At 60.9% G+C, this 55,475-nt stretch carries 56 protein-coding genes and 1 tRNA gene (1 of these 57 cut by a window edge); 38 read left to right on the top strand and 19 right to left on the bottom strand.

The window, feature by feature from the left end; translation table 11 throughout:
* The 4 genes in view from RBB32_RS09720 to leuD are tightly spaced (at most 55 nt apart) and all read left to right on the top strand, a layout consistent with a single transcriptional unit that may run on beyond the window.
* A protein-coding gene (locus RBB32_RS09720; RefSeq protein ID WP_306152506.1) for a TRAP transporter substrate-binding protein crosses the window boundary here: on the top strand, window positions 1–52 show its 3' end. The gene continues 905 nt to the left of window position 1, outside the view; only the last 52 of its 957 coding nucleotides appear in the window; its start codon lies off the left edge, out of view; its stop codon occupies window positions 50–52.
* 55 nt (window positions 53–107) lie between these two features.
* Entirely contained in the window at window positions 108–812 is a 705-nt protein-coding gene (locus RBB32_RS09715; protein WP_306152505.1) for a GntR family transcriptional regulator, read from the top strand.
* 14 nt (window positions 813–826) lie between these two features.
* Window positions 827–2,245: a 3-isopropylmalate dehydratase large subunit gene (gene leuC, locus RBB32_RS09710; protein WP_306152504.1), complete on the top strand. Its 1,419-nt coding sequence runs from the start codon at window positions 827–829 to the stop codon at window positions 2,243–2,245.
* A 4-nt stretch (window positions 2,246–2,249) separates the two neighbouring features.
* Window positions 2,250–2,852: a 3-isopropylmalate dehydratase small subunit gene (leuD, locus tag RBB32_RS09705; protein WP_306152503.1), complete on the top strand. Its 603-nt coding sequence runs from the start codon at window positions 2,250–2,252 to the stop codon at window positions 2,850–2,852.
* 103 nt (window positions 2,853–2,955) lie between these two features.
* Here leuD and RBB32_RS09700 read toward each other — a convergent pair whose 3' ends face one another.
* Both RBB32_RS09700 and RBB32_RS09695 read right to left on the bottom strand, forming a co-directional pair.
* A complete protein-coding gene (locus RBB32_RS09700) occupies window positions 2,956–4,278 on the bottom strand; it encodes a glutamine synthetase family protein (protein WP_306152502.1) in 1,323 nt (440 codons plus the stop codon).
* 1 nt (window position 4,279) lies between these two features.
* The gene (locus RBB32_RS09695) at window positions 4,280–5,404 is read right to left on the bottom strand and encodes a MurR/RpiR family transcriptional regulator (RefSeq protein WP_306152501.1); all 1,125 of its coding nucleotides are present in this window, start codon (window positions 5,402–5,404) and stop codon (window positions 4,280–4,282) included.
* 49 nt (window positions 5,405–5,453) lie between these two features.
* Here RBB32_RS09695 and RBB32_RS09690 point away from each other — a divergent pair, with 49 nt between their 5' ends.
* Window positions 5,454–6,599, top strand: coding sequence for an ABC transporter substrate-binding protein (locus RBB32_RS09690; protein WP_306152500.1), 1,146 nt, complete (start codon window positions 5,454–5,456; stop codon window positions 6,597–6,599).
* Window positions 6,600–6,754: 155 nt separating this feature from the next.
* Here the strand turns inward: RBB32_RS09690 and RBB32_RS09685 are convergent, their stop codons facing one another.
* Window positions 6,755–7,390, bottom strand: coding sequence for a cysteine hydrolase family protein (locus tag RBB32_RS09685; RefSeq protein WP_306152499.1), 636 nt, complete (start codon window positions 7,388–7,390; stop codon window positions 6,755–6,757).
* Window positions 7,387–8,196: an N-formylglutamate amidohydrolase gene (locus RBB32_RS09680; RefSeq protein WP_306152498.1), complete on the bottom strand. Its 810-nt coding sequence runs from the start codon at window positions 8,194–8,196 to the stop codon at window positions 7,387–7,389. Before RBB32_RS09680 ends, RBB32_RS09685 begins: the two co-directional genes overlap by 4 nt.
* Before the next feature lie 120 nt (window positions 8,197–8,316).
* On the opposite strand from RBB32_RS09680, the gene RBB32_RS09675 reads away from it, so the two are divergent.
* The 5 genes from RBB32_RS09675 to RBB32_RS09655 are packed head-to-tail and all read left to right on the top strand — an operon-like array spanning window position 8,317 to window position 12,296.
* Window positions 8,317–9,090, top strand: coding sequence for an ABC transporter ATP-binding protein (locus tag RBB32_RS09675; protein WP_306152497.1), 774 nt, complete (start codon window positions 8,317–8,319; stop codon window positions 9,088–9,090).
* Window positions 9,090–9,812 carry an ABC transporter ATP-binding protein gene (locus tag RBB32_RS09670; RefSeq protein WP_306152496.1) on the top strand — a complete coding sequence of 241 codons (723 nt, stop codon included), beginning with the start codon at window positions 9,090–9,092 and terminating at the stop codon, window positions 9,810–9,812. Before RBB32_RS09675 ends, RBB32_RS09670 begins: the two co-directional genes overlap by 1 nt.
* Entirely contained in the window at window positions 9,812–10,705 is an 894-nt protein-coding gene (locus RBB32_RS09665; RefSeq protein ID WP_306152495.1) for a branched-chain amino acid ABC transporter permease, read from the top strand. The genes RBB32_RS09670 and RBB32_RS09665 overlap by 1 nt, the downstream gene beginning before the upstream one ends.
* A complete protein-coding gene (locus RBB32_RS09660; protein ID WP_306152494.1) occupies window positions 10,702–11,688 on the top strand; it encodes a branched-chain amino acid ABC transporter permease in 987 nt (328 codons plus the stop codon). The genes RBB32_RS09665 and RBB32_RS09660 overlap by 4 nt, the downstream gene beginning before the upstream one ends.
* Window positions 11,685–12,296, top strand: a complete 612-nt coding sequence (locus tag RBB32_RS09655) for a cysteine hydrolase family protein (protein ID WP_306152493.1) — start codon at window positions 11,685–11,687, stop codon at window positions 12,294–12,296. The genes RBB32_RS09660 and RBB32_RS09655 overlap by 4 nt, the downstream gene beginning before the upstream one ends.
* Before the next feature lie 4 nt (window positions 12,297–12,300).
* Here RBB32_RS09655 and RBB32_RS09650 read toward each other — a convergent pair whose 3' ends face one another.
* Window positions 12,301–13,041, bottom strand: coding sequence for an SDR family NAD(P)-dependent oxidoreductase (locus RBB32_RS09650; protein ID WP_306152492.1), 741 nt, complete (start codon window positions 13,039–13,041; stop codon window positions 12,301–12,303).
* 186 nt (window positions 13,042–13,227) lie between these two features.
* On the opposite strand from RBB32_RS09650, the gene RBB32_RS09645 reads away from it, so the two are divergent.
* Window positions 13,228–14,196 (top strand): NAD(P)-dependent oxidoreductase, encoded by a 969-nt coding sequence (locus tag RBB32_RS09645; RefSeq protein WP_306152491.1) that lies wholly within the window; start codon window positions 13,228–13,230, stop codon window positions 14,194–14,196.
* Window positions 14,197–14,372: 176 nt separating this feature from the next.
* On the opposite strand, the gene RBB32_RS09640 is transcribed toward RBB32_RS09645, so the two are convergent.
* Window positions 14,373–14,612, bottom strand: a complete 240-nt coding sequence (locus RBB32_RS09640) for a type II toxin-antitoxin system Phd/YefM family antitoxin (RefSeq protein WP_306152490.1) — start codon at window positions 14,610–14,612, stop codon at window positions 14,373–14,375.
* Window positions 14,613–14,778: 166 nt separating this feature from the next.
* Window positions 14,779–15,813 carry a uroporphyrinogen decarboxylase gene (gene hemE / locus RBB32_RS09635; RefSeq protein ID WP_306152489.1) on the bottom strand — a complete coding sequence of 345 codons (1,035 nt, stop codon included), beginning with the start codon at window positions 15,811–15,813 and terminating at the stop codon, window positions 14,779–14,781.
* 96 nt (window positions 15,814–15,909) lie between these two features.
* On the opposite strand from hemE, the gene hemC reads away from it, so the two are divergent.
* Window positions 15,910–16,857 carry a hydroxymethylbilane synthase gene (gene hemC / locus RBB32_RS09630; RefSeq protein WP_306152488.1) on the top strand — a complete coding sequence of 316 codons (948 nt, stop codon included), beginning with the start codon at window positions 15,910–15,912 and terminating at the stop codon, window positions 16,855–16,857.
* Here the strand turns inward: hemC and RBB32_RS09625 are convergent.
* A complete protein-coding gene (locus RBB32_RS09625) occupies window positions 16,854–18,284 on the bottom strand; it encodes an FAD-binding oxidoreductase (RefSeq protein WP_306152487.1) in 1,431 nt (476 codons plus the stop codon). The genes hemC and RBB32_RS09625 overlap by 4 nt on opposite strands.
* Window positions 18,285–18,388: 104 nt before the next feature.
* Here RBB32_RS09625 and RBB32_RS09620 point away from each other — a divergent pair, with 104 nt between their 5' ends.
* From RBB32_RS09620 to RBB32_RS09610, 3 genes are all read left to right on the top strand, one after another.
* The gene (locus RBB32_RS09620; RefSeq protein WP_306152486.1) at window positions 18,389–18,937 is read left to right on the top strand and encodes a glutathione peroxidase; all 549 of its coding nucleotides are present in this window, start codon (window positions 18,389–18,391) and stop codon (window positions 18,935–18,937) included.
* A gap of 71 nt (window positions 18,938–19,008) precedes the next feature.
* Window positions 19,009–19,085, top strand: a tRNA-Met gene (locus RBB32_RS09615).
* A gap of 72 nt (window positions 19,086–19,157) precedes the next feature.
* Complete coding sequence (locus RBB32_RS09610) at window positions 19,158–19,442, top strand: cupin domain-containing protein (RefSeq protein ID WP_306152485.1); 285 nt, start codon at window positions 19,158–19,160, stop codon at window positions 19,440–19,442.
* Between the two features lie 3 nt (window positions 19,443–19,445).
* Here RBB32_RS09610 and RBB32_RS09605 read toward each other — a convergent pair whose 3' ends face one another.
* Entirely contained in the window at window positions 19,446–20,012 is a 567-nt protein-coding gene (locus tag RBB32_RS09605) for a YqgE/AlgH family protein (protein WP_306152484.1), read from the bottom strand.
* A gap of 136 nt (window positions 20,013–20,148) precedes the next feature.
* Here RBB32_RS09605 and RBB32_RS09600 point away from each other — a divergent pair, with 136 nt between their 5' ends.
* A complete protein-coding gene (locus tag RBB32_RS09600; protein ID WP_306152483.1) occupies window positions 20,149–20,958 on the top strand; it encodes a protein-disulfide reductase DsbD domain-containing protein in 810 nt (269 codons plus the stop codon).
* 25 nt (window positions 20,959–20,983) lie between these two features.
* Here the strand turns inward: RBB32_RS09600 and RBB32_RS09595 are convergent, their stop codons facing one another.
* The 5 genes from RBB32_RS09595 to RBB32_RS09575 all read right to left on the bottom strand — a co-directional run bounded on the left by RBB32_RS09595 (window position 20,984) and on the right by RBB32_RS09575 (window position 27,855).
* The gene (locus tag RBB32_RS09595; RefSeq protein ID WP_306152482.1) at window positions 20,984–24,373 is read right to left on the bottom strand and encodes an efflux RND transporter permease subunit; all 3,390 of its coding nucleotides are present in this window, start codon (window positions 24,371–24,373) and stop codon (window positions 20,984–20,986) included.
* Window positions 24,374–24,376: 3 nt separating this feature from the next.
* Window positions 24,377–25,828, bottom strand: coding sequence for an efflux RND transporter periplasmic adaptor subunit (locus RBB32_RS09590; RefSeq protein ID WP_306152481.1), 1,452 nt, complete (start codon window positions 25,826–25,828; stop codon window positions 24,377–24,379).
* A 96-nt stretch (window positions 25,829–25,924) separates the two neighbouring features.
* Entirely contained in the window at window positions 25,925–26,467 is a 543-nt protein-coding gene (gene moaB, locus RBB32_RS09585; RefSeq protein WP_306152480.1) for a molybdenum cofactor biosynthesis protein B, read from the bottom strand.
* Window positions 26,468–26,482: 15 nt separating this feature from the next.
* A complete protein-coding gene (locus tag RBB32_RS09580; RefSeq protein ID WP_306152479.1) occupies window positions 26,483–27,082 on the bottom strand; it encodes a metallophosphoesterase family protein in 600 nt (199 codons plus the stop codon).
* Window positions 27,079–27,855, bottom strand: a complete 777-nt coding sequence (locus tag RBB32_RS09575) for a uracil-DNA glycosylase family protein (RefSeq protein WP_306152530.1) — start codon at window positions 27,853–27,855, stop codon at window positions 27,079–27,081. The genes RBB32_RS09580 and RBB32_RS09575 overlap by 4 nt, the downstream gene beginning before the upstream one ends.
* 190 nt (window positions 27,856–28,045) lie before the next feature.
* Between RBB32_RS09575 and RBB32_RS09570 the strand changes: the two genes are divergently transcribed.
* The 10 genes from RBB32_RS09570 to RBB32_RS09525 all read left to right on the top strand — a co-directional run bounded on the left by RBB32_RS09570 (window position 28,046) and on the right by RBB32_RS09525 (window position 34,826).
* Entirely contained in the window at window positions 28,046–29,236 is a 1,191-nt protein-coding gene (locus RBB32_RS09570; protein WP_306152478.1) for a benzoate/H(+) symporter BenE family transporter, read from the top strand.
* Between the two features lie 65 nt (window positions 29,237–29,301).
* Complete coding sequence (locus tag RBB32_RS09565; protein ID WP_306152477.1) at window positions 29,302–30,252, top strand: aspartate carbamoyltransferase catalytic subunit; 951 nt, start codon at window positions 29,302–29,304, stop codon at window positions 30,250–30,252.
* A complete protein-coding gene (locus tag RBB32_RS09560) occupies window positions 30,249–30,806 on the top strand; it encodes a hypothetical protein (protein ID WP_306152476.1) in 558 nt (185 codons plus the stop codon). Before RBB32_RS09565 ends, RBB32_RS09560 begins: the two co-directional genes overlap by 4 nt.
* Window positions 30,803–31,255, top strand: a complete 453-nt coding sequence (locus tag RBB32_RS09555) for a hypothetical protein (RefSeq protein ID WP_306152475.1) — start codon at window positions 30,803–30,805, stop codon at window positions 31,253–31,255. Before RBB32_RS09560 ends, RBB32_RS09555 begins: the two co-directional genes overlap by 4 nt.
* Window positions 31,252–32,529 (top strand): dihydroorotase, encoded by a 1,278-nt coding sequence (gene pyrC / locus RBB32_RS09550; protein WP_306152474.1) that lies wholly within the window; start codon window positions 31,252–31,254, stop codon window positions 32,527–32,529. The genes RBB32_RS09555 and pyrC overlap by 4 nt, the downstream gene beginning before the upstream one ends.
* Window positions 32,530–33,135: a glycerol-3-phosphate 1-O-acyltransferase PlsY gene (gene plsY, locus RBB32_RS09545; protein WP_306152473.1), complete on the top strand. Its 606-nt coding sequence runs from the start codon at window positions 32,530–32,532 to the stop codon at window positions 33,133–33,135. It begins immediately after the preceding gene.
* The gene (locus RBB32_RS09540; protein WP_306152472.1) at window positions 33,132–33,395 is read left to right on the top strand and encodes a hypothetical protein; all 264 of its coding nucleotides are present in this window, start codon (window positions 33,132–33,134) and stop codon (window positions 33,393–33,395) included. Before plsY ends, RBB32_RS09540 begins: the two co-directional genes overlap by 4 nt.
* Window positions 33,396–33,450: 55 nt before the next feature.
* Window positions 33,451–33,984: a GbsR/MarR family transcriptional regulator gene (locus RBB32_RS09535; RefSeq protein WP_306152471.1), complete on the top strand. Its 534-nt coding sequence runs from the start codon at window positions 33,451–33,453 to the stop codon at window positions 33,982–33,984.
* A gap of 24 nt (window positions 33,985–34,008) precedes the next feature.
* Window positions 34,009–34,482, top strand: coding sequence for a hypothetical protein (locus tag RBB32_RS09530; protein WP_306152470.1), 474 nt, complete (start codon window positions 34,009–34,011; stop codon window positions 34,480–34,482).
* Window positions 34,483–34,484: 2 nt separating this feature from the next.
* Window positions 34,485–34,826 (top strand): hypothetical protein, encoded by a 342-nt coding sequence (locus RBB32_RS09525; RefSeq protein WP_306152469.1) that lies wholly within the window; start codon window positions 34,485–34,487, stop codon window positions 34,824–34,826.
* A gap of 73 nt (window positions 34,827–34,899) precedes the next feature.
* On the opposite strand, the gene RBB32_RS09520 is transcribed toward RBB32_RS09525, so the two are convergent.
* The 3 genes from RBB32_RS09520 to RBB32_RS09510 form a co-directional block, all read right to left on the bottom strand.
* On the bottom strand, window positions 34,900–36,270 hold the full coding sequence (locus RBB32_RS09520) for a glutamate--cysteine ligase (RefSeq protein WP_306152468.1): 1,371 nt from the start codon (window positions 36,268–36,270) through the stop codon (window positions 34,900–34,902).
* A 66-nt stretch (window positions 36,271–36,336) separates the two neighbouring features.
* Window positions 36,337–36,849 carry a hypothetical protein gene (locus RBB32_RS09515; RefSeq protein WP_306152467.1) on the bottom strand — a complete coding sequence of 171 codons (513 nt, stop codon included), beginning with the start codon at window positions 36,847–36,849 and terminating at the stop codon, window positions 36,337–36,339.
* Window positions 36,846–37,571, bottom strand: a complete 726-nt coding sequence (locus RBB32_RS09510) for a 16S rRNA (uracil(1498)-N(3))-methyltransferase (RefSeq protein WP_306152466.1) — start codon at window positions 37,569–37,571, stop codon at window positions 36,846–36,848. Before RBB32_RS09510 ends, RBB32_RS09515 begins: the two co-directional genes overlap by 4 nt.
* Window positions 37,572–37,582: 11 nt before the next feature.
* Here RBB32_RS09510 and ubiA point away from each other — a divergent pair, with 11 nt between their 5' ends.
* The 9 genes from ubiA to RBB32_RS09465 all read left to right on the top strand — a co-directional run bounded on the left by ubiA (window position 37,583) and on the right by RBB32_RS09465 (window position 50,093).
* Window positions 37,583–38,548, top strand: coding sequence for a 4-hydroxybenzoate octaprenyltransferase (ubiA, locus tag RBB32_RS09505; RefSeq protein ID WP_306152465.1), 966 nt, complete (start codon window positions 37,583–37,585; stop codon window positions 38,546–38,548).
* A gap of 62 nt (window positions 38,549–38,610) precedes the next feature.
* Entirely contained in the window at window positions 38,611–40,527 is a 1,917-nt protein-coding gene (locus tag RBB32_RS09500) for an OmpA family protein (RefSeq protein ID WP_306152464.1), read from the top strand.
* Window positions 40,514–40,840 carry a hypothetical protein gene (locus tag RBB32_RS09495; RefSeq protein WP_306152463.1) on the top strand — a complete coding sequence of 109 codons (327 nt, stop codon included), beginning with the start codon at window positions 40,514–40,516 and terminating at the stop codon, window positions 40,838–40,840. The genes RBB32_RS09500 and RBB32_RS09495 overlap by 14 nt, the downstream gene beginning before the upstream one ends.
* 272 nt (window positions 40,841–41,112) lie before the next feature.
* Entirely contained in the window at window positions 41,113–42,066 is a 954-nt protein-coding gene (locus RBB32_RS09490; RefSeq protein ID WP_306152462.1) for a calcium/sodium antiporter, read from the top strand.
* Window positions 42,067–42,547: 481 nt separating this feature from the next.
* Window positions 42,548–44,755: a hypothetical protein gene (locus RBB32_RS09485; RefSeq protein WP_306152461.1), complete on the top strand. Its 2,208-nt coding sequence runs from the start codon at window positions 42,548–42,550 to the stop codon at window positions 44,753–44,755.
* A gap of 206 nt (window positions 44,756–44,961) precedes the next feature.
* Window positions 44,962–45,969, top strand: a complete 1,008-nt coding sequence (locus RBB32_RS09480) for a glycosyltransferase family 2 protein (protein ID WP_306152460.1) — start codon at window positions 44,962–44,964, stop codon at window positions 45,967–45,969.
* A 26-nt stretch (window positions 45,970–45,995) separates the two neighbouring features.
* Window positions 45,996–46,598 carry a hypothetical protein gene (locus RBB32_RS09475; protein WP_306152459.1) on the top strand — a complete coding sequence of 201 codons (603 nt, stop codon included), beginning with the start codon at window positions 45,996–45,998 and terminating at the stop codon, window positions 46,596–46,598.
* A gap of 187 nt (window positions 46,599–46,785) precedes the next feature.
* A complete protein-coding gene (locus RBB32_RS09470) occupies window positions 46,786–47,835 on the top strand; it encodes a glycosyltransferase family 2 protein (RefSeq protein ID WP_306152458.1) in 1,050 nt (349 codons plus the stop codon).
* A gap of 8 nt (window positions 47,836–47,843) precedes the next feature.
* On the top strand, window positions 47,844–50,093 hold the full coding sequence (locus tag RBB32_RS09465; RefSeq protein WP_306152457.1) for a glycosyltransferase family 2 protein: 2,250 nt from the start codon (window positions 47,844–47,846) through the stop codon (window positions 50,091–50,093).
* A gap of 370 nt (window positions 50,094–50,463) precedes the next feature.
* On the opposite strand, the gene RBB32_RS09460 is transcribed toward RBB32_RS09465, so the two are convergent.
* On the bottom strand, window positions 50,464–50,949 hold the full coding sequence (locus RBB32_RS09460) for a fasciclin domain-containing protein (RefSeq protein WP_306152456.1): 486 nt from the start codon (window positions 50,947–50,949) through the stop codon (window positions 50,464–50,466).
* Window positions 50,950–51,410: 461 nt separating this feature from the next.
* Complete coding sequence (locus RBB32_RS09455) at window positions 51,411–51,854, bottom strand: DUF302 domain-containing protein (RefSeq protein WP_306152455.1); 444 nt, start codon at window positions 51,852–51,854, stop codon at window positions 51,411–51,413.
* Between the two features lie 111 nt (window positions 51,855–51,965).
* Here RBB32_RS09455 and RBB32_RS09450 point away from each other — a divergent pair, with 111 nt between their 5' ends.
* From RBB32_RS09450 to msrQ, 3 genes are all read left to right on the top strand, one after another.
* Window positions 51,966–53,459 carry an FMN-binding glutamate synthase family protein gene (locus RBB32_RS09450; protein ID WP_306152454.1) on the top strand — a complete coding sequence of 498 codons (1,494 nt, stop codon included), beginning with the start codon at window positions 51,966–51,968 and terminating at the stop codon, window positions 53,457–53,459.
* Window positions 53,460–53,537: 78 nt separating this feature from the next.
* Window positions 53,538–54,446: a protein-methionine-sulfoxide reductase catalytic subunit MsrP gene (msrP, locus tag RBB32_RS09445; RefSeq protein WP_306152453.1), complete on the top strand. Its 909-nt coding sequence runs from the start codon at window positions 53,538–53,540 to the stop codon at window positions 54,444–54,446.
* On the top strand, window positions 54,446–55,048 hold the full coding sequence (gene msrQ, locus RBB32_RS09440) for a protein-methionine-sulfoxide reductase heme-binding subunit MsrQ (protein ID WP_306152529.1): 603 nt from the start codon (window positions 54,446–54,448) through the stop codon (window positions 55,046–55,048). The genes msrP and msrQ overlap by 1 nt, the downstream gene beginning before the upstream one ends.
* Window positions 55,049–55,475: the final 427 nt, after the last annotated feature.

Below are 55,475 nucleotides of genomic sequence, written 5' to 3'. Positions count from 1 at the left end.
ACAGTTCCCTGACCTCGAAGAATGGTATCTAAAGATGGCCGAGGTTGAATAATGCGCATTGGCGGGGCCAACTGGCCCCGCCGGACGCGAATGGAAGGAAACGTAAAATGGCAGCGAGGGCGCCACATCATACTGACAAGACCACGGCAGAGCCTGCCCGGTCCTCGGCGGACAACTGCTATGAATGGATCAAACGTCAGATCGTGACCAACGGGATGCCGCCGGGGACAGCCATCGACGAACGGCAGCTGGCCGAGAAAATCGGCGTAAGCCGGACGCCTGTCCGCGAAGCCGTACTTCGGTTGCGTTCCGAAGGTTTCATCGAGAACCTGCCAAGACGCGGCGCTTATGTGCGCGGTTTGACCGTCAAGGATCTTCGGCATCTCTATGATGTTGTCACGGCCCTTGAAGTGATGGCCGTCGGCCTGATCGCCGGGCGACAGGATCGGGGCGGCGCCGTCGCCGAATTGTCCGGACTTTGCGAGGAATTGAACAAGGCGTTGGATGACCCCGCGCAATGGACCAAGGCCGACGAGGCTTTTCACCGTGCCTTGTTGACGAATGCCGACAACCCGCCGCTCACAAGAAGCGGGTTACTGCATCGCGATCTGGCCCAACGGGCCCATTTCGTTGCCGACCGGGCGCGCCCGAAAGGAACCGAGAAAGCATCCGTCGAAAACCACGCCAAGCTTGTTGAGCTTATCGGCAACGGTGACGCCGCAACCGCACGGGAAAACCATTTCATCCAGCGGGAGCGCGGCTCGCAGACCTTGCTAACAGCCATCGAGGCCCTTGGCCTCCAAACGCTCTGAGGAAACGAGAAAATATGACCACGCCTCAAACGTTATACGAAAAGATCGTTGCCGCGCACACAGTCGAGCAACTCGATGAAGAGACGGTACTTCTCTACGTCGATTTCCATATCATGAATGAATACACCAGCCCCCAGGCCTTCGCGGGCCTGCACTCGGCAGATCGCCCCGTTTGGCGCCCCGAGACACATCTCGCGGTCGTTGATCACGTCAATCCAACGCGCAGTATCAAGTCCCTCGATGAAATGGATGACGCTGATGCGCGCCTTCAGATCGAAAACCTCGGTCGGAACTGTCAGCGGCATGACATCGAGATTTTCGACCTGTTCGATACCCGCCAGGGTATTGAGCATGTTGTCGTGCCCGAAAATGGGTATGCGCTTCCCGGGATGGTGATCGCCTGCGGCGACAGCCATACCACCACGTACGGCGCCCTCGGGGCCCTCGGGTTCGGCATCGGCACCTCGGAAATCGAACATATCCTGGCGACACAGACGCTTGTGTATCAAGTCCTGAAACCGATGCGGGTGCGTTTCGAGGGCGCGCTTCCGGACGGCGTCACCGGCAAGGATATGGTGATGGCCTTTATCGCCGAAGCGGGGGTGTCCGGGGCCGTCGGCTACGCGGTGGAGTTCCAGGGCGAGGCGATATCGGCCCTCGACGTCGAGGCGCGCATGACCATTTGCAACATGGCCGTCGAAGGCGGCGCGCGCGCCGCGATGATCGCCCCGGACGAAAAGACCTTTTCTTACGTGTCCGGACGCCCAAGAAGCCCGCAGGGCGAAGGCCTCGACGCGGCCAAGGCGCACTGGAAAACCCTGCAAAGCGATCCGGGCGCCAACTGGGCCAAGGAAATCGTGATCGACATGACAAGGATCGCCCCGCAGGTCACCTGGGGCACCAGCCCGGATCAGTGCAGCCCGGTAAACGGACAGGTGCCCGATCCCGCGGCGATCGATGTCGCAAGCGACCGCGCCGCCGCCGAACGCGCGCTTGAATACATGGGGCTGACCCCGGGGATGAAAATCTCCGACATCCATATCGACCGGGTCTTCATAGGCTCTTGCACCAACAGCCGGATCGAGGATTTGCGTGCCGCCGCGCGCATCCTGGAAGGCAAGCGTGTGGCCGACGGTGTCGTGGCCATCGCCGTGCCCGGTTCGCAAGCGGTCAAGCGAGAAGCCGAAGCAGAAGGCATCGCCGATATTTTCCGCGATGCCGGGTTCGAGTGGCGTGGTTCGGGCTGTTCCATGTGCCTTGCGATGAATGACGATTTCGTGCCCGCCGGTGAACGCTGTGCCTCGTCGACCAACCGCAACTTCGAAGGCCGGCAGGGGCGTGGCGCGCGCACCCACCTGATGAGCCCCGAGATGGTCGCGGCCGCCGCCGTGACCGGGCGTGTCACCGACGTTCGGAACCTGCAGAAAGACTGATTCAATGAAAAAGTTCGAAACCCTGGCCGCAACCGCCGCGCCCCTGTTCCTGCCCAATGTCGATACAGACGTGATCATGCCAAAGCAGTTCCTGAAGCGCATCGACAGGGAAGGCCTGGCCGAGGGCGTGTTCCACGATGTTCGCCGGACGGATGACGGCATGTTGCGCGAAGACTTTCCGCTGAATCAGGCTCGCTACCAAGAGGCGAAAATCCTGGTGGCTGGGCGCAACTTTGGCTGCGGCTCCAGTCGTGAACATGCCGTTTGGGGGCTTTTGCAGGCGGGAATCGATGTTGTGATCGCCCCAAGCTTCGCCGGGATATTCTTCGGCAATTGCGAAAAGAACGGGTTGCTCGCGATCACCTTGCCCGAAGAACAGGTCTCACGCATCGTTGATCTGGTTGAAGGCTCGGAACGGCCCGAATTGAAGGTGGATCTGGAGAACTGCCAGATCACATTGCCGAACGATGACGTCATTGATTTCGAAATTCAGGAAGCACGACGTCGCAACCTTCTCGAAGGGCGCGATCACGTTGAAACCACTTTGGCCAAGGCCGATGCGATCCGGGCGTTCGAGGCCACCCGCCAAGATCCGCGAAACTGGTAGTGCAGCCCGAAACCCAATCGTCACGGGCGGAACGCTTTAGGCGGCCTTTCGTTCGAAGGTCAGCGGGCTTTGCGGCCCAAGGCCGGTGCCCGCGCCTCCACGATCAATACGCAGCGTGATAGCGGGCACAGACCTCCTCTTCTGACAGCCCCTCCATAAGGTCGATCTCGGTGCGTTTGTGCCGGTCGATGACATCGACCAATGTCTCTCCAAAGGCCTGTTTCGCCCATGCGCTGGAGGTGAGGGCCGTCAGGGATTCGTCAAGGCTTCCGGCCAAGCGCTTGCAGCCGGTCGCCCTCAGTTCGGCGGGGTCGAGCGCGGCAAGGTCTGTTTCGGTCGGTGTCGGGGTGGCAAGTTCACGGTCCAGCCCGTCGAGACCGGCATTGATAAGAGCGGCCAGCAAAAGATACGGGCTGGCGGCGGCATCGGCGGCGCGAAACTCGAAATGGAACTTGCGCGACAATGCCTCGGGGTCGCTTGCGCCGAAAACCGGGCAGATGCGCACGGCGGACTCGCGGTCCTTGTTCCCGAAATTGTTGAAAGCCGCGCTCCAGCGATGAGGCGTCAGGCGCAGGTATGACGGCACCGAAGGCGCCGCAATCGCCAGGAACTCCGGCAGCCGCTCAAGGATACCGGCCACGAAAGCCCCCGATTGACGCGCAACATCATGTGGCTGATCGGGGTCATGGCAGACAGGCGTGCCATCGAGGGTTTCAAGGCTGAAATGAACATGCACCCCGTTGCCCACACCTTCGGGGTTGATGATCGGCGCAAAGCTGGCCCGTTGCCCCCGGCCATGGGCCGTGGCGCGGACCAGATCACGCAGGATGGCAGCTTCGTCCGCGGCCCGCAGCGCCGGTTTGGGGGCAATCGTGACCTCGCATTGGCCCGCCCCGTATTCCGGCATGAAGGTGTCTATATCAAGCCCGGCGGCATCCAATACCGACATGACCGCATTGGGAAAATCGCCCAGCCGCCGGAAACTGCGCAGCGTATAGCCAAGGCCATCCTGCTCGGGAAAACCGGAATAATGAAATTCATGCTCGAAAGCGGCGTTAACCCGCAGTCCGTGATTTTCTTCCAGCCGTTCAATCGCGCTCTTCAACTGCCCCCGCAGGCAGCACTCCCAGCGGTCCCCCTCCAGCGTGTACACATCGCCAATCGCGAAACTCTCGTCTATACCCGCGTCATCCATCTGCAGGTCGATCAGGGTTTCAGGATCGGGGCGGATCGCAAGATCGCCCAACGCGCCCCAAGGCGAGGGGGCGATCGGGCCGAAAGACGTTTGCAAGACATTCGTCGGCGTCCAGCCAATGCCCTTTTCCTTGCGCGAGTCCCAGTCCCGGCGGGGCACTGCCTTACCTCGCATCTGGCCTGCGACATCACTGGTGCAGATCATGATCAAGTCGGTTTCACGGCGTGTCATGTTATTTCTCCGAGTTATCTTTGGATTGCGGGTCGCACATGCTTGACTGCTTGCAACTCAGCGCCTCGCCCTTTTCCAGGCGGTCGTGCAACGATGGGCCGATTTCCTTGGCCAGGCCGCCGACAAGCGCCTCGGCCAACAGAAGCTGACCGCAGTGGCTGTCAATCGGCGACGGGGACGCGGACGGCATACGAAACAATAATTCCGCACCGAAACTGCGCTTGTCAGCCCAGAGGTCCGAAATGGCGATGACATGCGCGCCTTGTTCCGCGGCAAGCACACCGAAGCGTTGCAATGAAGGTTGATAGCGGCGTATGTCGGTGACAATCAGGACGGTCTGTGCGTTCATTTCAAGCAGATGGCGCGCCCAGCTTTCGGGCGGGCCATCCACGAACTGAACATTCGGCCGCAAGAGACCAAGGTATTCCGTAAGCAATGCCGCGATGTGGCGTGACCTATGGCCGCCGGCGCAATAGATATTGTGCTTTGGCTGGGCAAGAAGCGCGATGGCATTTCGGAAATCGGCATCCATGACCGGATCGCCGCATTTTTGAAGCTGATGCGCGGTGTTGTTCAGCAGTTCACTCAAAAGCGTATCGTCCGGTTCGGCGGCGACCGACTGTGCCGATAGCCTTTCTAAAGGCGTTTCAAGTAAATTCGAAACATCCGCTTTCACCGTCTCCTGAAAGGCGCCGTACCCGTTAAGATTAAGCCGCTGCACAAGCCGTAGCACCGTCGCGGTACTGACATTGGCGCGCTCGGCGAGCGTGGCAACCGTGCAAAGCGCCGAAATGGGATATTGCCGCAGTATCTCGCGCGCGACGTCTTGCTCCCTGCGGCCAAGCTCTGAAAAAATCGCTGTGATCTGGCGGTAGATTGCACCGCTATGCTGGCCGGGCTGTTTGCTGTCCCGCCCAAAGGCATCTTGATTAAGATTATTCTCCACCATGAAAAAAAAGTAATGATATATTTTTAGGCACACAAGCAAAAATGTCAAAAATTGTTGACGCGGCGAACGACTCTCCGCTAGCGTTAGGCAACAGCCACGACAGCAACCTGAAAAACCGCTGTTTCGTGCGGCTGGGCCTTTTGGGGCTAAAAAGAGCGGATACTGCCAAAGGCGCATCGAGGGATGCGCGCCGCGCTGATATCTCGAAATTCAGGGAGTTAGTTCAATGAAAATACTAAAGAAACTGGTCGCGGCGACAGCCTTGACCGCGATGAGTGCGATGCCGGGGTTGGCCCAGGACGGGCCGATCAAGATCGGCGCGCTCTATAATTCGACCGGGGGCATGTCTTCACTGGACGGGCCGTCGTTGAAAGGCGCGCAGCTGGCTGCGAAGATCGTCAATGAAAACGGTGGTGTCCTTGGCCGTCAAATCGAACTGCTGGCGCCAGACACGCGGACTGACCAGCAGGAAACAGCCAAGGCCGCACAACGCGTTATTTCCGAAGGCGTGGTTGCCGGTATCGGTCAATCCGACACAACATTCGTAATGGCGGCGGCCCCGCTGTTTCAAGAAGCCGGAATTCCCTTCGTAACCTCGGGCGCCACGCACCCCGAATTGCCGCAATGGGTTGGCAACTACATGTTCATGGCGCCGTTCGGGGATGACGATCAATCCTATGCCATCGCGGATTACGCGATCGACGAGATGGATGCCAAGACCGCTGTGGTCTGGACCGATCAGTCGATGGATTTCACCAAGGCGCTCAGCAAGTTTTTCAAAGAGCGTTTTGTGAACCGCGGCGGCGAAATCCTGGCCGAAGACTCCTTCATGATGGGCGACACGGACTTCTCGGCGCAGATTGCACGCCTCAAGTCGGCTGATCCGGCGCCCGATATCGTGTTCATCTCGGCCATCCCGACCGAGGCAGGCCTGTCGGTCAAGCAGATCCGCGAAGCCGGTCTTGAGCTGCCGATTGTCTCCGGCGACGGGTTCGATACCGATCTGGTGGCAACGACACCGGGGCCCGATCTGGCAAACGATGTATGGTTCTCGACCCACACCTATCGCGGCGATGATCGCGACGAAGTGAACAAGTTCATCTCGGATTACCAGGATGAATACGGGATCGAACCCGAAAACGCCTTTGCTCCGCTTGGATATGACGCCCTGATGCTGGTCGTCGATGCGATTGAACGCGCCGGATCGACCGAGCACGATGCAGTCCGCGACGCCTTGGAGGAAACGCGTGATTTCCAGGGTGTGACCGGTCCGATCGCTTACACGCGTGACACGATGGTTCCCCCCAAGCCGATCTCGATCATTTCGGTGCATGGCGGTGAATTCGAAGTTGAATCCATCTGGAGACCCTGAGCGTCATTTGGCCCTCGCGCCTAAAGCCCGATAAAACCAAGTGCCGCCCGCATGCGGGCGCCACTTCGCTTTCCTGGTCATCTGTCAACGGGGTGACGGTCGGATGAATGCCTGCGCGCGCTCAACCCCGTGGCCCAACGCGTTCCGCCATGGGCTCACCCAGAGGGGGCTTCAGCGGCGGTGCGCAGATCCTGCAATATCTCGTCCACATTCTGGGTCAGGCAATACCCCCCGAACGCCGTCAGGGCACGCTTGTGCCGCTCATGGGTTTTCGTGACACAAGCATCCGCCGCGCAGACCATGTAAAAGCCAAGGTCCGCACCGTCGCGCACCGCCATGTCCACGCATTGATCGGTCAGCAACCCGGCGACGATCACCCGGTCCAGGCCCATATTGCGTAGCAAATAGGTCAGGTTGGTCGAGTTGAAGACACCCGAGGAGGTTTTCGGCAGAATAATATCGTCGTCCTGCTGGCCAGCCTCGGGCACCGTATGCGCCAAGGGCGACCCGCGCGGCACCAGGATGTCAGACAGCTTGTGGTCAAGGCTGCGGTCGCGCCCGTCCTCGGTAAGGGCCTCGATCACGGTATAGATGATCTCGCAGCCTGCCTCGCGCGCCCCGTCCACAAGGCGCGACAAGGCGGGCAGCATACGATCCCGCAAGGCCTGTGCCATCTCCGGCGCGTCTGCAAGCGCCTCGTCGGCGCATTCGCTCTGTTGCACATCAACGACCAACACCGCGGTTCTGGACGGCACCAGCGGCCAATTCCGCACAGGTTCTATATGCTTCACGCCTTTTCTCCTTCCGATACCATGCCCGCCGCGACGCCAAGCATTGCCGCCGCGTCGCACAATGCACTTGCCAGGTCCTCGGCGCGGGCTTCAATCTGCGTGGCATCTGACAAAAGGTCATTGCGAACTTCGATTTCCACGCTGTCCAATCCCCGGTCTTCCCCGTGCACCGGCACGGTATAATCCGAGTCGCGATCCATGCTGTAGGGTTGATTGGCAAGGGCCTTCTCACCATGCCGCGCTTGCAGCACCTCAAGCAAGGCAGGCGAAAGGGTGTCATCCCGATCGTACAAGACACCGTAATCCATGTGGCGCTGTTTGCCGAAAAAGACCGGCGTAAAGCTGTGGATCGTCACGAACAGCGTTTTCTGGCCGCGGGCCTCCCTGCGGTCCAGCATGGCCGCCACCCCATCGTGGAAAGGCTGCCATATCTCGGCTTTGCGCTGTTCGCGCTCGGCGTCCGTCACGTCGATATTGGCCGGTACGGGAATGCCTTCACCGTTGTCCGGGATGAAACTGCTTGCTTCCCAATGCCGGTTACAGTCGCAAATCATCCGGGAGTAGCGCTGCATCGCCAAGGGCGCATCAAGCCTTTGGGCAATGGCGCGGGCCAGGTCCAAGGCGCCGATGTCCCACATGAAATGACGCATAAGATCTTCGTCACCAAGGCCAAGCGCGTTCAGGCTTGCGGGCAAGCGGTAACCGGCATGTTCGCAAACAATGACGAAGGGACTGGTCCCGTTTTCATTTTCACTGCCAAACGGAGAGGGCTCGGAGGCCGCAAGAATAGGGTATTGGTGAGACATGGAGTGCTCCGTTATTAGGCACATCGTGACGTGCCATAAATGAAACTTTTGATACATCTTGACATTTAGACCGCCACAATATCAATTAATTTTTGTCTGAAAAGCCACCAACAAGGTCTTATGCCTCAGTTACACGTGCAAAAACTCTCAAAGAACTTCGGTGGCGTGCAGGCGCTTTCGAAGCTTGATTTCTCTGTTGAACAGGGCGATCTGCTTGGCTTGATTGGCCCCAACGGTGCTGGAAAGACAACGGCATTCAACGTCTTGACGGGCGTCATGCCGGCCAGCGATGGCCGCGTGGAATTTGAAGGCACCGATATTACACGGCTCAGCCCCGAAAAGCGCTCTCACCTCGGTATGACGCGCACCTTTCAGAATATTCGCCTTTTCGACGATATGACCGTCCGTGAAAACGTGATGGCAGGCGCCCACGCAAGGGCAGGGCGATCCCTGTTGCATTGTGTTTTCGGCCTGCCCGGCCAAACACAGGCCGAGAAACGCATTCGCGAAATCGCCGATGATATGCTCGAACGTACGGCATTGACCGATTTCGCCACGCGCAATGCCTCCGAATTGTCTTATGGTGATCGGCGCCGCGTTGAAATCGCGCGCGCATTGGCCAGTGCGCCAACGCTGCTCCTGCTTGATGAGCCCGCGGCAGGCATGACCGACACGGAAAAGGGCCGGCTTTCCGAATTGGTCAGCCGCCTGAACGACGATGGTCTGACGATTATTCTCGTTGAGCATAACGTGCGCATGGTGGCCGCGCTCTGTCGGCGGCTGGTGGTGGTCAACAAGGGCGAAATGCTTGCATGCGACAAGACCGAGGATGTTCTTCGCATGCCCGAGGTCGAGGCCGTCTACCTTGGCCGCCGCCGCTCGGAGGTGATGTAATGCTTCGTGTCGAAGACCTGCATGTCACACGTGGACGCACCAAGGTTTTGCAGGGCATCAACCTAGAGGTTGAAGCCGGTGAAATCGCAACGCTGATTGGCGCCAATGGCGCGGGCAAAACCACGACCCTTATGGCCCTCTCGGGCCTGCTGCCGGTCGCCGGTGGGCGGTTGGAACTGACAACGGAAGGCGAAACCATCGACATCGGTCGCACGCGCGCCGTTGATCTGGTCAGGAAAGGCATCGTGCATTGCCCCGAAGGGCGGCAAATCTTCGGGCGCCTCAGCATCGAGGAAAACCTGCAGCTCGGGGCGTATCTGTCGGACGACCGGGCGCGCATTGCCCGGTCCATCTCGGAAATTTACGAAAGGTTCCCTATCCTCGGGGAACGCCGGACAATGAAGGCCGGCAATCTTTCGGGGGGTGAGCAGATGATGCTGGCCATCGGCCGGGCACTCGTCGCGCAACCGAAACTCCTGTTGCTCGATGAGCCGTCGCTTGGCCTCGCCCCCCAGATCACCGAGGAAATTTTCGGGGCTCTCGAAGACCTGAACCGCGAACAGGGGGTTACCATGCTCATTGTCGAACAGAACGCCATGCTGGCGTTGGAACTGGCAAACCGGGCGTTTGTCATCGAAACCGGTCGAATCGTGCTGAACGGGACCGGCAAGGAATTGCTGGATGATCCAGCCGTGTTCGAAGCATATCTGGGGGTGGGCTGATGTCGGATTATCTGATCCAGCAGATCGTGAACGGTCTGAGTCTGGGCAGTCTTTATGCGCTGGTGGCCATCGGGTTTTCGCTGATCTACGGGGTGATCCGGCTGGTTAATTTTGCCCATGGCGATCTGCTGATGATCGGCGCCTTCATGACCTTCGGCTTGGTGGCCAGCGATATGGTGCCTTGGGCCGTCATTCCGCTTTTGGTCCTTGCCGGCGGTTTCCTGGCAGGGGGGCTGATTGAAAGGATCGCGTTCCGCTCGATCAGCGGCGCCCCGATGATTACAGGGTTTATCGTGACCCTCTCCGCGTCGATCGCGATCCAGAACCTTGCCCTCATACTCCTTGGTTCCCAGCCGCGGAACTTCAATTTCCCGGAAGTGTTCCGGATGCGCTTCCCGATTGGTGGCGCGGATGTCGCCTTGATCGACCTGGTGATTCCGGCGGTAACGCTGCTGTGTGCCTTGGCGCTGACGACATTCATCCGCAAGACACGTGCCGGTATTGCCATACGGGCCGTTGCCGAAAACCCCTTTGCCGCGCAATTGATGGGCATTTCGATCGGGCGGCTGGTCTTTCTCGTGTTTGCCGTGGGCGGGGCGCTGGCGGCGCTCGCCGGGCTGTTCTGGAGCGGCAAATACGGGCAAATCAATCCGCTCATGGGCTTTCTGCCGGGACTGAAAGCTTTCCTTGCGACGATCATTGGCGGGGTGGGCTCCTTGCCGGGGGCCATCGCCGGTGGCTATATCCTCGGGTTTTCCGAAATCGCCTTCGTTGGCTTTCTTCCCCCGGAATACTCAGGCTACCGCGATGCCTTTGTCTTCGGCCTGCTCATTCTCATTCTCCTTGTGCGACCACAGGGCCTTTTCGGTGAAGTCGAGCAGGAGCGGGCATGAAAAATCTGGCACTTAGCCCCCTACAGGCATTCTTGTTTCTGGTTGTCCTTGTCAGCGGTTTGATCTTGGCTGTCATCGGATCGGGGAACGGGTATTTTCAAACCTTCACCGCGCTTACGCTGATCAACGTGATGTTGGCGGTCAGCCTGACCATGACCAACGGTTTCACCGGGATGTTCAGCCTTGGCCACCCGGCCTTCATGACCATGGGGGCCTATGTGGCGATTCTGTTCACCTATCCCGTCGGGCGCAAAGGCTTTGCTATGCCGGCGTTGCCCGAGGTCATCGCGCAAATTCACCTGCCGCTGCCATTGGCCGCCACGGTTGGCGCCCTCGTCGCCGCCTTCATGGGCTGGCTGATCGGGCGGTTGGTGGTGCACCTTCAAACCCATTACCTGGCCGTTGCGACGCTCGGCCTGATCATCGTGGTTCAGACCTTCGCCCTGAACCTGGATGGTTTCACACGTGGCGGGCGCGGGATCACCGGCGTGCCGCGCGAGGCGTCGCTGTGGCTGATTGGCATCTGCACCGTTTTGATCATCGTCCTGTGCTGGCGGATCAAGCACGCGTCGCTGGGCCGTGCCATGCTGGCCGTCCGCGAGAACGAAATGGCTGCACGGTGTTTCGGGATCGATGCCTTCCGGCTGAAGCTTTTGGCCTTCACCCTTGGCGCGGGGATCGCCGGATTCTGCGGGGCCTTGCTGCCGCATGTGGTCTCGGTCATGTCGCCCAAGTCCTTCGGTCTTATCCTGGCCTTCAACCTCATCGCGATCATCGTCGTCGGCGGGCAGGGCTCCATCGTCGGCGCGATCCTGGCCGCCTTGTTCATCTCCGTCGGAAGTGAATCGCTGCGCATGGTCGAGGAATCGACAGGCGTCTATGGCGTGACCCAGGTCATCGTGGCCGTGGCGCTTATCTCTTTCCTGCTGGTCCGGCCAAAGGGGCTGTTCGGGTTGAAGGAACCCCTGATCCGGTCATCATGATGTTGACGCTCGACCCGGATAAAACCGCTCTGCTGCTTATCGACGTGCAGAACTTTGTTCTCGACCCGGCCAACCACCCGCCCCGGCCGGCCTTCTACACCCGGGCGGCGCAAACCGTCCTGCCGAATCTCCAGACGCTGCTGACATCGGCGCGGGGCCATGGCGCCGAACCGATCTATACGGTGATGGAGAATCTAACCTCCGATGGCAGGGATCGCAGCATCGACTACAAGCTTTCGGGATTTAACATTCCCAAGGGCTCCCCCGGCGGGCAAGTCACCCCCGAGGTTGCCCCGCTCGGGGATGAGATAACCCTGCGCAAATCGTCGGCTTGTCTCTTCCATTCGACCAATTTCGATTATGTCATGCGCAACATGGGCATCTCGACCATCCTCTGCACCGGGTTCCTGACCGATCAATGCGTCGAACAGACGGTAAAGGTCGGCGCAACGCTCGGATACCGGATGATCTGTATCGAGGATGCCTGTGCCACGGACACCGAGATACGGCACGAAGCGGCATTGGAGCGTATCTCCTTCAGGGCCGAAATCACGTCGGCCCGCTCGATCTGCTCGGCGCTGGCCCGCGAAACAATCACGGGGCAATAAGCGTCTAGATCATGACGTCGCCGCCGTTCGGATTGAATGTCGTGCCGACATAGAAGGCCGCATTTTCCGTGGCCAGCAACAGCGCGGTCGGCGTGATCTCCTCGACCTTGCCCTGACGTCCGACCAACAGATCGTCCTGTTTGGTCTTCGCCCATTCGGGGGGCAACTTCATATCGGTCTGAAGCGGCCCGGGGCAGATCGCGTTTACCGCGATATTCTCGGCGGTGACCTCATGCGCAAGCGCCTTGGTCAGGCCGATCACCCCCGCCTTGGCGGCGGCATAATGGGTCATCCCGAACCCGCCTTTATGCGCAAGCTGCGAACTTATGTTGATAATCCGCCCGTACCCTTTTTCCCGCATGGCAGGCAGGACGGCACGGGTGCACAGGAACACGCTTTTCAGATTGATCCGCAACATCTCGTCCCATGTCGCGGTGTCCATCCCGTCCAGCGGCGCGACGGTAATGATACCGGCGTTATTGACCAGGATATCGGGCGCGCCAAGCGTTTTGCCCACGTCACCAATCGCCGCGTTGACGGCCTCTTCTTCACCGACGTCCACTTCGATTGCCAGGCTTCTGCGGCCAAGCTTCGTGATCTCCGCCGCCACCGTGTCACAGCCCGCCCCATTCCGGTCCAACAGGGCAACATCCGCCCCCTCTTTCGCATAAAGCATGGCGATACCCCGGCCCAGGCCGGTGGCCGCACCCGTGACGATAGCTACTCGATTATCAAGCTGTCCCAAGACACCCTTCCTTCGCGTGATTTCTGGCACTTTTCCTATGAATGGCAGTGGTTTATTCTAAACTCCGCTGGGCCGGATGAAAAGATTCCGCGCAAGATTGGCCAAGGCAATTCGCGCCGCCTGGCTGTGCTGGATATCGCGCCAGGCCGATTATTCACACGCGTTTCAGACCATTGAAAGATGCACATGACGAACAGACCCGAAACACCCCAGGACGCCGAAGAACCATCGAACACGCGGGCATTGGGGCGCGTCCTGATCACGGGCGGCGGCGGCTTTCTGGGCGCGGCCATTTCCAAGGGCCTGCTTGACCGGGGGGATGATATCGTGACCAGCGATATCGGCTTTGCAACCTCGCCCGACGGCGCAAGGGTGCAATGTGACGTCACGCGGTTCGATCAGGTCGATGACGTCGTCAGGCAAGGCGGCTTCGAGACGATCTTGCATTGCGGCGCGGTCTCGGGGCCCATGGTGATGCCGGACCGGCCCCTCGATATCTGGCGCATCAATGGCGACGGCACAGCCAATGTTCTGGAAGCCGCGCGCCGACACCAGGTGACGCGTGTGGTCATCTGTTCGACCAGCGAAGTCTATGGCGATCAGGCCGGTCACGTCGATGAAACGACGCCGCCGCGCCCCGATAACGTCTATGCGGCAAGCAAACTGGCCGGCGAACAGCTGATGACGGCCTATGCAAGGCAGCACGGCCTCGATGCCGTTGCCCTGCGCCTGTCCTGGATCTACGGGCCCGGGCGGCAAACGCCGACCACGCTGGAAAAAATGCTGCGCGCCGCCGCGACGGGGCAGCCCTCAAGGCTCACGGTCCCGTCGGACAGTTATACCCATTTTCTACATATCGACGACGCGGTCCGCGGTGTCATCCTCGCGGCGCGGGTCGAACACCTGCACGAGAGAATCCTCAACATCACCGCCGGGCGCGGCGTCGTGATGGAGGACGTGGTCAATCTGGCAAGGGATCTCTACCCCGAGGTAACGATAACCTGTGCGCCTGCCGATCCAACCGCGCGCGGCCTGTCTGGAATCGATAACATCCTTGCCATGCGCGCCCTTGAATTCCGCCCGCAAACCCCGTTGTCGAAGGGAATCCCGGATCTCTGCGCCCATCTGGCCTCAGCGCCGATGGGACAAAATTGACGGCCCTGCCGAAAGAAGCATCCGACAGATCCCACGAATGAGGGCCTGCGGGCAATCACCACGGGTTCCGTCCGGCATCGGTTCCCGGGGCAGGTGAAACCCTCTTTGCGCCGTTTCATCTTTCCCCAAGTACTCCGGGGGAGTCGCCCGCAGGGCGGCGGGGGCAGCGCCCCCATCTACATCTGCTCATCGCGCAACATGCGATAGTCGCGCATCCGCTGTTGGTGCCGGTGTTCCAGGAATTCCTCGCGGCTGTTGTCCGCCTCTTCCAGCCGTTGAAAATCCCGATGGCTCACCCAGGCGCCCACCGGCTCCCCGTGGCGGGTCAAAAGGATGCGGTCGCCGGTGGTCAGGTGGTGATCCAAGTAGGCTTTGATCCGATTGCGAAACTCGGTGGTGTTGATCTCGATATACATGGCGCATCCCGTTTCCCGCGTGTGAAAGACAGCATGCGGATAAATGGTTAACACTGTGCATCGTCTGCGTACGCAGGTGCGCTGTCTGTACAATCTGTACAGAACCCTCCCACGGCGGGGCTATTTCTGTACAGAAATGCCCCTTTCGATGTACAAAATGTACGTCTTACCCGCCGCGTACCGTGTCGATCATCCGTTGCACGTTGTCGGGGTCGGCATCGGGGGTGATGCCATGGCCAAGGTTGAAGATATGCGGCCCGTGTTTGAAGGCCTCGACGATGTGCCGGGTTTCGCGCACAAGGTCTTCGCCGCCGGTAACCATATGTTTTGACGCAAGATTTCCCTGAACGCAGCCCGAGGTTTGCACATTCGCGGCGCCCCATTCCGGGCTGACCGAATCGTCCAGTGCAACACAGTCCGCCCCGGTTTTTTCGTGGAATCCTATGTACTTATCCCCAGCTTGCCGGGGGAAGGCGATGATCGGGATATCGCCGTGGCGGGCTTTCAGTTCCGAGATGATGCGTTTCGCCGGGGCGGTCGCGTAGTTGTCGAAATCTTCACCTTTCAGCGACCCGGCCCAACTGTCGAACAGCTTCACGCATTCCGCGCCCGCCTCGATCTGCGCCGAGAGATATTCGATGGTGGCTTCGGTCAGCCGTTCCAGAAGCGCCTCGAAAAGCTCTTTGTTTTCAGCCTTCAAGGCATGCGCCGGGCCTTGGTCCGGCGTGCCTTTTCCGGCGATCATGTAGGTGGCCACGGTCCATGGCGCACCGGCGAATCCGATCAGGGTGGTCTCCGGTGGCAGTGCTGCGGCAAGGTTACGCACGGTCTGGTAAATCGGATTTAGGGTTTCGTGGATATCGGCCGCCGGTTTCAGCGCCTTGAACCCCGCCTCGTTGGTGATGGTCGACAGGCGCGGGCCTTCGCCCGTGACAAACCACAAATCCGCGCCAAGCGCCTGCGGCACCAGCAGGATATCGGCAAACAGGATCGCCCCGTCAAAGCCGTAGCGGCGGATCGGTTGCAGGGTGACTTCGGTGGCTAAGTCACTGTTATAGCACAAGGAAAGGAAATCGCCCGCCTCGGCCCGCGTGGCCTTGTACTCGGGCAGATAGCGCCCGGCCTGCCGCATCATCCAGATCGGCGGTGTGTCCAGCGTTTCGCCCGCAAGGGCCCTCAGGATCGTCTTTTGCGCGGCCATGTCGTTCCTCCGTTTGGCAAGGTGGTCACCCCGTGGCGACACAATGTCAAGCACCCGCCGCTTGTCAGGGGGCAGGGACACGTCTAGACCCGTGCCATGACACGCGATCTACCTACCCCCGATACCCCGATGAAGCTGGGCACCCGTGGATCTCCGCTGGCCCTTGCACAGGCTTACGAGACCCGTGACAGGCTGTCCGCCGCTTTCGATCTTCCGCAGGAAGCCTTTGAAATCGTTGTGATAAAAACCACAGGCGACCGGGTGATCGATCGCCCGCTGAAAGAGATCGGCGGCAAGGGCCTTTTCACCCGCGAGATCGAAGAGGCGATGCTCAGCGGTGAGATCGACATCGCGATTCACTCGATGAAAGACATGCCGGTCTTGCAGCCCGAGGGGCTGGTGCTGGACACCTACCTGCCGCGCGAAGACGTGCGCGATGCCTTTGTCTCGCCTCGTGTTGCATCGCTGGCCGAGCTGGAAGAGGGGGCCAAGGTCGGCACCTCGTCCTTGCGGCGCAAGGCGCAGGTCTTGGTGAAATACCCCCATCTGGAAGTCGTGGAGTTTCGCGGTAACGTGCAGACAAGATTGAAGAAATTGGACGATGGCGTGGCCGCCTGCACCTTCCTTGCCATGGCCGGGCTTAACCGTCTGGACCGCGCCGACGTGGCCACGGCGGCCATTGCCCCCGAGGTCATGCTACCCGCCGTGGCCCAAGGGGCCATCGGGATCGAACGCCGCGCGGATGACACCCGCACCGCCGATATGCTCACCGCGATCCATGACAAGGTCACCGGCCAGAGGCTTGCCGCGGAACGGGCCTTCCTTGCGGCGCTTGACGGTTCTTGCGAAACGCCCATTGCGGGTTTGGCGGAACTGGATGGGGGCACGCTGCGCCTGCGTGGCGAGGTGCTGCGCCCGGACGGGTCAGAGGCGCTCAGCGATGACCGGACAGCGCCCATCGAGGACGGTCCCGACCTTGGCCGAGAGATGGCGGTAAAGCTATTGGAACAGGGTGGACCGGGGTTCTTCGACTGGCGGGACTAATCGTCGGGCAGCACCTTGCCGGGGTTCATGATGCCATTCGGGTCAAGCACGTGCTTGATTGCGCGCATCGCCTGAAGGGCCGCCGGGTGTTTGTGCCGGGACATCGCCGGTTTCTTGGTCAGGCCCACGCCGTGTTCGGCCGAGAAACTCCCGCCCAAGGCAATCGCGGTGTCGTCCACCATGTCCTTGATTTTATTCAAGGTTTCAGGGTCTTCGGTGCTTGGCCAACCGGCGAAATGCAGGTTGCCGTCGCCAAGATGCGCCACGCACATCGGGATCAGGCCGGGGTCTAGCGCCTGCGCGTTCTCGGTGATCCGCTCAAGAAGATCCTGCATCCTGTCCAAGGGCACGGCGATATCGTTATCGACCAAGGGTTGCCTCAGGCGCGCCACCTCGGCCGAGGCTTCGCGCCGCGCCCACATCTCTTGGCGTTGCGCATCCGACTGGGCGACAGCGGCATCCAGAATGGCGCCGGTCTCGAACAGCCGGCCCAGGACCTCCTCTAGGTGGGCCGTGACGGGCACCTGACCATCCGGGCCGGGGGTGGCATCACGCGGGGAAAGCGCGCCGATCTCGACCAGAATGTTGATGTCGTGCATCCCGTCAAAGGGCGCGCGGGCCTCGGGGAAGCGTTCAAGATAGGCTTCCATGTAAACCCGCGGCATGAATTCAAAGGCCTCAACCGCGCCGCCGGTTTCCTGTTGCAAGGTGTTGAGTAGCGTCAGCGCATCTTTCAACGAAGGCGCGGCGACCATGGCCGTGGCATAGGCCCTGGGCTTGGGATGCAGCTTGAGGACGGCAGCGGTGATGATGCCCAATGTCCCCTCGGCCCCGATCAGCAGGTCACGCAGGTCATAGCCAGAGTTGTCCTTGCGCAATTCACTCATCAAATCAACGACTTCACCGGTTGGCAGAACGGCCTCGATCCCAAGGCACAGGTGCCGCGTATTGCCATAGCGCACCACGTTCGACCCGCCCGCATTCGTCGACAGCGCCCCGCCGATCATCGCTGATCCACGCGCCCCGAAGGTCAGCGGGAAAATCAGGTCATGCGCCTCGGCAGCGGCGTGGATATTCGACAGGATCGCACCGGCCTCGACAATGGCGATTTGCGATGTTGCCCGCACCTCTCGGATGGCCGACATCCGATCAAGCGAAACCATGACGGCCCCCTCGGCGGTGCTGCCTTCCACCAGCCCGGTATTGCCCGACACCGGAACAATCGGGGTGCCGGTTTCATTGGCCCATTTGACCACCTGCGCCACCTGCTGCGTATTGGCGGGGCGGACCACGGCCAAGGGTGTCCAATGCGCGTGGCCGGGCCAATCGCGCGACCATGGCGCGGCCTCGCCCCCGGTTTTGACATGCTCGGGACCAAGAAGTGCACGCAAAGCGTCAAGATGCGGTGTGATATCTGTCGCTGTCATGGCGGCCAAGATGCGTGAGCGCGGGTCGGGACACAAGTGTGATTGGACGGAGGCCGCGACCGCCCTATTCTCCTATGAAATGCAGCAAGTAGTCGGAGCCCGTCATGCCGAACCCAACCCGCCGCGATATACTGGGATATGCCTGCCTGTGTGCCGGACTCGCGGCTTTTCCGGCCTTGGCCGCGCCGCAAGACTGGCAGTTCGGTTCGATCGACGGCGGCACATTGTCGTTTTCCGAATGGGCCGGAAAGCCGATCCTGGTGGTCAACACCGCCTCGCGCTGTGGCTTTACCAAGCAATACGATGGGCTTCAGGCGCTCTATGACAAGTACCGTGAGCGGGGCCTTGTGGTGCTGGCCGTCCCCTCGCAGGATTTCAAGCAGGAGCTTGCCAGCGATGAAGATGTGGCCGAATTCTGCGAGGTGAACTTCAACCTGACACTGCCGATGACCACGATCACACATGTCCGCGGGGCCAAGGCGCATCCGTTCTATGAATGGCTGGCCGAAACGCAGAACTTCACGCCAAGCTGGAACTTCAACAAGGTGCTGATCGGCCCCGATGGGGGCGTTGAAGGGCTGTGGGGCTCGGTGACGCGCCCACAATCCAAGGCGATCACCGCCGCCATTGAGCCGCTTTTGCCCCGAAGCTGACCAACCCGTGCAAAACCACGATTTTGGGCCTTGACCTGACGCGCCCCCTGTCATACCTACCGCCTCGGTTTGGCGGAGTAGCTCAGGTGGTTAGAGCAGCGGAATCATAATCCGCGTGTCGGGGGTTCAAGTCCCTCCTCCGCTACCAAACTCCGAACATCTTGGCATCTCAGGCGTTGCGCGTCATTCTGCGGAAAGTTCATTCCGCAAAGGTATCATCATGACCAATTCTTGCACACCGACCCTGATGATCGACGATGAGCGCGTCCGGGTGACCCGATTCGACTTTGAACCGGGGCAAGAAACCGGCTGGCACCGGCACGAGTATGATTATGTCATCACCGCGCTAACCGATTGCCAGATGCGGTTGGAGCTACCGGGGGGTGAGGTGAAGGAGGTCTTGGTGCCTGCTGGCGATTGTTATCGCCGCGATGAAGGGGTTGAGCATAATGTGGTCAATGGCGGCACTGCGCCCATGGCCTTTGTCGAGGTTGAATTGAAATAATCCTCAGGCGTGACCGGCTTCGGCCGAAAGCGCAAGCGCGCTGATCCCCAAGGTTTTCAGGGCTTTTTCCCATTTCTGGGTGTCCGAAGTCTGGAACACCAGATCATGATCGGCCTCGCAGGTCAGCCAGCCGTTCTCGGAAATCTCGGCCTCAAGCTGTCCCGGTCCCCACCCGGCATAGCCAAGCGCCATCAAGGCTTTGCCCGGGCCGCGCCCTTCGGCCAGATCCTCAAGGATATCCAAGGTGGCGGTCATGGCGAAATCCTCGTTCACATCCAGCGTGGAAATCGAGGAATGATAGCCGTAATCATGCAGGACGAAACCGCGCCCATGTTCCACCGGCCCGCCGAAGTGCACCTTTATATCGCGTGTGTCAGGCGTGGACTTGATGGAAAGCTGCTCCAGAAGGTCACGCAGGCGCAAGTCATCGGTGGGCTTGTTGATCATCAGCCCCATGGCCCCATCCTCGGAATGGGCGCAGATATAGATCACCGCATGGGCGAACCTGGGGTCACCCATGCCGGGCATGGCGATCAAAAGTTTGCCGGTCAGGTCGATTTGCTCAGTCACGCGATGCCCTTTTCTGGCCTTATACTTCGAGAATGGGGGCAGCGTGGCCACAGTGCAAGAACCTCTTGGGCCATGCTCGCGACTTCTCGCTGGAAAGTGAGTTGGCATTTCAAGGCAGATCCCCCATTTGAAGGATATGAAAACACACCTTCTTGCCTTTTGTTTTGCCCTCGCCGGCGCTTTTGCCGCGCCAATGTATGCCAACCCTGCATCCGATTTGGTCGAGGCACGAATCCTGACCGGCTGGCGCGGGGAGGATGGCCGCCACGTGGCGGCTTTGCACCTTGATATGAAGGACGGCTGGAAAACCTATTGGCGCGCGCCGGGGGATGCGGGCATTCCGCCCCGGTTTGATTGGCGGGGGTCGCGTAACCTGTCCGGGGTTGCGATCACTTGGCCCACCCCGCGCGCGATTTCGCAAAACGGGGTGCGGACCATCGGCTATGCCAATAGCCTGACGTTGCCTTTGCACGTCATGCCGAACCAGAAGGGAAAGGCGATCACGCTGGACGGGACGGTTGAACTGGGCCTGTGCAAGGATGTTTGCCTGCCTTTGACGTTGCGTATCTCGCAAGAGTTGCCGAAAGACGTAGGGAAACGCGATCCGCGCATCGTGGCCGCCCTTGCGGCGCGCCCCTTTTCGGCCAGGGAGGCGGGCGTCGGGCGCGTGGTCTGCCGGATGACGCCGATTGACGATGGCCTGCGACTGCGGGCCGAGGTGGACGTGGCATCGCAAGGCGCGGGCGAAATTGCCGTCATCGAAACCGACAATCCGCAAATCTGGGTGGCGCAGGCGCAATCCGCGCGCCAGGGTGGCCGCCTTGTGATCGAGACCGAGCTTTACCATGTCGATGGTAAAAGCTTTGCCCTCAATCGTGACGGCATCCGTATTACCGTGATCGGCGGGGGCCAAGCGGTGGATATCAAGGGCTGTCCCGGGGGGTAGGCGGCGTTTGTATCTGGCAGGCCGCCTAATGCGCTTCGCGACGTCCGGTAAGGGCCAGCAGCGAATATAGCGCAAGAACGATCACCAAAGCCCCCGACACGAAAACCCCCAAGGCCGCAGGCATGGCCGGCAGTTCTGCCAGCGGGGGCACGGCGCTTGTGAATGCAACGGGAAGTTCCCCGGTCACAACCGTCACCCCGTTAGTCGCCGTCAACCACGCAAACAGGGCCACGGCGCCAGCCACCACCGTATTGCGCACCGCGGGCACCGGCGCGCGCAGGATTCGCTTCAGGGCCTGCGATTGGCGGGCAACGTCCTGCTGCATGGCGATCAGGGCAGGCACTACCAAAAGCACCAAAACCATCCCGAACCCAAGCCCATAAACCAGCGTAATCACCGTGGGCTTGAGGAATTGCGCCTGTTGCGAGCGTTCGAACAACAAGGGCATCAGCCCCAGAACCGTCGTCGCCGTGGTCAGGAACACAGGGCGCAAACGGTCTACCGCGCCCTCGATGATCGCCGGAATCAGCCCCCGTTCACGGGCGTGTTCGTCAATCGTGGTCACCAGAACGATTGAATCGTTGATGATGATCCCGGTCATCCCCAGCAGCCCCACCACCGTGAACATGCTAAGCGGCACGCCCCAAGCGTTATGGCCATAGATCGTGCCGATCAGGCCGAACGGAATGATCGCCATGACCACCATGGGCCGGGTCCAGCTTGAAAATACCCAGGCAAGCACAAGGTATATCCCGGTCAGCGTCAGGATAAGGCCAAGCCGCGCATCGGCCAGGAACTCGTTCTCCTGTTCGCTCAGGCCCGCAATCCGCCATTCCACCTGATGCTCTGCCGCGATGCCCGGCAGGATCTCGGTTTCAAGTGCCGCGCTGATTTCGCTGGCGCGCGCCGGGTCATCCTCGGAGATATCGCCGGTGACATTGATCAGGCGCACACCGTTTTCGCGACGCACGGTGGAAAACCCGGTGCGGTCCTCGACACTGACCAGATCGGCCAAGGGCACATAAGCCCCCGTCGGTGTGCGCAACTGCATCCGTTCAAGGAAATCGGCGGTCAATTCACCTTCGGGCAGTTCCACGCGAATCTCGGCACTGCGCGGGCCGGATGGGTAGGTGGCCGCCTCGATCCCGTTCAGACGGTGCCGCAGGACACGTCCCAAGCCGTCGATGGTAAAGCCAAGCGCCTGTCCCTGCGGGGTCAACTCAAGGATCAATTCCTGTTTGTCATAGGCAAGATTGTCTTGCACCGCCGAGACCTCGGGGTAACGCAGCAGCGCGTCCTTAAGTGCCTCGGAGGCGTTTTTCAGGGTCTCGGCGGTGGCGCCGTAAAACTCCACGTCAAGCGCATCGCCCCCGGGCCCGGATCGCCACCCCCTGAAGCTGACGGTTTCGGCCAAGGGGTGTTGCTGTACCCGGTTTTGCAATTCGCCGACGAAAGCAAAGCTGGAATAGGGGCGCAGATCGGCGTCGATCAACTCGATCGCGATACCGCCCAACTGGTCGGCATCCTTGGTATCGGCCCCGGCAAGGCCAAAACCCGTGTTGCCGCCCACCTGTGCCATGACATAGTCCAGCGGATTACGCCCATGTCGTTCTTCGTACTCAGCGCCCAGGGCTTCGGTCGCGCGTTGCAGCTCGCGCATCATCTCAAGGGAATCCGCGCGGGTCGCCCCGGGGGCCATGGCGAAATTCCCGGTGACACTGCCGCGTTCGGGCGCGTTGAAGAACCGCCATTGCACATCGCCCTGCACCAGAAGCGCCACTTGTGAGGCAAGGATCGCGATCACACCCGCCATCACCGGATAGCGCAAACGGATCACCCAGGCCATGAAGGGCCGGAACAGCGTTTCGCGCAGCCAGACGAAACCCCGGTTCACCACCCGGCTTGGCGCGTCGTACCAATGACGCTTGTGCGCATGGGACAAGGAATGCGCCATATGCTTGGGCAGGATCAGGAAACATTCGACCAGCGATGCCAACAGGACCGCGATCACCGTAAAGGGGATGTCGATGATCAAATCCCCGAATCTCCCGCCTATGGCGCTAAGGCCGAAAAAGGCGATCAAGGTGGTCAGCGTGGCGGAAAAGACGGGCAGGGCCATCCGCTGTGCCGCGCGTTCGGCGGCCACCACAGGGGCCTCGCCGAACTTGCGGTACCGGGCATCGGCATGTTCGCCCACGACGATGGCGTCATCCACCACGATGCCAAGGGTGATGATCAGCGCGAAAAGCGAGATCATGTTGATCGTCAGCCCCCCGATAAACATCAGGGCAATCGCCGCCAGCATGGCCACCGGGATACCGGCGGCCACCCAAAAGGCCGTACGCGCATTGAGGAACATGAACAAAAGCGCCACTACAAGCGCCAGCCCGGTAATCCCGTTGTCCAGAAGCGTATCCAGACGCCCCGATATGGCCTCGGACCGGGTGCGGATCAAATCTATGCTAACGCCTTCGGGAAGGGTCCGTTCCATGGCTTCGGCCACTTCTGCGACCTGTTTTTGAATGGCGATGGCATCGCCACGCGCCGAGCGATCCACCCGGATCGACATGGCTGGATGATCCCCCACGAAATAGCTCAGTTCGCGGGTGATCCCCTCGATCCGAACCGTCGCCACATCGCCGATGGTCAGGGTGGTCCCATCGGGGTTCGAGCGCAGGACAATCGCCGCGATCTGATCGGGGCTGCGTTTTTCAACCCCGGTGCGCACGCGGGTGTTGGCCCCGGTCACATCGCCCGCCGGATCGGCATCCACTTCGCCCGCGATCACCTCGGCGATTTCGGCCATGGTGACGTCATGCGCCATAAGGTTGACCGAGGGCACTTCGACAAGGGTCTGCGGGGCGGCGACCCCCTGAACCGTGGTGCGCGTCACGCCCGCATCGAACAGGCGCGTGATCAGTTCATCGGCATAAAGGCCCAACTGTTCGGTCGCCACGGGGCCGGTGATGACGATATCGGTGACCCGGTCGCGCCACGCGCCGCGCCGCACCTGCGGTTCCTCGGCCTCTTCCGGCAGGGTGGTTATCTGGTCGACAGCGGCCTGCACCTCATCGGCGGCGCGGCCCATGTCCCAACCCGGCTCGAATTCAAGCTGAATACTGGCGCGTTCCTCGCGGCTGGTGGCGCTGCTGCTTTCCACGCCCTCCACGGCCAGAAGCGCAGGCTCCAGCACCTGCACGATGGCGGCATCCACATCCTCGGCACTGGCCCCGTCCCAGATGACCGAGACACTGACGCTGTCGATCACCACGTCGGGAAAAAACTGTGCCCGCATCTTGGGCACGGCTGCAAGGCCCAACACGACAAGAACGACCAGCAAAAGATTGGCCACGGTCTTGTGTCGTGCGAAATAAGATAAAAGCCCCCCGGCGCGGGCCGGAATCTGCCGTGCCATGGCTTAACCCCCCATGCGGGTTTCAAGCCGCTGAACCATGCCCGCAGGCACCTGTACCTGCTCAAGCTGTGCCAGAAGGCGGGTCTTTTCCGCCTCGGGCATCTGGGTATTATCGCGGATGAATTCGATCAGCTGTGCGCGGCGTTCATCGCTGAGATCCATCAACTTGCTGGTATCGGCCTCGGATTGCTCGCGCAGTGGTCGTACCTTGATCCCCGCGCCCAGAAGGGGCGAGCGTTGCGCCACCACTTCGCGCCCAGAAAGGCCTTCGGCCCTGACAAGCACATCATCGCCCTGCCGCCGCAATAGCCTGACCGGCAAAGCTTCAAGCCGCTCCTCGGCGCTCAGGATCAGAACAGTGCCATCCGGTCCAAGTGCCGTTGCGGGCAGGCGGATGGCATCGTCAAGCGGCGGTTCTTCGATCCGAACGGTGATGAAATCACCGGGCTTCAAGCCACCCGCCTTGTCCAGCTTGGCAAAGATCATGCGGCCGGTCTGGCCTTCTTCCACGGCCCCGCTGTCGCGGGTAATGCGGCCGGTGGTCTGCAGTTCCAGACCCTGTGTTGCAAGCGAGGCCAAAACAGGCGCATCCAACAAGGCGCCCGTGTCATCCAAAAGCCGAACATACTGCGCCGTCGAAACCCGAAACGCCACTTCAAGCGCATCGGTATCAATGAGATTCGCCAAACGTTCGTTAAGCGACACAAAGCCGCCTGCAACCGCGTTAACGGTATCAAGTGTCCCGCCAAACTCGGCCCGGATCGTGGTTTCCTCCAGCCGTCGCTGCGCATCGTCGCGGGCGATTTCCGAGCGTGATAACCGCGTGCGGGCTTGATCCACGCGGGCCTCGGCATTGGCAAGGGCCTGACGGCTGGCCAGTTCGGCCTGCCGCGCCTGTGCCGCCGAAAGCTCGGCGGTTTCCACTGCGGCGGCGGTGCCGACGCCGCGATCTTCCAGATCGAGTTGCCGTTGAAAGGCGCGTTCGCGCAGCGCCGCCTGTTCGCGCGCGGCTTCAAGCTCATCCCGGGCAATCTCAAGTGCGCTTTCGGCTTCGCGCAACTCCGCGCGCGCGTCCATCAAATCGCTTTCGGCAAGGTTGAGGGCGGATCGCGCATCGGCCGGATCAATCCGCGCCAAAATCTGGCCTTTCTCAACCATGCCCCCGTCTTCGAATTCCTCGGACAGCTCGATCAAGGTGCCGCTGGCCTTGGCGCGAATTTCCAGTGTCCGCAGGCTTCGTGCCTCGCCATAGGCAGTCAGAACCGGGGTCACCGTTGCGGCCTCGGCGGTGACCAGATTGACGGCAAAGACGCGTTCGCGCCGGTCGGGCACCGAAGGCTCGTTGCCCATTCGTTCCTGCAAGGCACCAAACACCAATTGCCCCGCATAGATCAGCAGGGCCACCGTGAGCGAAAGCAAAAACAAGCCGGTCAGGCTGTGACGCAGAAACCGCATGCGCAACGTGTCCTTTACGGGGCCGGACTGGCCACCATTGAAATGTAAGTGCCGGGCCGAAAAAGCCAAGCACCACAGGCAATACGGCGCAGCGCGCTATTTCCGTCGCTGATCTTCGTCCAATCTTGGCATGATTTCGACGAAATTGCAGGGGCGGTGGCGGTAATCCAACTGCCACTTCAGGATTTCGTCCCATGCATCCTTGCAGGCCCCGGGGCTGCCGGGCAGGGCGAAAAGATAGGTGCCGGCAGCCACGCCCCCGGTCGCGCGCGATTGCACGGCACTGGTGCCGATCTTCTGCATCGAGACCATGGTAAAGACCGTGCCGAAGGCGTCGATCTCCTTTTCATAAACATCGCGATGCGCCTCGACGGTCACGTCGCGCCCGGTCAGGCCCGTGCCACCGGTGGAAATCACCACGTCCACCTGGTCCGAAGCCACCCATTCGCGCAGCTGGTCGGCGATCTGGTCGCGCTCGTCCCGCACGATCATCCGGTCGGCAAGGGTATGACCCGCCTCTTCGATGCGGCTGACCAGAACCTCGCCCGAACGATCCTCGGAAATATCGCGGCTGTCGCTGACCGTCAGAACCGCGATACGCACGGGGATGAACTCTTTGCTCTCGTCGATACGGCTCATGCCTGTTGTGTCCCTTTATACGTCGATGTCGAACCAGTTGGGTGTGGGGCCAAGGTTGACCACATGGGTTTTGCCAATCTGGCCGGTCTGGCCCCAACTGTCATGGATATGGCCACACAGGGCCAGTTGCGGTTGCAACGCTTCGATGGCCGCGCGAATGGCGGTCGAGCCCACCGAGATCCCCTGCGAGGTTACATCCGCAACGCCCTTGGGCGGCGAATGGGTGATCAGGATATCCGCGCTTTCACAGTGCTTTAGAAGGTCCTCGGCCTGTTCCTCCGTCAGGTCGCAAGACCACGCGCCAAAGGGAGTGAGCGGCACGCCATACCCCAGCCCAAAGAGGCGCACTCCGGCAATCTCGAGTCCTTCGCCGTGCAGCACATGCATGCCGTCCCGCGCGGCGGCCTTCAGCTCCGCCGCACTTTCGGCATTGCCCGGCACAACCACCATGGGCGCGGTGATGCCGTCCAAAAGGGCCATGGCCTCGGGCAGACCCCGGCGGGCATTGCAGAAATCCCCGGCCCCGATGACAAGATCGGCCTCTTGCGCGGCTTCAACCAGTGTTTTGGCACGGGCCGCGGAATGGTGCATATCGGAAAAAGCCAGTATTTTCATTGACTTGCCCCAAGCCGCGCTTTCAGCTCCAGAAGGTCGGCCCATGCCTCGCGCTTGGCGTGCGGGTTGCGCAGAAGGTAGGCGGGATGGAACATCGGCAGGGCAGGGCGGCCATAAGCCTCGGCCCAATTGCCGCGCAACCGGGTGATCCCGCGCCGCCCAAGCCCGGCCTGACAACTGATATTGCCCATCAAGACAACCACTTTCGGATCAACCAACTCAACATGCCGCTGCAGAAAGGGCAGTAGCATGGCGATTTCTTCGGGCTTGGGGTCGCGGTTCTGCGGCGGGCGCCATGGCAGGACGTTGGTGATGTAGGCCGCGTTCTCAACCGCTTGCGCCTCGCGCCCCAGATCAATGGCCGCCAGCATCCGGTCCAGCAACTGACCGGCCCGGCCGACAAAGGGCCGCCCCTCGCGGTCCTCATCGCGGCCCGGGGCCTCACCGATGATCATGACGCGGGCCTGCGGGTTGCCATCGGCAAAGACCAGGTTGCGCGCCCCGCGCTTCAATTCGCAATGCTCGAACGCCGACATGGCGGATTTCAGGGCATTGAGGTCATTGCAGGATTTTGCCGCCGCCTTGGCTTCGGACACGGCATCGACCTTTGCTTCGGGCACCGGGGCAGGGGCCGCTGCCGGGGCGGGCTTGGCCTGTTTTTCCGGCACCTCGTAGCGGTTTACCGGGGCATCGCAAACCGCCTCGGTCGCGCCGAGTTCGATCTGCCAATCCAGCAGCGCCTTCGCGGTGTGAAAATCCAAAGCCGATTCCATATCACGCACAAGGTAGCCCCCGGAGCGGGGAGGGAAAAGGGCAACCTCGTTCCGCTGAAAACAGGGGGCGGTTAAACCTTGGTATTTTATCGGTATCGCGTCGGTGACGTTATGCCGGGCCTTTCGCCTTGTAGCCTGCTGCGAAATCGTATGTTTTGCCCCCGCAGGAGCAACACGGGACAGCGCGCGCATGTTCAAACAGATCAGACCCTCGGCCCTCTACATGGGCGCGCTTGCCGCTTTCGTCGGCTACACGGCCTCCTTCGCGATCGTATTGGCGGGCCTGAGAAGCATGGGCGCAAGTGAGGCACAGGCCGCGACGGGCCTGTTCTTTGCCACCCTTGGCATGGGTGTCTGCAGTATCTGGCTTCCGGCGGTTACCCGTATCCCTGCGGCGGTGGCGTGGTCCACGCCCGGCGCGGCTTTCCTCGCCTCGACCGGCGCCTTGCCCGGTGGCTTTGCCGAGGCGGTGGGCGCGATGATCATTTGCGCGGGTTTGATCCTGATCACCGGTTTCATCCCCGCGCTGGGCCGCCTGGTGGCGGCAATCCCCAAGCCGGTGGCGAACGCGCTTCTGGCGGGGGTCTTGTTCAACCTCTGCCTTGCCCCGGCACAGGCGCTGGGCGCCATCCCGCTTTTGTTCCTGCCGGTGCTGGCGGCGTGGTTGGCGGGGTTGATGTGGCACAAACTTGCCGCGATGCCCTTGGCAATGCTGGCTTTTGTCGTGGTCCTGTTCATGGGCGTCGAGGTGCCGGAGGGCGCGCTTGCCCTGCAAGGCCGCTGGCAGCCCGACGTGATGCCCTTTGCGCCGGTCTTCAGCCTGCAAGGCGCGGTCTCGATTGCCCTGCCGCTTTATCTTGTGACCATGGCGGGCCAGAACATTCCCGGTTTCGCGGTGCTGGAACTCAACGGGTACAAGGTGGATCGCCAGCCGATGATCCGCAATACCGGGCTGGCCAGCCTGCTGATCGCGCCCTTTGGCGCGGTCCCGGTCAACATGTCGGCGATCACCGCCGCGATGATGGCGGGCGAGGATGCGGGCCGCGATCCGGCGCATCGCTATTGGGCGGCCATCGTTTCGGGCCTGGCCTACGTGATCCTGGCCTTCCTCGCGGCCCCGGTCACCGCCTTGGCCGGTGTCGCCCCGGCAGAGTTGATCACCGGGGTGGCGGGCCTTGCCCTTATCCCGGCGCTCGTGGGCGCGCTTTCGGGGGCGTTTACCCATGCCAGGCAAATGGAGGCCCCGGCGCTGACCTTCCTCATTACCGCCAGCGGCATGACCTTGCTCGGCATTAGCGGCGCGTTCTGGGGTGTGGTCGCAGGTGTTGTGATCTGGGGGATGAAGGGATTGCGACAGCCAGTGGAGCGCGCGGAAAGCTGACACCCACCTTGCCCCGCGCCGCCACCCTTCCTATAAGCGGGCAGGATCACGGAACGGAGCGGCGGATGACCTTTGCACAGTCCCATCTTCTGGGGATCGAACCCCTTAGCCCCCCCGAGATTACGACCATTCTGGATCTGGCCGATCAATACGTTGATCTGAACCGGCGGGATGTGAAGCATTCCGATGCCCTGGCTGGCCTCACGCAGATCAACATGTTCTTCGAAAATTCCACCCGCACGCAGGCCAGTTTCGAGATCGCGGGCAAGCGGTTGGGCGCGGATGTGATGAACATGGCGATGCAGGCCAGCAGCATCAAGAAGGGCGAAACCCTGATTGATACGGCCATGACCCTCAACGCCATGCACCCCGATCTGTTGGTCGTGCGGCACCCGCATTCCGGCGCGGTGGACCTTCTGTCGCAAAAGGTGAACTGCGCGGTTTTGAACGCCGGTGACGGGCGGCACGAACACCCCACGCAGGCGCTTCTGGATGCGCTGACCATCCGGCGGGCCAAGGGGCGGCTGCACCGCCTGAACATCGCGATTTGCGGCGATATCGCCCACAGCCGCGTGGCACGCTCGAACATCCTTTTGCTGGGCAAGATGGAAAACCGCATCCGCCTTATAGGCCCACCCACCCTGATGCCCTCGGGCATCGCCGACTTTGGTGTCGAGGTTTACGACGACATGGAAGAGGGCCTGCGCGATGTCGACGTTGTAATGATGCTGCGCCTTCAGCGTGAGAGGATGGATGGCGGCTTTATCCCGTCGGAGCGCGAATATTACTTCCGCTACGGGCTGGATGCCGAAAAACTGGCCTTTGCCAAGGAAGACGCCATCGTCATGCACCCCGGCCCGATGAACCGCGGCGTCGAGATCGACGGCGAGATTGCCGATGACATCAACCGCAGCGTCATTCAGGAACAGGTGGAAATGGGCGTGGCCGTGCGTATGGCCGCGATGGACCTTCTGGCCCGTAACCTGCGCGCCAAGCCGCGCGAGGTGATGGCATGAGCGAGAAGTTTGAGATCAAGGCGCATGAGCACGGGATCGTGCGGTTGTTTGCCATTGATACCGATGCTGAACCGCCGATTATGTCGGTCGAACCGGAGTGGGAGACCAACGCGGAAAATCCGCCTTGGCCTCTGCGTGATGCGCTGGGCGTGGAGTACTTGGACTCTGATTTTATTGAGCTTTTCGATGTGGCGAATTTGGAAGGCTTGGGCCTGCCGCAATACATGATTGATGGTTTGGGCGTGGCCGAGGCCGATGTTGAGGAAGACCGCGCCCGTCTTGAAGCGATCCGCGGCAAGATTTTGGTGGTGGTCTCCAGTGCTTTTGGTGGATTTGCCGGAACCCTGACGCCGAAATCGCCGCTGCGCTGGATCGGCACCTATACCGAGGAAACTGCGCCGGTAAGTTTCAAGCCACTGCCCTCGGAAAGTGCCAAGGGTACGACGGGCGGCAAGGCTCCGCCCAGTGACGCGGCCATGTCGGGCCGGGTGGCCAGTATCGCGCTTTTGGTGCTTTTCGCGCTGGTGGCATTGGTGGTCTGGGTGGCGGCATGATGGAATCCTCGGTCCATTCGCTGGTACCGACTACGCCCTTGGAAGAGGGTGAGCAGGTGATCGAAAGTTTCCACCCCGACAAACAGGCCTATCTTTGGGCGCATGTCTGGCTGGCCGTGGTGGCGATGGGGCTTGGCATGGCAATTCTCTGGATAATGGGCAACCCGCATGTCTGGACGGGCGGCGTGGGCGGTTTGGCCGCCGTGGCCCTGCGCGCGTGGTATGTCGCCTCGGACGAATTGAACGTGCGGTGGGATATGACCAACCGGCGAGTGCTGGGCCCGCAAACGCGCGCCGCACCTTTGAGTGAGATCGCCAAGCTCCGCAAGCTGGGATCGGCGGTACAGATCATCACCACGGGCGGCGACAAGCACCTATTGAAGTTCCAATCCGACCCGGCCCAAACCAAGGCCCGGATCGAGGCCCAGATGGGGAGAGCGACGGGATGACCACAACCCTTTTCACCAATGCCCGGTTGATCGACCCCGAGGCAGGCACCGACGCGCCCGGTTGGCTTTTGATCGAGGGTGGCGCGATCAAGGCGACGGGCGCGGGCGAGGCCCCCAAGGCCGATACCACGGTGGACTGCGGCGGCAAGTGCCTTGCCCCCGGCATCGTCGATATCGGCGTGAAGGTCTGCGAGCCGGGCGAGCGACACAAGGAAAGCTATCGCTCTGCTGGCTTGGCGGCGGCGGCGGGCGGCGTGACCACCATGGTCACCCGGCCCGATACCCTGCCTTCCATCGACAGCCCCGAAACCCTGGAGTTCGTGGGGCGTCGGGCCAATGCGGCCGGGCCGGTGAACGTGCGGCCCATGGCGGCGCTGACCAAGGGCCGCGAGGGCCGCGAGATGACCGAGATCGGCTTTCTCATGGATGCCGGGGCCGTGGCCTTTACCGATTGCGACAACGTGATCAGCAATACCAAGGTCTTTCAACGCGCCCTGACCTATGCGCGCAGTCTTGGCGCCTTGGTCATCGCCCACCCGCAGGAACCGGGGCTGTCAACGGGGGCTTCGGCGACCAGTGGCAAGTTCGCCTCGCTGCGTGGGATACCGGCGGTTTCCCCCATGGCCGAGCGGATGGGGATCGACCGGGATATCGCCCTGCTGGAAATGACCGGCGCGCGCTATCACGCCGATCAGATCACCACCGCCCGCGCCTTGCCCGCCTTGGAACGGGCCAAGCGCAACGGGCTGGACATCACTGCAGGGACCAGCATTCACCACCTGACCCTTAATGAACTGGACGTGGCCGATTACCGGACCTTCTTCAAGGTCAAGCCGCCGCTGCGCTCCGAGGAGGACCGGCAAGCGGTGGTCGAGGCGCTGCGCACCGGGTTGATTGATACGCTGAGTTCCATGCACACCCCGCAGGACGAAGAAAGCAAACGCTTGCCCTTCGAGGAAGCGGCAAGCGGCGCGGTGGCGCTTGAAACCCTGCTGCCCGCCGCGATGCGGCTTTACCATGCGGGCGATTTGGACCTGCCGACGCTGTTCCGCGCCATGGCGCTTAACCCGGCGAAACGCTTGGGCCTGCCCGGTGGACGGTTGGCCAAGGGCACGCCCGCAGATCTGGTGCTGTTCGACCCGGACAAACCCTTTGTCATGGACCGCAGCACCCTGCGGTCGAAATCCAAGAACACCCCCTTTGACGGGCAGCGGATGCAGGGCCGTGTGCTGGCCACCTATGTCGGCGGCGCCCAGGTTTACGAGGCCGAATAAATGCCAGTGATCGAATCCACCCTGACAATCCTCATCCTCTGGGCCGTGATCGGCTATCTTCTGGGGTCGATCCCCTTCGGCATGGTGCTGGCCAGACTGATGAACCTTGGCAACCTGCGCGAGATCGGCTCGGGCAATATCGGGGCGACCAATGTCTTGCGCACCGGCAACAAGGCTGCCGCGCTGGGCACGCTGATCCTTGATGGCGGCAAGGGGGCGGTGGCGGTGCTGCTGGCCCGGCTGCTGGCCGGGGAGGATGCGGCGCAACTGGCGGGTCTGATGGCCTTTGTCGGCCATTGCTACCCCGTCTGGCTGAGGTTCAAGGGCGGCAAGGGCGTGGCCACTTTCCTTGGCCTGATGCTGGCGCTGGCCTTTCCGGTGGGCGCGCTGTGCTGCTTGGCGTGGCTGGTAACAGCCGTGGTTTCGCGCATTTCCTCGCTGTCGGCCATCGTTGCCGCGGCCACTTCGACCTTCTGGGTGGTCTTTCTTGGGCCGGGGGCGATTTTCCTGCTCAGCGCCATCCTCACCTTGCTGGTCTTCTGGCGGCACCGTGAAAACATCGCCCGCCTGCGCGAGGGCAACGAGCCGAAGATCGGCCAGAAGTGAATGATGCCTTTCTAGCGGCTTTTCACGCGCTGCCCTTGGGGGCCTTTACCGGGCGCGCCCATTGCAGGCGGTATCGCGTGATGCGCCGCACCTATGCACAAGGCCGCAGCCATGAGTTGGTGGCACATGAACTGGGCGGCTCCGACTACATCAGCATGAACCTCTATGACTTGCAGTCAGGCGCGCGCCTGAAACCCTGCGAGATGCCCGAGGCCAAGGTAAGAGACTTCGTTCTGGCGCTGGTGCCAGAGAAGGATTGACTCTACGCGTGTTCCTGATATTTCTGTCTATGCAGAAATAAATGGAGTCGCGAAAATGCACCTCACCCAAGCCATGCAGGATTTCATCCTTCACTGGGGGGATATGGGCGCGAAATGGGGGGTCAACCGTTCGGTCGCGCAAATCCACGCGCTGCTGCACATCGCGCCCGAGCCGCTGACCGCAGAGGAAATCAGCGAAACACTGGGCCTTGCGCGCTCCAATGTCTCGAACGGTCTTAAGGAATTGCAGGCTTGGAAGCTGGTCAGTTCCAGCCGACAGTTGGGCGACCGGCGCGATCACTTCACCTCGATCCGCGATATGTTCGATCTGGTGAACGCGGTGGTCGAAGGGCGGCGCGAACGCGAATACGCGCCAACGCTGGCCGCCCTGCACCGCGTGGCCGAAGAGGCCGAGGGCGATAACACGCCCCCCAAGATAAAGGCGCGCATCGGGGAAACCTTGGAGACCATGCAAATGTTTGACGATTGGTATCGCGATGTATCGCGCCTGCCGCGCGGGGTGCAGTTAAGCGTTTTGAAGTTGGGCGCGCGGATCGCGCGGTTCCTGCCGAAGGGTCGCGACGGGTAAAATTTTTGCGTAGGAGTTTCACTCATGACAGAAATAACTGGAAACATCAGATCGCCCTTCTGGCCGCACCCCAAGGGCCCTGCCCATGTGATCGACCCTGTGGCCTTCGTGCTGGCCCTTCTGGGCGCACCCTTGGTTGTGACACTGGCGACATTCTGGGCCTTTATCCCGATCTTCGCCCTGATCTTCGGCGCGCCGGCCTACCTGATATGCGGCACGCCCGCCTTGCTGTGGTACCTGCGCCGTTACGAGGCGCGACCGCTTGCCATCGGGGGGCTTGCCGTGGTGGTCAATACCGCGACCCTGCCGATCCTGCTTTGGACAGATATCCTGCCGGGGTGGCAGGGCGTGAACGACATGCTCATCATGTTCGGCGGTTTCGGCGGGGTCTTCGCCTTTCTTTGGGGCTTGGCCTTTGGCTGGCTCTACCCGAACTTTCGGCGCGGGTTCTTCGCGCCGATCACCCCCAATGCCATTCCTGAGCAAAAAGGAGACTGACCATGCTCATTCACGCATTCATCTATTTCATCGGTGCCGCGTCCCTTCTGGCGGTGTTGACTGGCATGATCCTTCGTATCGGCGCGATGATGTCCGAATGTCCGAAAAACGGCCCGGCGATCAAGACCGCCTCGGTCACCATCGCCACCGGCTTTGCCGCCATCGGCGCGGGTGGGATCATCCTGATCGTGGCACTGCTCGCCGCCATCCCGCTGGAGCCGATTTTGGCCCTGCTTCTGGCCCTCGGCCTTGCCGCGCTGTGCCTTGGTCTGGGCTTCACCCACGCAGTCGGCACCCTGCGGCTTGTCGCGGTTGGCGGGCCGGATCAAACCGCCAAGGCGTAACGAAAAAGCCCCGGCTTTCGGGCCGGGGCTGTTTTAAAACGAGGCCCCGGGACATGCCCGGGGCATGTGTCGCTTAATACGAATACTCCGCATAAATCCGGCTCAGGTCGCCATCCCAATCGCCATTATAATGCTCAAGCAGTTCATCGGCGGGCACCTTGCCGGACTCGACGCTTTCCTTCAGCGCATTGAGGAAATGGGTCTCATCCCCGATCAAGCCGCCCGCACCGGGCCGCGCGCGGGCTTTCAACCCCGCTTCGGAAATCGCCACGGCTTCGCGCGCGATCTCATGCATGGAAATCCCATCGACACGGGCATCAAGCGCCTGTTCACTCGCCGCGACGCGCAGCGCCTCGCGCGTCGGCGCATCCCAGCCTTTGACCAGGTCCCATGCCGCATCCAATGCGCTTTGGTCATACATCAGACCCACCCAAAAGGCGGGCAGCGCGCACAGTCTGCGCCACGGGCCGCCATCGGCGCCGCGCATTTCGATGAACTTCTTGATTCGCGCCTCGGGGAAGATGGTGGTCAGGTGATCGGCCCAATCCGACATCTGGGGCTTTTCACCGGGCAGGGCGGGCAATTCGCCCTTCAGGAAATCGCGGAACGATTGCCCCAAAGCATCGTGATAAACCCCGTCGCGATAGACAAAATACATCGGCACATCGAGGGCGTATTGCACCCAAGCCTCGAACCCGAAGCCTTCATCAAAGACGAAGGGCAGCATGCCCGTCCGGTCCGAATCCAGATCGCGCCACACGCGGGAGCGCCATGATTTATGGCCGTTGGGTTTGCCCTCGAAGAAGGGGGAATTGGCGAAAAGGGCGGTTGCCACAGGCTGCAGGGCCAGTGCCACGCGCAGCTTTTGCACCATGTCCGCCTCGGACCCGAAATCAAGGTTCACCTGCACGGTACAGGTCCGGTACATCATGGATTTGCCCATGGTGCCGACCCGGTCCATGTAATCGGTCATCAGCTTGTAACGCCCCTTGGGCATCCGCGGCATCTGTTCATGTGTCCAAGTGGGCGCGGCCCCCAGCCCGATGAACCCCACACCGACCTTGTCGGCGATGTCCTTCACATCGGCCAGATGCTGGTTCACCTCGTCACAGGTCTGGTGGATGTTTTCCAAGGGGGCGCCCGACAATTCCAACTGCCCACCCGGTTCAAGGCTGACATTCGCGCCGTCTTTCTCTAGGCCAATCAGCTTGCCGCCTTCTTCCAAAGGGGCCCAGCCGTGGCCATCGCGCAGGCCTTCAAGCACCGCCAGAACGCTACGCTCACCCTCGTAAGGGATGGGCTTAAGCGTATCCTTGCAATAGCCGAACTTCTCGTGCTCGGTGCCGATCCGCCAGTCTTCACGCGGCTTGCAGCCGTCTTCCAGGTATTCGGCCAGTTGTTCGTGCCGCTCGATCGGGCCGCCACCGGATTGGGGTATGGACATGAGGGCACCTCTTTCACCTTGCTGCGCGGATATGACGTTGAGAAGTGGCGCTAATCGCGCGGGGTGTCAATGCAACATCGCTGTGCGTTTTTGCCAGATAACGACGGCTTGATCGCCGGATGCGGACATCTGCGACAGCATGTATTCGGTGCGCAGGCCGGGCAGGGCGGCAAAGGCATCGAACAGCGCCTCGGCCCCTTCGGCATTCACGGGGATTTGCAAATCGGCCTGCCCGGGTTGGCGCAACACCCAATGTGCGGGATGCCCCGACCGGTCCAGCATCAGGGCGGTCATTTCGCTGCGTGCCACGGCCCCGCCGGTCAAGGGGCCGAAATAGGCGATTTGTCCCTCGTCCACCTGCACAACACCGGCCCCGCCGCGCGCGCCGCGAAAGCGGGCGCGTTGAAACCCGGCGACCATCAGGGCAAGGCCTGCCGCGGCCACTGCATAGCCGATCCAATGCAGCAAGCCACCGGTGCCCAAAACCCACCACAGGCCAAGCGCCAGAACCGCGCCGCCGATCAGCACCTCGCGCCAGCGGGCAAGGTTTTGCATGGCTTCGGGACGGACAAAGCTCATGCCCAATCCCCCAGCGCCTGCTGCCAGACGGTCAGCGCGGCAACAGCCGCCGTATCAGCGCGCAGGATGCGTGGCCCAAGACTGACCGCATGGGCAAAGGGCAGGGCATGGAGGCGCGCGCGTTCAGCCTCGGAAAACCCGCCTTCAGGGCCGATCAGGATCGCCCATTTGCCGCCCCCCGCTTGGCCCAGCGTTTCGCCCGCCCCCGCCAGCGCTTCGTCACAAAACATCAACTGCCGGTCTCCGGGCCAATCGGCCAAAAGTCGATCCAGTCTTTGCAAGTCGCAGACCTCGGGCACAAAGGTGCCGCCGCATTGCTCGGCGGCTTCCACGGCATGGGCCTGCAACCGGTCCTGCCGGATGCGTTCGGAATTGGTGAACTCGCTTTGTACTGGCAGGATACGCGCCGCCCCCATCTCGGCGGCTTTTTCGACGATGAAATCGGTGCGTGCCTTCTTGATCGGCGCAAACAGCAACCACAGGTCCGGCGGATCACGCTGCGGCGCGGTTTGTTCCACGGCCTCCAGCGTGCCACCTCGTTTGCCCGCCTCGCGCACCTCGGCGCGCCATTCGCCATCGCGCCCGTTGAACACCGCCAAGGCATCGCCTACCCCGCGCCGCATCACCCCGAAAAGGTAATGCGCCTGATCACGGGCCAGAGGAATGGTTTGCCCTTCCCCCAAAGGCTGCTCTACATAAAGCCTGATCTTTGTATCTGCCATGGGGGCACCATATGACCGGCACAAACGAGACGCCAGAGGACAAGGGCCAAGTCGCCGATGCTTATCGCGGCAATTGGGTGGACAGGCTGGCCCCCGCCGCTACGCGCCCCTACCTCCGCCTGTCGCGGGCGGATCGGCCGATTGGCACATGGCTTTTGCTCTTGCCCTGTTGGTGGGGTCTTTTGCTGGCCATGCTGCACGATGGCCGGGCCACCTGGCATGACCTGTGGATTTTCGCAGGCTGCGGTATCGGGGCCTTCCTGATGCGCGGGGCGGGCTGTACGTGGAACGACATCACCGACCGCGATATCGACGGCAGCGTGGCCCGCACCGCCTCGCGCCCCATTCCTTCGGGGCAGGTGACGGTCAAAGGCGCGCTGGCGTGGCTGGTGGTGCAGGCGCTGGTGGCCTTCTGCATCCTGCTGACCTTCAATATCGCGGCAATCGGGCTTGGCGTGCTGTCGCTTTTGCCGGTGGCGATTTACCCGTTTGCCAAACGCTTTACATGGTGGCCGCAGATTTTCCTTGGGCTGGCCTTCAACTGGGGCGCGCTTCTGGCCTGGACGGCGCATACCGGGCGGCTGGAATGGCCCGCCGTGGTGCTCTACGTCGCCGGCATGGCATGGACGCTTTTCTATGACACGATCTATGCCCATCAGGACAAGGAAGACGATGCCCTGATCGGCGTCAAATCCACCGCGCGGCTGTTTGGTGAGACCACGCCGAAATGGCTGTCGTGGTTCTTGATCCTGGCGGTAAGCCTGATGGCCGTGGCGGTGATCATGGCGGTGATCGACGGCACGATCCCGGCGATGCTTGTGGCGCTTCTGGGGCCATGGGCCATGGGCTGGCACATGTTCTGGCAGATGCGCCGGCTGGACCTTGGCGATCATGACCGGCTGTTGCGCCTCTTCAGGTCGAACCGGGATGCCGGTTTGCTGCCTTTGCCGTTTTTCGCTGTCGCGCTTTTGCTGTGATTGCACTTGTCCCCGGCAGGGCCTAAATACTGGCGGACACTCCACGAAATGGCCTTTTGCCCATGCGCTTGTCTTCGCTTTTTTCTATTGCCGCTGTTTTTCTGGGCGCGGCGCTCCTATGCCTTTTGGCAGCCCGATTCGCGGTCACCGCGATCGAGGACGGATCGCGCACAGCGGTGTTGGAGGAACTGGACCGCGACGGCCTGACCTGGGCCGAGGTGGACGCAACCGGCCTGCAGGTTTTTCTTGCCGGCACCGCGCCCAGCGAAGCGGCGCGCTTCAAGGCGCTGACCGTGGCAGGCAAGGTCGTGGATGCCGCCCGCGTCATCGACCAGATGCTGGTCGAAGACAGCGCCAAGATCGCAGCGCCACGGTTTTCGATGGAAATCCTGCGCAATGACAGCGGCATTTCCCTCATTGGCCTTGTCCCCGCTAGCACCGACCGCGAGGAACTGGTGGCCGAAATCGCCGAGCAGGCAGAAGAAGACGAGGTGATCGACCTTCTGGAATCGGCCGATTACCCACAGCCCGACACATGGCAGGACGCGGTGGATTATGCTGTTACATCGCTGTCCCAACTCCCGCGTGCCAAGGTCTCGGTGGATGCCTCGCGCGTGATGATCACCGCCATGGCCGACAGCGAAAAAGACAAACGCCGAATTGAAACCGATCTGGCGCGCCAAGTGCCGGATGACGTGGGTCTTGCACTTGATATTTCCTCGCCCCGGCCCGTCATCACGCCCTTTACCCTTCGTTTCCTGATCGAAGACGGAACGCCGCGCTTCGATGCCTGCTCGGCCGATACCGAAGAGGCGCGGGATCGCATCCTGCGCGCCGCAAGCGAGGTCGGCCTGACCGACAAGGCGGCCTGCACCATCGGCCTTGGCGTGCCCTCGCCGAAATGGGCCCGCGCGGTGGAGCAATCCATCGCCGCCCTGGGCAAGCTGGGCGGTGGCAGCGTCACCTTTTCGGATGCGGATATTTCACTGGTCGCGGCCGAAGGCACGCCGCAGGCGGCTTTCGATGATGTCGTCGGGCAGCTTGAAACCTCGCTCCCCGAGGTTTTCGCGCTCCATGCCGTTTTGCCCCAGCCCGAGGACGAGACACAGGTAACGCCCGAATTCGTGGCAACGCTTTCGCCCGAAGGCCTGGTCCAGATCCGTGGCCGGGTGGATAGTGACGTGACCCGCGAAACCGTCAACAGTTTCGCCAAGGCGCGCTTTGCCTCTGATGCGGTGCACAGCACCGCGCGCGTGGCCGAGGATTTGCCGAAGGATTGGTCGTTGCGCGTGCTGACCGGGCTGGAAACCCTTTCGTACCTGTCGAACGGGGCCGTGATCGTGAAGCCCGAGGAACTGTCGGTGTCCGGTAATACAGGCCAGGAAGACGCAAGCGCTATGATCTCCGGGTTCCTGTCGGACAAACTGGGCGAACGGAACCAGTTTTCAATCGACGTGACCTACAAGGAAGAGCTTGACCCGGTGGCCAGCATCCCCACCCCCGAAGAATGCGAGGCCCGCATCGCCGAGGTGCAGGCGGACAACAAGATCAACTTTGAGCCGGGTTCGGCCAATATTGATGCCAATGGCGCGGCCATCATGGATCAAATCGCCGAAATCTTGACGGAGTGCGGCGAAATCCGCATGGAAATTCAAGGCCATACCGACAGTCAGGGCCGCGAGGTCATGAACCAGCAACTCAGCCAGGCGCGCGCCCGCGCGGTCCTCAACGAATTGCGCCTGCGCCGGGTTCTGACATCGTCCTTCACCGCCAAGGGCTATGGCGAAAGTGACCCGATTGCCGACAACGGCACCGAGGAAGGCCGCGAGGCCAACCGCCGGATCGAATTCAAGCTGATCCGCCCCGAGCCGATCGAGCCACAGGAAACAACCCTTGAAAGCCTTGAACAACCTGTTGAAAATCAGGATGAGGCAGGCGACACCGGGGATCAGGAAAGCACCGAAGATGAACAGAACTGAATTCATTATCGCCACGGCCATCGTTCTGTTCGTGGCCTTCTGCATGGGTTGGTTCGCCAACTGGCTGGTGCATCGGTTCATCCGCGTGTCGGGCTCAGACGTGGAAGAGCTTGAAAAGATGGCGCAAGAGCTGCACGAGGCCGAGGAAACCCGCGATCAGGCGATCACTTACCTGCAACAGCGCGAGGCCGAGCTGACCAACCAGATCTCGCAGACCGAGGCCGAGCTTTCGGCCACCATGGACGGCCTGCGCGAAGCCCGCCACGAGGCCGAAATGCTGCGCGGTGAGTTGGAGCGCAACCGCGCGGGTTAGCGGTTTGCCTCTGGCGTAAAAGTCGCGACATGCCTCTGGTGTGCCTGCGCCGAGCGGGGGTATACGGTTTTGTGGCAGTTATGCGCAGGAGGTGCTTTGCAAAGCTCGGACGTTTCCCGACTGCGGGCCTTCGTGTAGAGTGCAGCTAATTCGGGCTTTGAGCCCAAACTGCCGAATGCTGCGGCTTGCGCGAACGTCCGCTTCCGCCATTGAAAATAGCAAAACAGGTCGCCATTTTGCGCAAGACTATCGACTGAAGGATACTTCCCAAGATGAGCGCGGCACTCTTAGTCGTTATTGGCCTGATAGGCTTAGTGGTGGGCGGCGAAATGCTGGTGCGGGGAGCTGTCTCGGCTGCCAAGTCGTTCGGTATATCCCCGATGGTTATCGGTCTCACTTTGGTTGGCTTTGGAACTTCAACGCCAGAGTTAGTAACAAGCCTTCAGGCTGCGCTTTCCGGTTCGTCAGGAATTGCGATTGGAAACGTCGTCGGCAGCAACATCGGCAACGTTCTTCTGATACTGGGTATTGCTGCTCTCATCGCGCCTATTGCAGTGGACCCTAAAGCATTCCGGCGTGACGGCACGGTGACGGTAGTTGCAACGCTCATTTGTCTCGGTGCCGTTCTGTTAGGAGAAATCGGCCGACTGATCGGCGCAGGTCTTGTCACTGCATTGGCAGCTTATCTTGGCTTTACGCTGTGGTCAGAGAAAAGAACAGGAGGCACACCAGCCGCCGCTGTCTACGAGAACGAAGCTGACGCTGTGGTCGGCCCAGAAACATCGATCGGCATATCGCTGTTGATTTGCATCGCGGGGCTGGCAATCACCATATTCGGCGCAAGGTTTTTGGTGTCAGGTGCCGTGTCCCTCGCTCAGGCTGCGGGGCTTTCGGAAACAGCGATCGGACTTACAATCGTGGCAATTGGGACCTCAATGCCAGAGCTTGTCACCTCCATCATTGCGGTACGGAAGGGCGAAGGAGCTGTCGCACTCGGGAATGTTTTGGGTAGCAACATTTTCAACATCTTAGGCATCCTTGGAATAACTGTCCTCGTCCAACCCATGACAGTTCCGACCGAGATTGTTCGCCTCGATATTTGGGTCCTGTGTGCTACGACGCTTATCTTAATGGCATTTGCTCGAAGCGGTTGGAAAATCAATCGGCGTGAGGGCGGGCTTTTCGTGTTCGCGTACATTGCCTACCTCGTTGTGCTTCTCGCCTGATATGCGTTTAATTAGATATACGAGCTGTCGTAAAAGCAGGCCTTCGCAAATGTAAGTTGAATGGCAGGTTTGTCCCGCACTTCGGTCATTCGACTTACCGAGCGCGAAGGTCTGCTCTGACCAGCAGGCCCGCAAACCGCTATGTCTGCTACGGGCCTAACTGCGGTTCCCTAACATGTCCGATCGGAAGACTTACCTCATGACCTCAAGCTTGCCTTCGCGCGGGCATCTTGTGTCAGGCGCAGAACAGCAGACTGCGCGTGTCCTGAAACCCACGGTTTACGCGCCGCGCCATATTACGTGGTGACGAAACGGCAAGTTTTTGTCACTATGCCTGCAAACAACAAAACGGGTCACCGAACCCGGCAGGCGTAGCGTGGGCAGGCACCTATGAGGTATTCAGGTCGGGTAAACTCCATCCTTTGCACCGCCGGTTGCGCGTTCGTTTGCGGGCACAGATGGCAAGCATCGAGGATCGAGTATGGCGCGAGAGCGTGAGGTAGGCACCCTTTGGATCGGTGGGCCGTTAAGTTGGCTGGAACAGCTTTGCCTGAAGTCCTTTGTCGACAAGGGCCAGAAAATCACCCTGTTCAGCTATGAGGACATCCCCAATGTCCCCGAGGGCGTGATCCGCCGCGACGGGCGCGAGATCATAGATACCGACGATTTCATCAAGTACGAACAAAAGAACAGTTTCGCGCTTTTTGCCGATTGGTTCCGCCTGCACATGATCCATCAATGCCCCGGCATGATCTGGATTGATACCGATGTCTATTGCCACCGGCCCATGGACTACGACAGCGATTATGTCATGGGCTACGAGCTGCCCGGCGAACACCGCGTCAACAACGCCATCCTCGGCCTGCCGCATGACAGCGAGATGCTCTCGCAAATGCTGGATTTCACCTCGGATCGCTATTCCATCGCGCCCTTCCTGCCCAAGGGAAAGCAAAAGGATTTCCGGAAAAAGGCAGATGCCGGCAAGCCCGTGCATATCACCCGGCAGCCCTGGGGTGTCTGGGGGCCGATGATGGTCACCCATTATGTCCACGCTTTGGGGCTTGAGGACAAGGTGCGGCCGCTCGATGCCTTCTATCCCGTCACCTTCCGGGACCGCACCAAGTTCCTCCGCCGCGCCTCGATTGCCGAGGGGCTGATAACGGATGAAACCACCGCCCTGCACCTTTGGGCCTCGAACAAGAAACAACTGGGTAACCTGCACCACGGGCTGGCCCCGCGGGGCTCCTACCTTGAAAAACTGGTGCAAGAGCACGGAATCGAACCCGCGCTTGCCCCGATCAAGGGCCGGGGCACCGCCACCTTCGATGGTGCGCTTGTTGATCACCTTGATCTGGACGAGGTCGAAACCGTGGCGGACCTGACAGGTGCGGCGCGCAGTTTCGTGCTGTCGCTCCACCATCAGCACGATTGCGATATCCAACTGATCGACGTCGACAGGTCCGGCCAGTTCGGCAATGATCCGCAGCCATGGATCGCCGATTATGCCGCGTTCCTGCAAAGCAACGGGGTCGACTCCGACCGCATCCGCGTGATCCGCCGTGAAAAAGACCTGCGCCCGGTGGATGTGCTGTGCAATCTCGATGGCTTCGGCTGCGCCTACCGCATCAAGAACCTCGGCAGGATCTATGACCGCTGCCTGCATTCCGACAGCCGGGTGTTCATGGACATCAAGAAAGGCTCGGGCGCCTTTCCCTTTCTCAAGGCCTACGGCACCAACGAACCGCTTTCGACACGCGAAGAAGACGGCAAACCCGTTACCCGCGTCGTGGTTACCCCCAAACCCCCCGAAGGCGGCGACGATGCCGGGTGGGATGAAATCGCAACGCGGCTTGCGGGCGACGATGGCTTTTACCGCCCCGGCCCCGAAGGCCATTCCTTCCTTTTCATGCCGCGTAGCGACGACACGCTTGTGGTGACCTTCGACAACCTCGATATCACCATGAACAAACGCGATGACCGGCGGCCTTGGGGCTATTCCTTCATCCGCGAACAAGGCTGGTCGATGCTGGGCGTGCTGGCCGGCGGCTGGACATGGTATCGCAACCCTTGGGTGTCCCAGCAATTCGATGAGCTGCGCGACAGCGGCTTTTTCAACCGCTTCAAACGGGTGGTGTTTTACGGCGCCTCCATGGGCGGCTATGCCGCCTGCGCCTTTTCCGCCGCCGCGCCCGGCGCGGATGTGGTGGCGATCAGCCCGCAAAGCACGCTGGATAAATCCATCGTGCCCTGGGAAACCCGCTACAAGGTGGCCTGGGACCGCGACTTTTCCGGCCCCTACGGCGATGCGGCACAGGCCTCGGGCGCGGCCAACAAGGTCTATGTCCTGTATGATCCCTACGAGCCGCTGGATTCCGGCCATGTGGCCCGGTTCGACAATGACAATGTCGAACGCCTGCGCGCCCCGCTTCTGGGGCACCGCCTCGGCTCGTCGCTCAACCAGATGGGAATCCTGTCGCCCATCATCCTTGGGGCGCTCGCGGGCACCCTGACCTCGCAGGACTATTACCAGATGCTGCGCAACCGAAAGGCCTTCCCGCGCTATCAGCGCGAGCTTTTCAATCGCACGGTCAACCGCGGCCATACGCAACTGGCCAAATCGCTGGGCGAATACATCCTTGCCCGCAACGACAACCGCAAGGTCCGGCAGGGCCTGCGCGCGCTTCGGTAAGCCCAAGGATCCCCCATGTTCCCCACGCGAACGACCATGAGGCAGGCAAGAAAAGGCGGCCATCCCACGGGCCCCCCACCCGTGGCCATTTCGGAACGCGGCGGGCGATGGGTGTTAACCTTCCTTGCTATGAAACCACGGCGTGCAGTATCCTTTCGCCAAGGAAATACGCAGGCCAAGAACGCCGATAAATCCAGAGCGGGTGCATGACACAAGAGACCTACACCGTCGTTTCCACGATGAAGAACGAAGGCCCCTTTATCATTGATTGGGTGGCTCACTACAAAACGCTTGGCTTTGATCATATTCTGGTCTGCACCAACGATTGTACGGATACGACCGTCGATATCCTCTTGCGACTGCAGGAAATGGGCCTTGTCACCCAACACAACACCATCGTTCGCAGCGGCGGCATTCACCGCTCGGCCCTGCGACAGGCCTCCCGGCGCTATGATATCGTGATGGATGCGAAATGGGTCTTTGTCTGCGACGTGGATGAATACCTTAACATCCATATGGGTGACGGATCGGTTCAGGCGATGGTCGAAGGCTCGGGCGAGGATAGCGATGTCATCTCGGTGCCATGGCGTATCTTCGGGCCAAACGGCATCGAGGCGTTCAGCGATACACCGGTCACACAACAATTCCGCATGGCCGAACTGCCCTGGGATGCAGAAGAACGGCCCAACACCGGCAAGTTCGTCAAATCGCTCTACACCAATCAGCACAAGTTCCAGCGCATGGGCCTGCACGCCCCCGTCACGCTGAAAGAGCATATCGAAACCACAAAGCGCGTTCTGCCGGGCGGCAAGGATTACGTGATCAACGGCGAGCGCACGGAACACCCCCCGGTCTTCACCGAGGCACAGGTCAATCACTATGCGCTGCGCTCCATGGACAGCTACCTTGTCAAACGCGCGCGGGGCAGGGCGAACCATTCGCACCATGTTCTGGGGCTGGACTATTGGCACAAGTTCAACCTCAACGGCGAGGAAGACACCACGATCGACCGCTACCAAAGCGCCAGCGCCAAACTCGCGGCCGAATTGAAGGCCGATCCGGTGCTGGCCGATCTGCATCAAAGGGCGGTTGACTGGCACGCACGCAAGGCGGCCTCCCTCAAGATGGATCCTGACATGGATGAATTGACAAATGCCTTGCGGGCGAACCTCGCAGAAGACTCCGCACCGGAGAAAAAGGCAAAATCGGCGTGATGAAACCCGGATAGGTGGGCAGGCCCATGAAAGACGAAACACCAACCATCGAGCGTCCAGAACTCACGTTCATTCCCGAAGTGGCCGAATTGCTTCGGAAACACTACGAAAAGGCGAATGTGATCCTTGAATACGGCTCGGGCGGATCAACGGTCATGGCTGCCGAGATGCCGGGAAAAACCATTTTTTCGGTCGAAACCAGCCGCCCCTGGACCAAGATGATGCGCCGCTATTTCGAACAGGAACAGCCGCCATCCATGCCCCTGATGCAGCACGTGAATGTCGGCAAAACCGGCAAATGGGGCCGGCCCGTGGATAACTCGGGGTTCAAGCGTTATCACCGCTACCCGCTGTCGATCTGGGATATCGACGAATTTCAGCATCCCGATGTGATCCTGATCGATGGCCGCTTCCGGGTCGCCTGTGCGCTGACAGCGATGTTGCGATGCACCAAAAAAACCACGCTGCTGTTCGATGACTATGAAAACCGCGCATCCTATCACATGCTCGAAGACTTCCTCGAGAAAGAGGAAACCGTCGGCGCGATGGCGCGCTTCACGGTCCGCAAAACCACCTTTCCCCGCGACAAGATGACAAAGCTGATCGGCGCTTTTGCAAACCGGTTTTGACCCGCTGCGGTACAACGCTTGAGCGGGGCACGCGTTTCGCGAAGATCTGTGATTCAGGTTTTTCGCGAAACGCTTTAGGCAAGCCTTGGGAATGGCAAAACTTTGACCAGTTCTTGCGTGATTATGGTTAGATCGGAAAAGTCTTGCTAATTCGGGCACAGATACCAAAGGAGACAGCGGGCAGGGTATGACGGTTCTGGGTGTCACATGTTTACGCGATGACGGCCCCTATGTTGTGGAATGGGTGGCGCATCATCTGGCGACGGGGATGGATCACATCCTTGTTCTCAGCCACGATTGCACCGATGGCAGCGATACACTGCTCGATGCCTTGCAGGCCTCGGGCCGCGTGACACACCTGCGTTTTGCCCCCAAGGGCAACAAATCCGTGCAATGGCAGGCGCTCAGGCTGGCGGGGGATCATCCGCTTGTGGCCGGGGCCGACTGGGTGATGGTGTTCGATTGCGATGAATTCCTGTCGCTCGATCCCGCCTGTTCGGATATCTCCGGGTTTCTGGACGCGATGCAGGGGCAGGGCGGGCAGGCCGACGCGGTGGCCATTCCGTGGCGGCTGTTCGGCTCTGACGGGCAGGCGGGCTATGATCCCGCCCTGACGCCCGAACGCTTCCGCCGCGCCGCGCCGCGCGATCTGCAATTTCCCATGGCGCATCTGTTCAAATCCATCGTCCGCCCCAAGGCCTTTCAAAAGCTTGGCGTTCACCGCCCGCGCCGCAAGCCGCGCCGCGATGCGCCGTGGCTGACCGCATGGGGCGATTGTCTGCCCGAAAGCTTCGTGCAGAACGACGATCTGATCACCCTTTATACTTACGCAAAGGACCACCCGCCGCTGGCCGAGTTGAACCATTATTCCCTGCGCTCGCGCGATGAATTCATGGTCAAGCGGCACCGTGGCCTGCCCAACCACATGCAAAAACCGATCGACGTGGGCTATTGGGTGGAAAGAAACTGGAACACCGTTGAAGAGCACCGTATCGACACCATGCTACCGGCCACCCGTGCCATGGTGGATGAGCTTCTGAACCTGCCCGATGTCCACCCCTGCCACGCGGCCACCGTGGCCGCGTATCAACGCCGCCTTGCGGAAATCTTCCGCGAGATTGATGAAGTGCGCTTTCACTGGCAATTAGGCCTCACACCAAACAGCACCCCACCCAGCCCCAAGGCCCTGCGCAGCTACGTCGCGGCCATGGCGGCGGCCCGGGGCAACAAGGGCTGAACAGGCAGATGGCAGGGCAGGTCGAATTTCGCGAAATGGCAGGGGTCACCGCCAATGGCATCACCCTGTTGGAGGCCGTGTCGCAAGACACCGAAACAGGCCAGGAGGTCACGCTCTATTTCCAGGCGGATACCGACCCAAGGCAACTGGGGTTCCCCCACAAGGCCGAGGTGCCGACGCTTTTCACCATCGGCGGTGCACCGGTGCTGCGCCTGTCGCTGCCACGCCGGGGGCCGTTCACCCTGTCCTTTGCCGGGGACGAGGTCGAAGTTACCCCCTCTCCCTCCGAATTGCGCGGGTTCGAAGGCCTGAATGCCGCCGCCGCCCTCAGCAATGGCGAGGATGCCGCGACCATCCTGCAATGGCTTGCCTTCAACGCCGAGCATCAAGGCCTGAACGCCGCCGTCATCCTTGATCGCACCCGCCCCGGTGAGCGGCCCGCCTTTGACGCCGAACTGCAACAGGGCGTGGCCGCCATGGGCCTGCCCATGCGCGTCACCGTCCTGCGCTCTCATCATCCCTTGGGCAAACTCAACCTCCCGGCCGAGGAACACCCCTTCTGCGCCCCCGCCGCGCCCGGCAAGGACCGGATGGAAATTCCCCCGCCCGCGCCATGGTCCGCGCCCATCGGGGCGCTGCATTGCTATGAAATCATGCGCCGGCGCTTTCTGGGCGATGCCCGCGCCGTGGCCAATATCGAGGTCCACGACCTGATCGTCGATGATGGCGACGAGACCATCTTTGACCGCGCCGTTGCCGCGCAAGGCGGGGTGATCCCGCTTATGGGGCAAACCTGTTACCCATGGCGTGTACGCAACAACGACCCGATCCGCTTTGCCGATCATATCTGTGTGCAGTTCGACGCCGGCAAACCCAAAACCCGCTGGTGCATCGCCCCGGCGAAAGCCCCGGAAAAAGCCATCTGGCGACTGACCCGTGTCGGCAACGCCGACCCGGACTTGACGGCGCCGGGCCGCTTTTACCGCTTCATGAACCTGCGCCACCCGGCCGATGCGGTCTCGCTCATCGTTCCGAAAACCGCGCTGATCGAAGACGACCGCCTGCTCAAACTGTCAAAGAAAACCTTCGGCCACAAACCCGTGCGCGTGCCCGATGTCGCGCCCAGGAAGGTGCAAAAGGGCCGGGGCCGCCGCGCCATCGTCACCACCATGAAAAACGAAGGCCCCTTCATCCTTGAATGGCTGGCCTATCACCGCGCCATCGGGTTCGATGATTTCCTGATCTACACCAACGACTGCACCGATGGCACCGACGATATGTTCGACCTGTTGCAGGCCAAGGGATACATCCAACACCGCGACAACCCGTTTCGCGAAATGAACCTCAAACCCCAGCACGCCGCCCTTGCCGCCGCTGGGGAGGAGCCGTTGATCAAGGATGCCAAATGGGCCACCTGCATCGACGTGGATGAATTCATCAACATCAAGGTGGGCGACGGCACGCTGGATGATCTGTTCAAGGCCGTGCCCGATGCCAACATGATCGCCATGACATGGCGGTTGTTCGGCAATGCCGATGTCGCCGGTTTCCACGATGACCTGATCATCCGGCAGTTCACCCGCTGCGCCCCCGAATACGCCCGCAAGCCGCATCAGGCCTGGGGCTTCAAGACGCTGTTCCAGAACGCGGGTATCTTCAAGAAACTGGGGGTGCACCGGCCCAAGGGCCTCAACCCGCAACTGGTGGATGAAATCATGTGGGTCAACGGCTCGGGCATCCCGCTGCCGGAATCGATGTATCGCAACGGCTGGCGCTCAACGGTCACGACCTATGGCTATGACTTGGTACAGTTGAACCATTATGCCGTGCGCTCTGCCGAAAGCTTCCTTGTGAAACGTGATCGGGGCCGGGTGAACCACGTCGACCGCGACCAGGGCCTCGCGTACTGGTTCCGCATGAACAACAACGCCGAGGAAGACACCTCGATCCAGCGGATGATTCCAAGGGTTGAACAGGAACGCGCCAAACTCATGGCCGACCCCGAGATCGCGGCGATGCACGACCACTGCGTGAAAATGCATCGCACCAAGATTGATGAATTGCGGGCGACCGAGAATTATTCGAAGTTCTTTGCCGAACTGAACGGCGAGAGGATGCGCAAACTGGCGCATATGCATGTGCATTTCGGCTCCAACGTCTTCTTGTCCGGGCCGGAATGCGTCCCCGACGAGGTGCTGGCCCGCGACCCCGAAGAGGATTTTTTCTTCACCGTCGAAAAGGGCGAGACACAGCACTAGGGGCAAAGGGTGGGGTTCAACTGCCCCGCGCGGAATCAAGGCCGCAGGCCGCCGCGCGATCGCCAGACCGCCCCCCGGGCTGGCGATTGGTTGACGTAGGCACCCCGTGTTGGGGTCTTCCGACAGTAACTGGGATAAATCGAGGGGCTCAAACCTTCGATCGCCATCCCGCGGTCTGGCCATCGCGCTGCTATCGGGCTTTGATAAAGCCTTGGTTTCAGAAACGGGAAGGGCGGTTTATGCCGTCCAACGTCAGATAAGAAACCCGATAACCTTGTAGGGCGCGCACCCAAACACACCTCCCAAACGAAAAGGCCCCGGCAAACCGCCGGGGCCAATCCTTGCCATTGAGTGGCAAAGGCGCGTGGCCTTACTTGGGCATGATCACCCCGTCGATCACGTGGATCACACCGTTGCTGGCCTCGATATCGGCGGTCACGACATTCGCGCCGTCAACGCTCACGCCATCTTCGGTCATGATGGTCACTTCGCTGCCCTCAACGGTCTCGGCCATCATGTTGTTCGACAGATCCCCCGACATCACTTTGCCCGGCACCACGTGGTAGGTCAGGATCGACGTCAGCTTATCCTTGTTCTCGGGCTTCAGCAGGTCTTCGACCGTGCCTTCGGGCAGCGCGGCAAAGGCCTCATCGGTGGGGGCGAAAACGGTAAAGGGGCCTTCGCCCTTCAGGGTTTCCACCAAGCCGGCAGCCTGCACGGCCGCGACAAGCGTTTCAAAGCTGCCCGCATCCACGGCGGTATCGACGATGTCCATTTTCCCATGCCCGTCGGCAAGGGCGGGGCCCGCCATCAACGCGGCGGCAGCGGTCATTGCAAGATAAGTACGGCGAAACATGATTTGGTCTCCTTCGGTTGCTGAAGAATTCAATGCCGTTATCGACATCGTCCAGACCTACGCAGCGAAACCTCGGACGGTTCACCGGGGGTTTCCGCCGATGCCATTTGACCCGCGCGGAATGCGACCTAAGCCGCGCCCTGCGCAATTTTCCATTCAAACTCTTGTGATCTTCGCTCACTGCGACGTGAGGTTTCTCTGCCTTCCAAACTTCCCAGAGCATTTGCCTGTTCCTCGATCGCCCTGCACCGGGCCTGGCCTGGGGCCTCGCTTGCCAACTGCGGATATGGAACAACCCTGCTGTCGAAACCTTTCCAAAGCCTTGCACCACCGCACGCAGGCCACCGGGCAGCTGGTTATGTACGTTCTGTACAGTCGTTGAAGACGAACCCCCGATTTCTGTACAGAAACCGGGGGTAAGATGTACAAACTGTACATGTCTTTCTGTGCTGTGTCGGGGATCATTCCATCCCGATGGCCGCCCGCACGATACCGTCCAGAAGATCCTGGATTTTCTGCATCTCGCCTTCGGGGAAGGCGCGGTATCCGATCATCACCTCGCCCTCGGACTCCGCCAGTTCGGCGACGAAGATGTCATAGGGGCAAAAGGCGATGTTCATCGGGTCCGCCTCCATCACCTCGCGCGACAACGAGGCCGAGCAAAAGCTATAGGTATCGGCCTCTTTGAACAGAACCACGTCCGACCCCACATCGGCACGCGTGCGCTCCAGCATCTCGCCCACGTGGCTGACACTGTCGATCACCAACCCCTTGTCCAGTATGGCACTTTCCAGCCCAAAGGCCACATCGCCAAAGCTCTGGTCGGTGGTATAGGTCACCATCTCCTGTGCGGTTGCGGTTTGGGCGGCCAATCCCATGGCGGCGGCCAGTATCCATGTTTTCATGACAAACTCTCCGTAAACTCTGGTTTCCGGTTGTCCCCGGATAGTCAAAGGCGCAGTCTATAAGCCAACCATGCCTTCACCTTTGATCCACATCAACACCCGAGACACCGAATGACCTATGCCGTGAACGCGCTTGAATTCCTCGCATTGATTTTCGTGATCGCCCTTGGCCTGCTTGCCCTGACGGTTTTGATCCTCTTCATCCTCGACAAGACCCAAACCGGCGACGCCATTCGCCGTAACTACCCGGTAATAGGGCGTTTTCGCGGATTGTTCACCAAGCTGGGCGAATTCTTCCGGCAGTATTTCTTCGCCATGGACCGTGAGGAAATGCCGTTCAACCGGGCACAGCGCGACTGGGTCTATCACGCGGGCAAGGGCAAGGGGAACACGGTGGCCTTCGGCTCGACACGCAACCTTGCCATTTCGGGAACACCGATCTTCGTGAACGCCTGCTTTCCGCCACTGGACGATGAGTCCGCCGCAACCGCGCCGATGGAGATCGGTCCAACGGCGGCCGTGCCTTATCGGGCCAAGTCGATCTACAATATCTCGGGGATGAGCTATGGCGCCATTTCCCGCCCCGCCGTTGAGGCCCTTAGCCGGGGTGCGGCCAAGGCGGGCATCTGGCTCAATACCGGGGAAGGGGGGCTATCGCCCTTTCACCTCAAGGGGGCATGCGACATCGTCTATCAGATCGGCACGGCAAAATACGGCGTGCGCGATGAGAGCGGCAATCTTGATGACGACAAGCTGCGCGAGGTGGGCAGCAACCCGCAGGTGAAAATGTTCGAACTGAAGCTGGCCCAAGGGGCCAAGCCCGGCAAGGGCGGCATCCTGCCCGGTGAAAAGGTGAGTGCCGAAATTGCCGCGATCCGGGGTATCCCCGAGGGACAAGACAGCATCTCGCCTAACCGTCACCGCGAAATCGACAGCTACGCCGAACTTCTGGATGTCGTGGCCCATATCCGCGAGGTCTCCGGCAAGCCCTGCGGTTTCAAAACGGTTGTCGGGTCGTCGGATGCATGGGCCGAGTTCTTCGAGTTGATCAATGAACGCGGGTCCGATTGCGCACCCGACTTCATCACCATTGACGGCGGGGAGGGCGGCACCGGGGCCGCGCCCATGCCGCTGATTGATCTGGTCGGCATGCCGATCCGCGAGGCGCTGCCGCGTATGGTGGACCTGCGTGACCGTTATGGTTTGAAAGAGCGTATTCGCATTATTGCCAGCGGCAAGCTGGTGAACCCGTCTGATGTGGCTTGGGCGCTTTGCGCCGGGGCCGATTTCGTCACCTCCGCGCGCGGCTTTATGTTCTCGCTTGGCTGTATTCAGGCGCTCAAGTGCAATCGCAACACCTGCCCCACCGGCATCACCACCCATGCGCCGCACCTGCAAGCGGGTCTTGTCGTGGAGGACAAGTTCGAGAAGGTGGCCAATTACGCCAAATCCGTGATCAACGAGGTCGAGACAATCGCCCACTCCGTCGGGGTGGCCGAACCGCGCCTGATGCGGCGGCGGCATGTGCGGATTGTGCAGGCCGATGGCACCTCGATTCCGTTCAACAAAATCCGGCCAAGTTACAACGTCCCCACACAGACGTGAGGATGGTTCATTTGCCCGATTGTGGAGGGGCGCGTAGCGTCCCCTATATATACTGTGTGGAACAGACGGGAAAATGACATGGCTTATCGGTGGAAAAACGACCTGACCGAGGCGGCGGTGACGCCGAAACATATCTATATGAACCGCCGCCAATGGATCGCGGGGGCCGCCGCCGGGTTGGGCCTTGCCGGAGTAGGTGGCGCAGCCCGCGCGCAAGAGAACGACCTTGAGCCGAACGACTGGGACGATATCACCAGCTATAACAACTATTATGAGTTCGGCACCGGCAAGGATGACCCCGCCCGCTATGCCGACCGCCTGACCATCCAGCCCTGGACCGTCAAGATCGACGGCATGGTCGACCGCCCCGCCGACTACGCCTTCGAGGACATCATGGCGAAAATGACCATCGAAGAGCGGCTCTACCGTTTCCGCTGTGTCGAGGCGTGGTCGATGGTGGTGCCTTGGAACGGGTTTGAGCTGGCCGACCTTCTGAATATGGCGGGCGTGCAGTCGGGCGCGAAGTACGTGGCTTTTGAAACCGTGCTGCGCCCCGATGAAATGTCGGGCGTGCAATTCCCGGTTCTGGACTGGCCCTATGTCGAGGGCCTGCGCCTGGATGAGGCGATGCACCCCCTCACTATAATGGCCACCGGAATCTATGGCCGCGACATGCCCAACCAGAACGGCGCGCCCCTGCGTCTGGTGGTGCCGTGGAAGTATGGCTTCAAATCCATCAAGTCGATCGTGCGGATCACCCTGACGGATAAAGAGCCAGCGACAAGCTGGAACAAGGCCAACCCGCGCGAATACGGCTTCTATAGTAATGTGAACCCAACCGTGGATCACCCGCGTTGGTCACAGGCGACCGAACGGCAAATCGGTGGCGGGCTGTTTGCCCCGCGCATCCCCACCAAGATGTTCAACGGCTACGAGGCCGAGGTTGCCAGCCTTTATGATGGCATGGACCTGACCAAGAACTTCTGATCCTGGTGGACCGTTTCAATACCCTTGTCCGGCGCATCCCCACAGCGGCCATATATATACTGTGTGCCGTTCCCGCGCCGTGGCTCTTTTATCTGGGGGTCACGGGCGGCCTGGGGGCCGAGCCGATCAAGGCGCTTGAACGAGAGTTGGGCGAGATTGCCTTGCAGTTGGTTGTGGCCGGTTTGGCCATCACCCCCCTGCGCCGGTACGTCGGCCTGAACCTTTTGAAGTTCCGTCGCGCGCTGGGCCTCATGGCATTTGCCTATGTCGCGCTGCATCTGGCGGTTTGGTTGATCCTCGATGTGCAGATCGTGGCACAGATTTGGGCGGACATTATAAAGCGTCCCTATGTGACCATCGGAATGGTGGCCTTCCTTTTGATGATTCCCCTGGCTGCCACCTCGAACAATTATTCTGTTCGCAAACTGGGCCGGAAATGGCGGCAGCTTCATAAGCTCACTTATGTGGTCGCGATTCTGGGGGCGATTCACTTCATTTGGCTCTCCAAGGGCTTCCAACTGGAGCCGTTGATCTATCTTTCGGTGATTTTAGGGCTTCTGATGCTTCGGATTCGCCCGCAGCGCAGGAAACAGGCGGCCTGATTCACCGTCTGACGCCGATTCAGGCGGAAAATGAATCGCCCAAAACAGCGATTCACGCCGATTCACCGAAAATCACCGGGTGAATCGCGCCCCGATTCAAAAAAATCGCCCCCGATTCCGGAAAATGAATCGCCCGAACGCGCGATTCATCCCTCGAGTCGCCAAGATTCTGCCGGTGACTCGGAAAGTTTCGCCCGAGTCTTGGGGATAAGCCTGTGGATAACCATATATATAGGGAATGACCCTGCTGCGGCGCGGCAATAAAATTGCGCCAAAGCTCCCATCCGTGAAATTTCGCCTATCCAACCCTATGTTTTTCCAAGGAAAATCGGTTTTTTGAAAAAAAGATGACGTTTCTCGAAAAAAGGGGTTGCGGGGTCAGGCGGTAATCCGTAAATACCCCCTCACCGGCGGCGCTGAGGCGCAC

This window comes from Roseovarius sp. MMSF_3281, from assembly GCF_030733685.1.
GTDB lineage: Bacteria > Pseudomonadota > Alphaproteobacteria > Rhodobacterales > Rhodobacteraceae > Roseovarius.
This window is presented reverse-complemented; position numbering and strand designations above follow the sequence as displayed.

What these genes read in the sequence shown, in the direction of transcription:
- RBB32_RS09715 (WP_306152505.1), top strand. Translation starts at nt 108, where the DNA reads ATGGCAGCGAGGGCGCCACATCATACTGACAAGACCACGGCAGAGCCT.
- leuC (WP_306152504.1), top strand. Translation starts at nt 827, where the DNA reads ATGACCACGCCTCAAACGTTATACGAAAAGATCGTTGCCGCGCACACA.
- leuD (WP_306152503.1), top strand. Translation starts at nt 2,250, where the DNA reads ATGAAAAAGTTCGAAACCCTGGCCGCAACCGCCGCGCCCCTGTTCCTG.
- RBB32_RS09700 (WP_306152502.1), bottom strand. Translation starts at nt 4,278, where the DNA reads ATGACACGCCGTGAAACCGACTTGATCATGATCTGCACCAGTGATGTC.
- RBB32_RS09695 (WP_306152501.1), bottom strand. Translation starts at nt 5,404, where the DNA reads ATGCGCCTTTGGCAGTATCCGCTCTTTTTAGCCCCAAAAGGCCCAGCC.
- RBB32_RS09690 (WP_306152500.1), top strand. Translation starts at nt 5,454, where the DNA reads ATGAAAATACTAAAGAAACTGGTCGCGGCGACAGCCTTGACCGCGATG.
- RBB32_RS09680 (WP_306152498.1), bottom strand. Translation starts at nt 8,196, where the DNA reads ATGTCTCACCAATACCCTATTCTTGCGGCCTCCGAGCCCTCTCCGTTT.
- RBB32_RS09675 (WP_306152497.1), top strand. Translation starts at nt 8,317, where the DNA reads ATGCCTCAGTTACACGTGCAAAAACTCTCAAAGAACTTCGGTGGCGTG.
- RBB32_RS09670 (WP_306152496.1), top strand. Translation starts at nt 9,090, where the DNA reads ATGCTTCGTGTCGAAGACCTGCATGTCACACGTGGACGCACCAAGGTT.
- RBB32_RS09665 (WP_306152495.1), top strand. Translation starts at nt 9,812, where the DNA reads ATGTCGGATTATCTGATCCAGCAGATCGTGAACGGTCTGAGTCTGGGC.
- RBB32_RS09660 (WP_306152494.1), top strand. Translation starts at nt 10,702, where the DNA reads ATGAAAAATCTGGCACTTAGCCCCCTACAGGCATTCTTGTTTCTGGTT.
- RBB32_RS09655 (WP_306152493.1), top strand. Translation starts at nt 11,685, where the DNA reads ATGATGTTGACGCTCGACCCGGATAAAACCGCTCTGCTGCTTATCGAC.
- RBB32_RS09645 (WP_306152491.1), top strand. Translation starts at nt 13,228, where the DNA reads ATGACGAACAGACCCGAAACACCCCAGGACGCCGAAGAACCATCGAAC.
- RBB32_RS09640 (WP_306152490.1), bottom strand. Translation starts at nt 14,612, where the DNA reads ATGTATATCGAGATCAACACCACCGAGTTTCGCAATCGGATCAAAGCC.
- hemE (WP_306152489.1), bottom strand. Translation starts at nt 15,813, where the DNA reads ATGGCCGCGCAAAAGACGATCCTGAGGGCCCTTGCGGGCGAAACGCTG.
- hemC (WP_306152488.1), top strand. Translation starts at nt 15,910, where the DNA reads ATGACACGCGATCTACCTACCCCCGATACCCCGATGAAGCTGGGCACC.
- RBB32_RS09625 (WP_306152487.1), bottom strand. Translation starts at nt 18,284, where the DNA reads ATGACAGCGACAGATATCACACCGCATCTTGACGCTTTGCGTGCACTT.
- RBB32_RS09620 (WP_306152486.1), top strand. Translation starts at nt 18,389, where the DNA reads ATGCCGAACCCAACCCGCCGCGATATACTGGGATATGCCTGCCTGTGT.
- RBB32_RS09610 (WP_306152485.1), top strand. Translation starts at nt 19,158, where the DNA reads ATGACCAATTCTTGCACACCGACCCTGATGATCGACGATGAGCGCGTC.
- RBB32_RS09600 (WP_306152483.1), top strand. Translation starts at nt 20,149, where the DNA reads ATGAAAACACACCTTCTTGCCTTTTGTTTTGCCCTCGCCGGCGCTTTT.
- RBB32_RS09595 (WP_306152482.1), bottom strand. Translation starts at nt 24,373, where the DNA reads ATGGCACGGCAGATTCCGGCCCGCGCCGGGGGGCTTTTATCTTATTTC.
- RBB32_RS09590 (WP_306152481.1), bottom strand. Translation starts at nt 25,828, where the DNA reads ATGCGGTTTCTGCGTCACAGCCTGACCGGCTTGTTTTTGCTTTCGCTC.
- moaB (WP_306152480.1), bottom strand. Translation starts at nt 26,467, where the DNA reads ATGAGCCGTATCGACGAGAGCAAAGAGTTCATCCCCGTGCGTATCGCG.
- RBB32_RS09580 (WP_306152479.1), bottom strand. Translation starts at nt 27,082, where the DNA reads ATGAAAATACTGGCTTTTTCCGATATGCACCATTCCGCGGCCCGTGCC.
- RBB32_RS09575 (WP_306152530.1), bottom strand. Translation starts at nt 27,855, where the DNA reads ATGGAATCGGCTTTGGATTTTCACACCGCGAAGGCGCTGCTGGATTGG.
- RBB32_RS09570 (WP_306152478.1), top strand. Translation starts at nt 28,046, where the DNA reads ATGTTCAAACAGATCAGACCCTCGGCCCTCTACATGGGCGCGCTTGCC.
- RBB32_RS09565 (WP_306152477.1), top strand. Translation starts at nt 29,302, where the DNA reads ATGACCTTTGCACAGTCCCATCTTCTGGGGATCGAACCCCTTAGCCCC.
- RBB32_RS09560 (WP_306152476.1), top strand. Translation starts at nt 30,249, where the DNA reads ATGAGCGAGAAGTTTGAGATCAAGGCGCATGAGCACGGGATCGTGCGG.
- RBB32_RS09555 (WP_306152475.1), top strand. Translation starts at nt 30,803, where the DNA reads ATGATGGAATCCTCGGTCCATTCGCTGGTACCGACTACGCCCTTGGAA.
- pyrC (WP_306152474.1), top strand. Translation starts at nt 31,252, where the DNA reads ATGACCACAACCCTTTTCACCAATGCCCGGTTGATCGACCCCGAGGCA.
- plsY (WP_306152473.1), top strand. Translation starts at nt 32,530, where the DNA reads ATGCCAGTGATCGAATCCACCCTGACAATCCTCATCCTCTGGGCCGTG.
- RBB32_RS09535 (WP_306152471.1), top strand. Translation starts at nt 33,451, where the DNA reads ATGCACCTCACCCAAGCCATGCAGGATTTCATCCTTCACTGGGGGGAT.
- RBB32_RS09530 (WP_306152470.1), top strand. Translation starts at nt 34,009, where the DNA reads ATGACAGAAATAACTGGAAACATCAGATCGCCCTTCTGGCCGCACCCC.
- RBB32_RS09525 (WP_306152469.1), top strand. Translation starts at nt 34,485, where the DNA reads ATGCTCATTCACGCATTCATCTATTTCATCGGTGCCGCGTCCCTTCTG.
- RBB32_RS09520 (WP_306152468.1), bottom strand. Translation starts at nt 36,270, where the DNA reads ATGTCCATACCCCAATCCGGTGGCGGCCCGATCGAGCGGCACGAACAA.
- RBB32_RS09515 (WP_306152467.1), bottom strand. Translation starts at nt 36,849, where the DNA reads ATGAGCTTTGTCCGTCCCGAAGCCATGCAAAACCTTGCCCGCTGGCGC.
- RBB32_RS09510 (WP_306152466.1), bottom strand. Translation starts at nt 37,571, where the DNA reads ATGGCAGATACAAAGATCAGGCTTTATGTAGAGCAGCCTTTGGGGGAA.
- ubiA (WP_306152465.1), top strand. Translation starts at nt 37,583, where the DNA reads ATGACCGGCACAAACGAGACGCCAGAGGACAAGGGCCAAGTCGCCGAT.
- RBB32_RS09500 (WP_306152464.1), top strand. Translation starts at nt 38,611, where the DNA reads ATGCGCTTGTCTTCGCTTTTTTCTATTGCCGCTGTTTTTCTGGGCGCG.
- RBB32_RS09495 (WP_306152463.1), top strand. Translation starts at nt 40,514, where the DNA reads ATGAACAGAACTGAATTCATTATCGCCACGGCCATCGTTCTGTTCGTG.
- RBB32_RS09490 (WP_306152462.1), top strand. Translation starts at nt 41,113, where the DNA reads ATGAGCGCGGCACTCTTAGTCGTTATTGGCCTGATAGGCTTAGTGGTG.
- RBB32_RS09485 (WP_306152461.1), top strand. Translation starts at nt 42,548, where the DNA reads ATGGCGCGAGAGCGTGAGGTAGGCACCCTTTGGATCGGTGGGCCGTTA.
- RBB32_RS09480 (WP_306152460.1), top strand. Translation starts at nt 44,962, where the DNA reads ATGACACAAGAGACCTACACCGTCGTTTCCACGATGAAGAACGAAGGC.
- RBB32_RS09475 (WP_306152459.1), top strand. Translation starts at nt 45,996, where the DNA reads ATGAAAGACGAAACACCAACCATCGAGCGTCCAGAACTCACGTTCATT.
- RBB32_RS09470 (WP_306152458.1), top strand. Translation starts at nt 46,786, where the DNA reads ATGACGGTTCTGGGTGTCACATGTTTACGCGATGACGGCCCCTATGTT.
- RBB32_RS09465 (WP_306152457.1), top strand. Translation starts at nt 47,844, where the DNA reads ATGGCAGGGCAGGTCGAATTTCGCGAAATGGCAGGGGTCACCGCCAAT.
- RBB32_RS09460 (WP_306152456.1), bottom strand. Translation starts at nt 50,949, where the DNA reads ATGTTTCGCCGTACTTATCTTGCAATGACCGCTGCCGCCGCGTTGATG.
- RBB32_RS09455 (WP_306152455.1), bottom strand. Translation starts at nt 51,854, where the DNA reads ATGAAAACATGGATACTGGCCGCCGCCATGGGATTGGCCGCCCAAACC.
- RBB32_RS09450 (WP_306152454.1), top strand. Translation starts at nt 51,966, where the DNA reads ATGACCTATGCCGTGAACGCGCTTGAATTCCTCGCATTGATTTTCGTG.
- msrP (WP_306152453.1), top strand. Translation starts at nt 53,538, where the DNA reads ATGGCTTATCGGTGGAAAAACGACCTGACCGAGGCGGCGGTGACGCCG.